Genomic DNA, 41537 nt, shown 5'->3' on the forward strand with positions numbered 1-41537 from the left:
ATATTCTAAAATTAAATATATTTTATAATTAAATATATTTTAAACAATTATCAAATTTGATAGGGGGAAAGTTATGGATAAAAATACGAGTAACAGAGGACAATGGGCATCTAATATAGGTTTTATATTGGCAGCAGCAGGTTCAGCGGTAGGTTTGGGTAATATATGGAAGTTTCCGTATTTAGCAGGTGCCAATGGAGGAGGAGCTTTTGTTGTTATTTACTTAGTTATGATTGTAATAATTGGATTTGTAATTATGCTAGGTGAGATGGCAATAGGACGCAATACTCATTTAAGTTCAGTAGGAGCATATAAAAAGTTAAGTGAAAAGTGGGCCTTTGTAGGTTTTATTGGAGTAGTTGTGGGATTTTGTATACTAGCATTTTATAGTGTTATAGGTGGCTGGGTATTAAATTATATAGGTAAGTATTTAATTGGAGGTATATCAGGAGCAGAAGCAGGAAATTATTTTAGTGGATTCATTGCAAGTACTACTCAACCTATAGTATGGCACTTAGTATTTATGGTTCTTTGTTGTGTAATAGTATTAAAAGGAATAGCTGGAGGTATCGAAAAAGCAAGTAAATTTATGATGCCAGCGCTATTTATATTATTAGTTATAATTGCTATTAGATCAGTAACTTTAGATGGAGCAATGGAAGGAATAAAGTTTTTTCTAAAACCAGATTTTTCAAAGGTTACAATTGGAACAGTTATGGCAGCTTTAGGACAAGCATTCTTTTCCTTAAGCTTAGGAATGGGGGCAATAATAACCTATGGAAGTTATTTGGGAAAGACAGAAAACTTAGAAAAGAATGCAATAATTATACCAGCTATAGATACAGCAGTGGCTCTTCTTGCTGGATTTGCAGTGTTACCAGCAGTGTTTGCCTTTGGATTTGAGCCGGGAGCTGGACCAAGTCTCATGTTCATAACGTTACCTTCAGTATTTGATTCAATGCCTTTTGGACAATTTTTTGGTATTTTATTTTTTATATTAGTTTTATTTGCAGCATTAACATCAGCCATATCATTGCTTGAAGTTGTAGTAGCCTTTGTAATTGATACTTTTAAAATAGAAAGAAAGAAGACTACTATAATAATATCAACAATTTTATTTTTTATAGGAATACCTTGTTCCTTGGCCAATGGACCAGTTATGAAAGATGTATTAATATTTGGATATAATTTCTTTGACTTTATGAGTTTCTTAGCTGAAAATCTACTTATGCCATTAGGAGGACTTCTGATGTGTATCTTTATAGGTTATGTATGGGGTGTTGATAATATCTCAGATGAGATTAGTTGCAATGGTAAATATAGATTTAGAAGTAAACCATTCTTTGTAATAATGATAAAATATATTGCACCAGTTTTAATATTCATTATATGGTTAAATGCCATAGGAGTATTACCATATATATTTAAAATATTTGGAATAACATTATAATAAATTTAAAGGAATACTACTAAACAATATTATTGTTTTGAGTATTCCTTTATTTAATGTATTATAAAATATATAAAGATATTAATCGGAGGATAGGAGTAGATTACTAATGAATATAAAAGAAGAAAAAAGGCAACTTCGTAATGAAACTATGAAACGTATTGCTGAATTATCAAAGGATTATACTTTAGAAGCGGATAAGAAAATTTATGAAAAAGTAATAAATCTCAAGGAGTATAAAGAGGCAAAGGTTATATTTTGTTTTGTAAGTACAGAAGATGAAATTAATACAAGAAATATCATAGAGAATGCATTAGGAAGTGGTAAAAGAGTTGGAGTTCCAAAATGTATAGGTAAGGGGATTATGGAGGTACATGAAATCAAGGGCTATAAATCTTTAAAGGATGGAAAGTATGGGATATTAGAACCTAAGGATGAATGTCCATTAATTAAGTCAGAAGAAATAGATTTTGCTATAATACCTTGTGTTTCTTGCAATATGGAAGGATATCGTCTAGGTTATGGAGGAGGATTTTATGATCGTTACTTAGAACATGCTACCTTTACTACAGCTGTTATATGTAGAGAAAAGATTACTTGTGATTATATTCCTTATGATGAACATGATGTGAAAATTCATAAAGTGATTACAGATAGATAAATTAAGATAATTCTATTATGAAATTTTACTAACATAAATAGCTTTTCTCCATATAATAACTATGGATAATATTTTTTAGGAGAAAGTTATGGGAAGAGGTTTTATAAAAGTAGAACTTTTTACTGCAAGAGAGGTGGTACCTGTTTCAGGCGGAAATATATTTATTTTAAAAAGTACTTCAGTAGATTTTGATAAAGGGCGTATATTAACTACAGATTCTAGTGGAATAACGAAAATATTAGAAGTAGATACGCCAGATATTGAACTATCAAAAAATAAAGATTCTAAGCAAATACCATATTCAGTATATGATTTATATGTTAGAGCTCCTGGATATAAAGATGCAGTGGTAGAAGGGGTTCAAGTTTTTCCTAATGAAGTATCAATACAACAAGTAGAAATGATACCTACTACAAAGGAAAGAGAATTCTTAGAGGAACTAGAGCATAATTATATTCCACCACATCAGTTGATAGAGGAAATGCCTAGAGTTGAGGTAGAGGAGAAAGAGCCAATATTTCAAAGTAAGGTGTTGATAAGACCATATATTCCGGAATTTATAACAGTACATTTGGGTGCACCATCATCCTATGCAGAAAATGTTACTGTAAGATTTCCAGAATATATAAAGAATGTGGCATCTAGTGAAATATATCCTACTTGGCCAGAGCATGCTATAAGAGCTAATATATATTGTCAAATTTCCTTTGCACTAAATAGAGTATATACAGAGTGGTATAGAAATAAGGGGTATAACTTTCACATAACTAACTCTACAGCCTATGATCAATACTTTATTAAGGGAAGAAATATTTTTGAGAACATTAGTAGGATTGTAGATGATATATTTAATGAATATATTACTAGAGAAGGTTATATGGAACCACTATTAGCACAATATTGTAATGGCACAACTGTAACTTGTAAGGGGTTATCACAATGGGATACTGTAAAACTTGCTACGGATGGATATGAAACTATGGAGATACTAAAAAATTACTATGGTGGTAATATTGAACTAACAAAAACTAATGATATAAGAGGTATAGAGGAATCCTATGGTGGAACTCCGTTAAAGCTTAATAGTACAGGGAGTGATGTAGAAACAATTCAAAGACAAATAAATAGAATTTCTAATAATTATCCAGCAATACCTAAAATAGAACCTGTAGATGGAGTGTTTGGATCAGAGACAGAATCATCTGTAAAGGCATTCCAAAGAATATTTAATTTATATCCAGATGGAATCGTTGGAAAATCAACTTGGTATAAAATGTCAGGAATTTATGTAGGAGTTAAAAGATTAGCAGAATTAGAGTCAGAAGGAGAAAAATTAGAAAGTACAGGAGAGTATCCTGGATATTTATTAAAGCAAGGCTCCACAGGTGATGCTGTATCCCAAATGCAATATTTCTTAAATTTTATATCTCAATATTATAAAGAAGTGCCTCCAATTAATGGAGATAGTATTTTTGGTGTAAGTACTTTAGATTCAGTAATTCAATTTCAAAAGAAATTTGAATTAGATGTAGATGGAATAGTTGGAAGGCAAACTTGGGATAAAATATACTCTGTATATAAAGATATAATTAATGGAAGTAATAAGCCAGAAGGCGATGGATATCGATATCCGGGATATATATTAAAACAAAGTTCTAGAGGAAAGGTTATAAGTAAATTACAAACCTACTTAAGTGCTATAGCAGATAAGTATCCATCTATAAAAAAGATAAATGTGGATGGGATTTTTGGAAAGGCAACAAATCAAGCAGTTATGGATTTTCAAAAGTACTTTGAATTGAATTCTGATGGTATAGTTGGGCCATTAACTTGGGAGAAGATTGTACAAGTATATCAAGATATTTAATTTATGAACAATATGATAATTAAGATAAAGCTTATTCTATGGATTAAAATTCTATAGGATAAGCTTTTAATTGTATATAATTTACAATTTATTTAATTATTTTAATTATTTTACATAGTATACTATATTTAGAAAATAAATCCTTTAGAAAGAAGGTAAAATGCTTTGAAGATTATAAAAAGAGTAAGAGCTAAGGATAAAAACTATTCAATAAAGGGTAAATCAATAATTCTAAGAACGGTATTTTTTTTTACATTATGCATTTTAACAGTATATATGTCAGCTATTTTAAAATCTTATGCACCAGAGCAGATATCACTATGGAGTTATAAGAAACTAAATAATGAATTAAAAACTCACAAAATTAATGAACAATCTAATAAAAGTTACAAGCTTATCTCTGTACCCTATATAAGTCAAGCTGGAGAATATCCAACAGGGTGTGAGGTTGTAAGTACATCTATGATACTAAAATATTATGGATATAATATATCTGTTGATAAGTTTATAGATGATTATTTAGAGAGCTCATTTTTAGAAGAAGTTAATGGAGATTTATATGGTCCTAATCCGAATGAAGCTTTTGTTGGAGACCCAAGAAGTGTATATAGTTATGGATGTTATGCCCCTGTAATTGTTAATTCATTAAATAAAATCTTAGGAAAAGAGCATTGCGTAAAAAATACCACAGGAAGTGGGTTTAATGAACTTATAGAAAATTATATAGATAAAGAAATACCTGTGTTAGTTTGGACAAGCCTTAATTTACTTCCTACTGAATCAGGTGCAGAATGGTATTTGCGAGAATCAGGGGAGAAGTTTCAGTGGATAAGTAATGAGCATTGTATGGTATTTGTAGGTTATGATAAAGATAAATATTATTTTAATGATCCCTATGAAGGTAATGGTGTAGTTGGCTATGATAAGAAGTTAGTTGAAAAAAGATTTAAGGAATTGGGAGACCAATCAATAGTTATTTTAAATAATAAGTTAATGAATAGAATATATTAACATAAACATGGAGCCTATACTTTAAGAATATTAAAGTATAGGCTCCATGTTTTATAAAAGTTAATGAATTATTTTGATAGCTACCATTCTTATTATGTGAACATATTGTAAGAATTTCTTAAGGTTTATATAAACAATTATTTAATATTTCAAGGGTAATATAGAAGTATAGCTTGAGAGAAGTCATGGTATAATTAATATGAAGTGGAGGGGAGTACAATGAATTACAATGTATTAGTAGTTGATGATGATAAAGAAATAGTAGATGCCATTGAAATATATCTCTCAAACGAAGGATTAAAAATATATAGAGCTTGTGATGGAATTGAAGCTTTAGAAACTTTAGTAGATAAGGAAATACATCTTATCTTGATGGATATAATGATGCCAAGGATGGATGGAATTAGAGCAACTCTTAAAATTAGAGAAGAAAAAAATATTCCAATAATTCTTATCTCTGCAAAGTCAGAGGACACGGATAAAATCTTAGGCTTAAATATGGGAGCAGATGATTATATAACAAAACCTTTTAATCCCTTGGAGTTAATTGCAAGGGTTAAATCACAACTTAGAAGATATGTGACCTTGGGTAATTTTAACAAAGAAGAAGAAAAGGAAGTTTTAAAAAGTGGGGGATTAGAACTAAACACTAAAAATAAGGAAGTATTTGTAGATGGTGAAAGTATAAAACTAACACCTATAGAATTTAAAATTTTAGAATTATTGCTTAAGAATAAAGGAAGAGTATTTTCCATGGAAGAAATATACGAAAGAGTTTGGAATGAAACTAGCTACAATGTAGATAATACTGTAGCTGTGCATATAAGAAGGATTAGAGAAAAAATTGAAATTAATCCAAAGGAACCAAAATATTTAAAGGTGGTGTGGGGAATTGGATACAAAATCGACAAGTGTTGATGAAAAGGATAGAGAGTATGAAGAAATGGTAAAAGACTGTAGAAGAATAAAAATAGCAAAGACTATAGCTATTATAATAACTGTAGTAATGGTCTCCATATCCCTAATTTCTTTTAAAGATATTAGAGTTAATAGTGGTATTTTTGATGAAAGAAGTCTATATGGAAGTAAATTTTTAGGAAGTGAAATCAACTCTTTTACAGAAAAGATTCTTGAAGTAATGGAACTTTATAAAACAGAAGATTATATTAAGGAAATAAAAAATTTAACCCAGGAAGAAATTCAATGGAAAAAAGAAATTATAAGAAAGAAGATTCAAGAAGAGTGTGATAATGAGCGAAGTAAGTTACATGAAAAATACACTAACAATTGGGATGAAGAGAAGGTTAACAAAGAAGAAGAAGTTATCTATAAAAGTATAGAGGAAAAGTACAATTATAGTGATGAAGAACTAAAAAAGTTAATAGTTGAAGAGAAGTTGGTGAATTACAATAGGTATATTAAGACTTTGGATAGCTATTCAAATTTAAGGTACATTGCCTATGATAAAGCTAATGACATATGGCTTACCAACTATAAACCAGGCAAGGATGCCATTGCAGAGTTAAAGAAAAGTAGTGGCTATTTTTCGGAATATCATATTTCTAGCGGAGTAGAAAACAAAAATATATTTATTAATGGAGAACTTATTAAAGATAAGGAACTAAATGAATATGGTAACTACACTGAAGGTCATGGAGCTACTGTAGTAGTTACACATAGTTATAATGAGAATGGTAATAGTTATACTAATGAAGAGAGCTTTAGAGTAAAGGGAGACTTGGATATATATGTAGCAGTCCCAAGTAAACTAGTAGCTGGAGATAGCATATATAATACCTATGAAAAATTTCTGCAAGCTAATTCTATTGTAGATACAGAAATAGGCATTTTGATAGCCTCCTTATTTGGGGTAGTAATTATGATTTTTGTCCTTAGGAAGTTTAGATATAAGCCATGCTATTCAAATAGAATAGTAGAAAAATTAAAAAATATGCCTTTAGAATTTAAGTTATTAGGTATATTAATGGGATGGATATCTTATCATATGTTTTTTACACATAATTGGAGTAATGAATATAGATATACCATCAATATTAACAATATACTGGTAGTAACACTAATTTTGATAGCTTATTACTTAATTATCAAAGCCTTACTTCAAAATTATAAGGAGAATACACTTCTTAAGGATAGTTATGGAGTAAAACTTTATAATCATTTATGTATAGCTATGGAAAAAGGTACTTTAGGAAGAAAATTAGTATTGGTTATAGGCGTATATGTAGCTATTTGTACTAGTGTATCTTTAATGTTAATGGTTGTAGTAGGAGCAGTAGGAGCAGTTATTGCCCTTGGCTTTGATATAGTTGCTACAGCAATTGTTATATATAAATTAGTAAAAGAGTTTGCTTATTTAAATAAAATAACTAATGGTGCTAAGCTTATTTCAGAAGGAAAAATTAATGATGATATATCAGAAGAGGGTAAGGGAGCATTAAGAGATCTTGCCCATAGTATAAACAATATGAAGCAAGGACTTAGAAAATCTATAGAAAATGAGAATAAAAGTGAGAAAATGAAAACAGAGCTTATTTCAAATGTATCTCATGATCTTAAAACTCCATTAACATCAATTATTAATTATGTAGATTTACTTAAAAGAATGGGCATTGAACCAGAAGAAGCAAGAGCCTATGTAGAAGTTTTAGATAGAAAATCTCAAAGATTAAAGATATTAATAGAAGACTTATTTGAGGCTTCCAAGGCTGCTAGTGGAGCTATGCAGTTAAATTTTGAAAAAATAGAGTTAAATGCTTTAATAAAGCAGACATTAGGAGAAGCAGAGAATAGAATTAAAGAAGCAAATTTAGATTTTAAAACCAATATACCATCAGAAAAGATATATATTAATGCTGATGGGAGAAAAATTTGGAGAGTATTTGAAAACCTAATTTCTAATGCTATAAAATATTCCCTAAAAAGCACTAGAGTTTATGTAGATGTAAAATCTGAAAATGGTAAGGTATATATAACAATGAAAAATATATCAGCTTATGAATTAAACTTTGATGCTAGTGAGATTACAGAAAGATTTAAAAGAGGAGAAGAATCAAGGAATACAGAAGGTTCAGGCTTAGGTTTAGCCATTGCAAAAAGCATAATAGAACTTCATGACGGAACTTTAGAAATAGGTATAGATGGGGATTTGTTTAAGGTGACTGTTGAGTTTAATATTTATGAATAATACATTCTAAAAAAATATATAAGGAGAATATACTGTTTGAAAATAGACTAAGTACTTTAGTAAGTATTTAGTCTATTTTTAAGCAGTTTTTTAATGCCATGAACTTATTGTAGCTATATGTAATATATGGTATAATATCTGGTGACTGGACGGTCAGTCATTTAAATTTAATAATAATGGGGGTACTAAAGTGTTATCAAAATTCAGTGTGAAGAAACCTATGACTGTTATAGTAGGGGTTGTATTGGTTATTATTCTTGGAATCATATCTTTTACATCAATGACTACTGATTTATTACCTAGTATAGATTTACCTTATGTAGCAGTAATAACTGCCTATCCTGGTGCGAGTCCAGAGAAAGTTGAGCTTACTGTGACAAAGCCATTAGAACAAGTTTTATCTACAACTAGTGGAGTAGAAGAAATTAATAGTATTTCTAGTGAAAACTCAAGTATGGTTATTATTCAGTTTACTCAAGGGACTAATATGGAAAGTGCTATGATTGAGATGAATGGAAATGTTGATATGGTTAAATCCCAACTTGATGATGAAGTAGGGACACCTATGCTAATAAAGATAAATCCAGATATGCTACCAATTGTAGTTGCCAGTGTAGACTTTGATGGAAAAGATATTACTGAAACATCAAAGAAAGTAACAGAGGAGATTATACCTGAATTTGAACGATTGGATGGAGTAGCATCTGTTTCTGGTACAGGGATAATTGAGGAAAGTTTACAAATCTCTCTGAAGCAAGAAAAAATAGATAAGCTTAATAATAGAATTCTTAAATCTATTGATGGAAAACTATCTCAAACTAAAGCAGAATTAGATAAAGCTGAAAAAGCTTTGCAAGATGGTAAAGTTAAGTTTAATGAAGAAAGTGATAAGCAGAAGGAAAAGTTATTGGAAGGTAGTATGAGCCTTTCTTCCGGAAAATCTCAAGTTGAACAAGGGCTAAAACTATTAATCCAAGGTCAAGAAGGATTAGAAAAAAAGCGCGATGAGATTAAAAAGGAAAAGGAAAATCTAGAGAAAGTTATAGAAGAACAAATAAAGGCAGGAGAAGAAACTTCAGCAGAAGAAAAATTAAAATTAACACAATTATCTATAACTTTGGAAGCCACTAATAAAAGTATTGAGGAGATTTTAAAGCAAAAGAAGGGATTAGAGAAGAAGTTATCAGAAATTATAGGGGGAGAAAAACAATTAGAAGCTGGAAAGGCCACCCTTAACTCTGAGTTAGCCAAGGTACAACTTCAATTAGAAGAAAGTGAAGAGGCTATTAAGAAAGGAAAAGAAGAATTTAAAATTGCAGAAGAAAATGCTTATAAAAAAGCAGGATTAGATGGAGTGATTTCTCAAAGTTCATTAAGTAGTATATTAGCAGCAGAAAACTTCTCCATGCCAGCTGGATATATTACAGAAAATAAACATGAGTATTTAGTTAAGGTAGGAGACCAATTTTCAAATGTAGATGAAATAGAAAATTTAGAATTGATAACTTTGGATATAGATGGTATTGGTACAGTAAAGCTTAAAGATGTGGCAGATATAGGATTTATAAATAATTCCCATGACATGTATGCAAAAATTAATGGTAATGATGGTATTTTACTTTCTTTCCAAAAACAAAGTACAGCTTCCACTGCTGAAGTATCCCATGATATAAATAAAACTATTAAAAAATTATTAAAAGAAAATCCAGATATGCATATAAATCAGCTTAGTGATCAAGGAATGTATATTGATATTGTAATAAATTCTGTATTAAATAACTTAATTTTAGGAGGAATTCTTGCAATAGTAATATTACTTGTTTTTTTAAGAGATATAAAACCAACATTTATAATAGCAATGAGTATACCTGTAAGTTTATTATTTGCAATAGGGCTAATGTATTTTAGTGGAGTTACTATGAATGTAATATCTTTAGCAGGACTAGCATTGGGAGTTGGTATGTTAGTAGATAATAGTATTGTAGTAATTGAAAATATATATAGATTAAGAAATGAAGGTATGTCTTCCACTAAGGCTGCCGTTTATGGTGCAGCTCAAGTTTCAGGAGCAATATTTGCATCTACTTTAACAACAATTTGTGTATTCTTACCTATTGTATTTACTCAAGGAATATCTCGACAACTATTTACTGACATGGGACTAACAATTGCGTATTCATTAATTGCTAGTTTAATTATAGCCCTAACCTTGGTGCCTACTATGTCATCTACTATGCTAACCAATACTAAAGAAAAGCCCCATAAACTTTTTGACAAAATTGTAGGTATTTATGTAAAGTTACTAGAAAAAGCCCTTAATCATAAGATTATAATTATAGGTTTAGTGGTAGTATTATTAATTTCTAGTGCTTATAGTGCTTTTTCTATGGGGACAGCATTTATGCCAGAGGTTGATAGTAATGAGATAATGGTATCAATAGAAATGCCTAAGGAAAGTACTACCATAGATGCTAGAGAAATGAGTAATAAGGTAATGGATATAATCCTTACAATACCAGATGTTAAAACAGTAGGTGCTATGCAAGGTGGCAATGGTTCTATGGGCCTTTTGGGTGGTAATGGTAGCAATAAAGCAGTATCTATGTATATAATTTTAAAAGACGAAAGAAGTAACACTAGTCAACAAGTGGCTACTAGCATAGATGAAAAGACAAAGGACTTAAATTGTGATATAACTGTAAATTCATCTAATATGGATATGTCAGCTATGGGTGGGTCAGGTATAGAAATTCTTGTTAAAGGTAATGATTTAGATAAACTTAAGGAGATAGCTACTGATTTAACAGGAATTTTAGAAAACACTGAAGGAACAATTGATATATCAAATGGCCTAAAAGATGCATCAGAAGAGACTAGAATTACAGTTGATAAAAATAAGGCACTTAAATATGGACTTACTGTAGCACAAGTATATCAACAAGTGGCTACAGCTATTAAGAATGAAACTAAATCAACTAATATTACCATTAACTCTAATGAATATCCTGTAATAGTTGTAACTGAGTCTAAGGAAGAATTAACAAGGGAAACATTGAAGGATTATACTATAAAAGCTACAGTTAATGGTGAAGAAAAGGAAGTATACCTTAAGGATATATCTACAATTTCAGAAGACCAGGCATTAGCTTCTATTAATCATAAGAATCAAGTGCGAAGTATGTCAGTTACTGCTGGTATAGACAATGATCACAATATTGGACTTGTCAGTAGAGATGTAGAAAGCAAAATTAGTTCTTATAAGTTACCTGAGGGATACACCATAGATATTACTGGAGAAAGTGAAACAATCAATGAAACCTTAGGAGATTTAATAAAAATGATTTCACTAGCTATTGTTTTAATATATTTAATAATGGTAGCTCAATTTCAGTCATTATTATCACCATTAATAGTAATGATTACTATACCTCTAGCGTTTACAGGAGGACTCTTAGCATTAGTAATAACTGGTTTCGAGATAAGTATGATTTCCATGTTAGGTTTTCTTGTATTAGCAGGAATTGTAGTTAACAATGGTATAGTTTTTGTTGATTATGTAAATCAATTAAGGTTACAGGGCGTTGATAAAAGAAGTGCTTTAATTGAAACTGGAAAGGCTCGTATTAGACCTATACTTATGACAGCATTAACTACTATTTTAGGACTCTTAACCCTTGCTATGGGAATAGGAATGGGAGCAGATATGATTCAACCAATGGCTATTGTGACCATAGGAGGATTAACCTATGCTACACTATTAACATTATTTATTGTTCCTATTATATACGACATATTGCATAGGAAGGCTTTAGTAGCAGTAGTAGAGGTTGAGGAGGGTAAAAATGTTTGATAATAACTATGGTAAAAGAGAAATAGATATATTTAATGCTGTAATAAAACTTATGAATGAAGGCGTAGACCTTCATTCAGTAAAAGCTGCTGATATTGCAGAAGCAGCTGGCATAGGGAAAGGAACCCTGTATAATTATTTCAAGTCTAAGGAAGAAATACTAGCAAAGGCTATTATATATAATATAGAAATTCAATTTAATGAAGTATTTAGCATAGTTAATAAGGCTCAGGGATTTAAAAATAAATGTTATGGTTTATTTAAATTAATAGAAGAAAATTCTAGAAACAAAAATTCAAACTTTATCTTGGCTTTATCAAGTATTGAAACAGATAAACTAAGACAATATTTAGAAGAAGGTAACCAAATTTTTATAAAGCGAAAGGAAGAAATGTCTAACGCTGTAAGAAGGTTAATGGAAGTTGGAATAGATGAGGGTATAGTTAAAGCACAAGAAAATAGAGAGTATGAATATCATGTATTTATAAGTGCTATGTTAGGCTATTCAAATTATTTTTGTTCTACATCAAACCTTGCAACTATGGATATAGAAAAGATAAAAGAAAATGCATACACTTTGATTTTAAAGTCGTTAAGTTAAAGGATTTTAATTAGGGTAGAATTATTAGCAAAGAGGATATATGTTATAATTTAAATATATTATATATAATTTGGGGAGGAAGTTAGTATGTATTTTGAAAAACCAGGAAAACAGAATACTAAAGATACATTAGAGATTGCATTAAAAACAGCTCGTAAAAGGAGTATTAAGACTATAGTAGTACCTACTAGTACAGGGAATACTATAGAGGAGCTTCTTAAGTTAGATATAGATGGAATAAACATAGTATGCGTTACACATGTTAATGGGTTTAAAGAACCCGGAGTTCAAGAAATTTCTGAAGAGAAACTGGCGTTATTTAAAAGTAGAGGAATTAAGGTTGTAACTACAACCCATGTGCTTAGTGGAGCAGAGCGTGGACTTTCACGTAAGTTTGGAGGAGTAAATCCTGTAGAAATAATTGCATACTCTCTACGTATGTTAGGTCAAGGTACTAAAGTAGCAGTGGAAATAGCAGTAATGGCTTTAGATAGTGGTGCTATAGGATATATGGAGCCCATTATAGCTTTAGGGGGAACAGGCCTAGGAGTAGATACTGCCATTATTATGCGTACGTCTCATGGTTCTAATATTTTAGATTGTAAAATAGATGAATTTATTTGTAAACCAAGTTTATAGTATAATTTTATTTAACTTATTTTAAACTCAATATTTCATTAAGGTTATAGAACTGTCTCAAAACAATTTACTAATATAAGATGTAATTTGTTTTGAGATAGTCTTTTTTTGTGTGGGTAGATTTCATAGTGGTCCTTTATTTTAAGAATAATTTATTTTCATGCTTAAAATTAGTCTAAAGTGCAGAAGCTAAAGTAAAATAATTTATGTTTTATATCAAGGAGGACATTATGAAACTTAAAAGAATGATTTCTATGTTATTAATAATTATAAGTATAATGAATTTTACTGGGTGCGGTAATTTAAAAGGTCCTAAAAATGATGAAGGGCAAATATCTACTACGGCTGGAGGAAATATAATTGTTCCAGTAACAGAGAAACCAGAAATAGTAAACCCTGCATTTACCAATGTAGGAGAGGTTCAGCTAGTGTCTAATATAATTTATTCTCCACTTTTTTCTTATGGAGAGGGAGATGTTAGAACTTACCTAGCAGAGTCCGTTGACTTTAAGGATAATATGGAGATAACTATTAAATTAAAGGAAAATCTAAAATGGCATGATGGTAAACCTATAAATGCAGATGATTTGGAGTATACAATAAACCTGATTTTAGATGAGAATCAGGATTCACCCTTAAGAGAGTATTTAATTATAGATGAAAAGCCTATAAAAGCAGAAAAATTAGATGAATTAACTATTAAAATAACCCTTCCAGTTGAGAACTCAATGTTTTTATATAATCTTTCCAAGGTGGTTCCTATTCCTAAGCATATTTATGAAAATGAAGGTATAGTTGCCACCTCAGAGAGAAATAAGACACCTATAGGATCTGGTCCCTTTAAATTTAAAGAATGGACTAAAGAAGATAGTATGGTTTTAGAAAAATATGATGATTATTATTCAGGAAGTCCTAAGGCTGATTTCATAACAATAAAAGTATTTTCATCAGAAGAACCTGCAGAGGAGGCTTTTAATAAGGGAGAGCTAACCATAGTTAAAGCAAGCCCAGAATTATATGATAAAGCCTATAAGGGAGAAGAATTGCAATCTTATACCTTTAGCCAAGGAAGATTAAACTATATAGTTTTTAATCAAAATGTTAGTTCAATGCAAAATATAGTATTTAGAAAAGCACTATCCTATGCTTTAGATAGAAAAGGAATGATAGTTTCAGCCTATGGAGAATCAGGTGCAGAGAAGGTAGAAGAAGGGAATTCAATTTTAATTAAAGAGGCAGAACTATACATAGAAGATGAGGTAGAAGTATATAATCATGATATAGAAAAGTCTAAAGCATTAATAGAAGAAAGCGGAGTTGCTATAAATAACCTTAAGTTAGCATATAATACAGAAGCTTTTGCTCATAAGGAGTATGCAGAAATTGTACAGAAACAATTGAAAGACATAGATATAGAGGTTGACATAGTACCTTATGAAAATGCAGATTTTTATAACAAGTTATATAGTAAAGATGATGAATGTGCTTTATACATTAGTGGATATTCTTTAGGATTAGCTCCAGAAGATTATAGAAAGATGTTTGAAACAGGCTCTTACTATAATCAAACAGGATATACTAACTTTAAAGTAGATAATTTATGGAAGGTAGGGGCAGAAGAGGTAGATGCAGATAGAAGAAAAGCAATTTATCGAGATATACAACGTCAGATTGCATCAGATGCAGCAATTTATGCTATAGATTATGAACAAAACCTTATGGTAGCACAAAAAAACCTAGATGGAGTACCAGAAGCTAAACCTACAGCTAATATACTTTTTGAAGATTGGTCAAAGTTACATTTAAATAATAAATAGACTACATGTAATTTAAGCGCTGAAACTTACCTAATAGTTATAAGAAAGATTACTTTCACCAATGTAAGGAAATTTCAGCGCTGATTCAATTTTGAATATTTTAAAACTCATTTATAAACCAATAGGATACATTTAAATACCACCATACTTTTTAATAAGAAAGTCTATTTTTTCTGGATCTATAGGCCATCCAAGTTCTCTAGTAACATCCAGCATAGCATGGATATTATCCATAGGAGTTTCAACAGGAAGTCCACATCCAGACATTACCGAATAGCCTTTACGACTATCATAACCATCCCTTATACATATTAATGTAGCTACCTTAACTTCATTAGGAGTACCGCTATACATTACAGTAGAAGGATCTACATTTCCCATGATTTTTATTTGGTTTCCTATAGTTTCTTTACACTTTGATAGGCTTACTACATTATCTACGCTAAATGCACTGAAGCCTAAGTCTACTATATCTTGCCAAATAGGATCTGTTTTTCCACAAATATGAACAGAAGGAGTTGAACCTTTATCCTTTATGAAGTTAACTAATTGTTCCATATATGGCGTACAGTATTTTCTGAAATGAGTAGGGCTAATAACAGTGGAAGATGCCATAGGTTCACAGATGCTAATTCCAACGCCTTGTTTTAGAGATTCTTTCACAAAAGAAATACAACTATCAAGAGAAATTTTGCATAGTTTATGAACGGCTTCAGGATTTCTTATCATGAGTTTGGTCATTTCTTGAACACCAATTAAGAAACATGCATTAGTGAATGGTCCTACTATTGCTGCACTACAAGGAACTTCAGAACCTATAGCATCTTTTACGATTTTCATAGCTTCTATATGAATAGGAAGCCTTCCATCCTTTAATGGATTTACAGGGGTAAGTTTACTTAGTTCATCTATAGATTTAATTGCTGGTTCAAGTAGGTCTACAGTATTATCCTCTGGATATTTCATTTTTGCACCCATGGCTTCTGAAATGATAAATAAATCTGTAAATATTTTAGCACCATCTCCACCAAATCTTTTGTGGGTTTCTATAACTGCATGGGATAGAGCTTTACTACTATGATTAAACTCAGAAATTTTTAATCCTGCTACCCTTGCGATACCGTTGGAAAGATTTGGATTGCATTGTATTCTATCGATAGTGTTTCCTTGAGAAATTGCTATAGCCCTTTCCATAGGAGTCATTTTATCTTTAAACATTAGCTACATTCCTCCTTGAAACAAGGTCTTTGGCTAAACGAGCAGCCTTTGAAGCCTCTACTTCATAACCATCTGCCCCTATTTTATCTGCAAAGCTTTGAGAGATGGGTCCACCACCTATCATGACTACAACATCATCTCTAAGTCCAGCATCATTTAACATATCAATAACTACCTTCATATTATCCATAGTTGTAGTCATTAAAGTAGACATTCCAACTAATGTAGCTTTTGTTTCTTTTACTTTATTTATGAATTCCATAGGAGGAACATCTCTTCCTAGGTCATATACTTCAAAACCACAGGTTTCAAGCATAATTTTGAATAAATTTTTACCTATGTCATGGGTATCGCCCTCTACTACACCCACAACAGCCTTATGTTTTATCTCATTAGAAGCAAATTTTAGATGAGGTCTAAACTTATCCATACCTGCATACATAGCATCAGAACACATAAGTAGCTCAGGAATATAATACTCCTCTTCCTCATATAAAATTCCTGCCTTATCCATTCCTACAGCTAAACCAGAAGCTATTCCATCATAGGCATCATATCCTAGATTTAGGTATTCGTCAGCTTTAGCTCTTACTAAATCTTCATCCATATCAAGGACGCTGTTACATAGAGCATCTAAAAGTAAATTTTTCTTTTCGTCCATTTTCACACACACCTTTTTGTTTTATTGTAGGTTTCTATAAATTCATAAAAAAATAAATTTATATCCAAGTATATAATAATATTTTTTTTAGAATAATTTAGCATTATTTGAAATAACTATTAGTTAAATTTATTTATTTAAAGTTCTAACTAAAAATAATGAAGAATTATCAAAATATATTGACAAAAATTCTAAAAAGGCATATTATATAGAAAATATATATTTATAATTCTTTGAAAGGAAGAGTAAATATTACTAAGTATGTAAAGCGAGTAGAGGATGGTGGAAGCTCTATGAGAAAAGTAGTATTGAAAGACATCCTGGAGATATTTACCTGAAATGAAAAGTAGGGTAGATCGGATTCCTCCGTTAAAGGGATTGAGATGATAAAGTAAATAATACTTAATCAAATTAGGATGGTACCGTGAATATTGCTTTCGCTCCTATTGGAGTGAAGGTTTTTTTATTTTAATGAAATAGAGCTCATTTCATTAATGTAAGTTTTCTTAGAATACCGGTATAAGGCATCTTCAAATGTCTTAAGAAAATTAATCTATCCTAATATATAATAATTTCTAGTGTGTATAACTCTAAGAATTTATTAGTATTTAATTACTATATCAGCAAGGGTGGTACCGCATATTTTGCCCCTTGAGCCGTTGGCTTAAGGGGTTTTTAAAATGTTTAAATTTAGGAGGTATAACAATGAAAAGAGTATTAGTAAATAATTTAATTGATCATATGAATGAAAAAGTAAAAATATCAGGATGGATTTATCGCATAAGAAAGTTGAAGTCTATTACTTTTATAGTATTAAGAGATAGAACAGGTCTAGTGCAATGTGTAGCTGAAAATTCTATTGCTGAAAAAATGGATTTAAAAACAGAATCTGTAGTTTCTATTAAAGGTATAGTTAAAGAGGGAAAAAATAAATTAAATAACTTTGAGATTGAAATTGAAAGTATTGAAGTTATTAATTCTACAATAGGGGAACTTCCTATAGAAGTTAATAATAAAGATCTAAACATTAATTTAGACACTATGTTAAATAATAGAGTATTAAGTTTGAGACATGAAAAGATAAGTTCAGTATTTGGTATTCAAAATATACTAGTTCAGGGATTTAGAGAATTTTTAACTAAGGAAGAGTTTACAGAAATTTTCACACCCAAATTAGTATCTGAGGGAGCAGAAGGAGGAACAGAGGTATTTAAGGTTAGATATTTTGAAAGAGAAGCTTATCTAGCTCAAAGTCCTCAGTTTTATAAACAGATGATGGTAGGTGCAGGTTTTGAAAGAGTTTTTGAGATAGCTCATGTATATAGAGCAGAACAGCATAATACCAATAGGCATTTAAATGAATATATAAGTATGGATTTTGAAATGGGATTTATTGAAGATGAAAGAGAAGTTATGGACATGGAAGAAAGACTATTAAAGTATATTTTAAGTAAGGTTAAAGAAGAGGGAAATAAATACTTAGACATACTAGAAGTTAAAATTCCAGAGATCCGGGGAGAAATACCTAGAATGAAGTTGAAGGATGCCTTGGACATACTAGAAAAAGAGTACGGCAAAGAGAACTTAGATGGAGACCTTGATCCAGAGGGTGAAAAACTTATTTATAGATATGCCAAGGAAAGGTTAAACTCAGATTTCATATTTTTAACCCATTACCCAAGGAAAAAGAGACCAATGTACACCATGCCTTGTGGAGAACTAGAGACTTACAGCTTTGACTTATTATTTAGAGGAGTTGAAATAACTACTGGAGGACAAAGAATTCATAATTATAATGAGCTAATAAAAAATATAGAATATAAAGGTCTTAACCCGGAGAATTACAGTAGCTATACCTGTGTATTTAAACAAGGTATGCCAACCCATGGAGGGCTTGCCATAGGATTAGAAAGGTTAACTGCTCAGTTATTAGGATTAGAAAATGTAAGAGAAGCATCACTAATTCCTAGGGACAGAACTAGACTTACACCATAAGTGACCTTAGGAGCAAAGTGAGAAAATAAAATTTTATAATTTAGATAAGTGCAAAAATATCTAAGATAATGTGAATGAATTTATAGATAAACTTCTTCTATTTAAAATTTAAATAGAAGAAGTTTATCTATTGTTAAATCAAATTAAAATAAAATGAAAAAATGTTTACATACTATATAAAAGGTGCTAAGCTACAAGTGGAAAATTGTAAAATAATTAATATAAGGGAGGATGAAACATGAAAAAGTCTATAAAAGTAATGTTAACAGCAGTAGCTTTAACACTATCAATGACAGCATTGACAGCATGTGGAACTAAAGATAAAGCTAAAGACAATGAAGGTTCAAGCTCAGAAGTTAAAACTATATCTACTGAAGAGTTAGCAAAAAATATTAAAGATGATAAGTGGATAGTTGTTGATACAAGAGCAAATGATGCATATAATGGTTGGAAATTAGAAGGTGTTGAAAGAGGCGGTCATATTGAGGGTGCTGTAGATTTTTCAGCAGATTGGCTAAATGCAGATACAGAAAAGAAAGAAGAAAGTTTAGCTAAAGATTTAGAAGCAAGAGGAATATCAGCTGATAAAAATGTTATTCTTTATGATGCAAATGGAGAAGATGCAAAAGAAGTAGCTGATTATTTATCTAAAAAGGGATTTAAAAATTTATATACATATGATGTTAAGGAATGGGCTAAGGATGAAAATAATGCTATGGTAGCTTATCCTAATTATGAAATGTTAGTTCCAGCATCATGGGTTAAAGATTTAATAGACGGAAAAAAACCAGAAACCTATGAGGGAAAAGAATTTAAAGTATTTGAAGTTTCATGGGGAGAAGAAAAAGATTCTCCAGATTATTTAAAAGGGCATATTCCAGGAGCTGTACATATTAATACAGATGAATTAGAAGAAGGACCGCTATGGAATCGTCTTTCAGATGATAAGCTTATAGAATTTGCTAAAGCAAATGGTGTAACTACAGATACAACGGTTGTACTATATGGTGGAGATACTTGTGCAGCTTCAAGAGCAGCAGTTATATTTAAGTATTTAGGAGTAAAAGATGTTAGATTATTAAATGGTGGAACTAGCAAATGGACAAATGCTGGATATGAGGTAGAAACTAAATCTAATCCTAAGGTTGCAGTAGAATCTTTTGGTGCAGATGCTCCGTTAAAAAAGGATTATATTGTTGATTATGATAAAGCACTTACAGCAGTAGATAAACCAGAAGAAAACACATTGGTAGATATTAGAAGTTGGGAAGAGTATATAGGAAAAACTTCAGGATATAGTTATATTAAACCAACAGGACGTCCTGTATGTTCGCTATGGGGTCATGGTGGTAGTGATAGCGCTAGTATGGAAGACTTCAGAAATGAAGACAATACCATGGTTAGTGGGGATCAAATTCTTAAGATGTGGAAAGAATATGGTATTACAACAGATAAAAACTTAATGTTCTTCTGTGGAACAGGTTGGAGAGCAGCTGAAGTTCTATGGTATGCTGATGTAATGGGAATTGAAAATATATCTCTTTATGATGGTGGATGGAATGAATGGAGTGGAAACACTGGAACTAAAGCAGGTCCAGTAGCAACTGGAGAACCGCAAAAATAGATATGAAGTTAGGTAATTGATATGATTATGAAAAGTATTTTAAAGTGGTTAGGTACTATCATTCAAATTTCACTAGTTATATTCACAGCAGTGATATATACTTTATCCAATAAGAAAATGGGATTGGTTAGACACTTTACTTATCAAAATTATAAATGGGATGATATAAATTTAAGGTTATATTTCATTTGTATCTTAAGTTTATTAATAATTGCATTTATAATTTCATCCTATGTTAAGTATAAAAAATCAGTTAAATTTAGAAAGACTATTTATTTTAAAATAAATATTATGTTTATAGCATTAAGTATTATATCAACAGTTTTTGCTATAATATCTAGTACAGATAAACTACTAACATACTATGTTTTTGTATTAGCAGCTATATTTATTTTAATAATAGAATTATTAAAAATTAGTTTTCTTCAAATGAAGAAATAAAATTAACTAATAGTAATTTTAATATAAGTTTAAAGTCCAGGATGTTGTTATACATCCTGGACTTTTTTAAAAAATATATTAATTTAATAGTTGCATATCCTTACTTCACAGCTTGAAGTGCAGCTTCATAGTTAGGTTCATCAGTGACTTCACTGCAATATTCTACATAGGTAATTGTGTTATCTTCATCTAATACAAAAACAGCTCTAGTAAGTAATCCTAGTTCATTGATGTATACTCCATATCTATCACCAAATTCTCTAGTTTTATAATCGGAAAGAGTGATTACATTTTTAATTCCGGCAGCTCCACACCATCTACCTTGAGCAAAAGGTAAATCCATTGATATGGTGTATATAGTAACATTATTAAGTTTAGAAGCTTCTTCATTGAATTTTCTAACTTCAATATCACATACACCTGTATCTATAGATGGAACAACTACAAAGATTCTTTTTCCTTTAGTATCTTGTAAAGTAACAGGTTGTAGTTCATTATTAATTAAAGTAAAGTCAGGAGCCTTATCTCCTACTCTTAGTTGAATTCCTTTTAAAGTAATTGGATTGCCTTGAAATGTAATTTCCAAGCATATCATCTCCTTTTAAATTTATATTCCATAGATATAATATGCTCAAATATACTATTTATTATAAGGTTTTATAACAATATTTAAATAGTAAACAATATTATAAAACTGCCTTTACAGCTATAATAATTAAAATAATTCCGCCTAATATTTCAGCTTTTTTACCAAGTAAATCTCCACATTTCTTTCCTATGAAGATGGCAATAAAACTACAAATAAATGTGGTTATACCGATGATACAAATAGCTGGAAGAATAGCAATATTCATAGCGCTAAAGCCAATACCTACTGCAAAAGCATCTATACTAGTAGCTATTCCTTGAAAAAATAAAAGCTTGTAGGTAAGGGGTACAACTTTATTTTCATCTTCTTCTTTATCTGGAAATATGCCTTCTTTTAACATATTTGCCCCTATAAATCCTAATATGATTAAAACTAAAATACCAGAATATTTACTTAAAATTTCTGAGAACATTCCTCCTGCATAATAACCTAGAAAAGGCATTGCCCCTTGAAAGGAGCCGAAGAATAAAGGCATAGCTATAATTTTTGTTTTAGTAGCATCCTTGTACACCATACCATTAGTCATAGATACTGCGGCAGCATCCATACTAAGACATAATCCTATCATTATAATTTCAATAGTACTCATTAAAAAACTCCTTAATCTTATTTTATTAAACTTTAAGTTATCCTCCTCATACATAATAAAAGACCCATGTATAGCAAAGTTTAAAGTATCTCTTTTATTAGAGACATCTTAATTAAGCTATACATGAGTCTTGTTCTTTAAGGCAAGCCAGATTAAAAAATTAATCATTATGTTGACTTGTCACGTATAAAAGCATTATACGCAAACTACTCCCCCACGATACATTATTTTACTATTATATTATAAAACCATGAATAAGTAAATATAATTTACACTTTTATATAAGTTTGATATAAGTAGAAATATTGGATATAATATACATGTAATATAACATGTAGTAACAGTGAAGAGCAACAATATAATTTAAACATAAAATTAAACTGAAAAAGATATTATAAAATAGCTTATCTATATATGGAGAATTTAACTATGAAACTATATAAATATTCATATATAAAACTATTTACCTATAAAACTATGTACCTATATAACTATATAAATAGTTAACTATTTGTTCTGTTCATGCGGGTTTCGAGGATTTGCTGTTTTAATATTAGATTTAAACTTATGTTAGATATATAAGAAATTGATATAGGTACAGTGATGATTTTAAAGTGTAAAAAGTAAGGAGTAATAATGTGGTTGAAGATAAATTTTTAAGCAAAATAAGTAAGTATAATGATGATATTGCTAAATATAAAAAAGAATTTGATAGAATCGGATATTTAAGATTAATAGTAATGATACTAGCCTTGTATTTCACCTATATAGGAATAAAGGGAGAAATGACAAATAGGGTTTTATTTCTTTCTATAGTTTTTTATGGGAGTTTTATATTTTTAGTAATATATCATAGAAAAGTAAAAAGTAAATTAAAACTGGCTGAGGATATGATTGAAATAAATAATAGATACCTTCAAAGAATTTCTGGGCAGTGGATAAACTTTCAAGATTTAGGAGAAGAGTTTGTAAATAAGGAGCACAGATATGCATCTGATTTAGATATTGTGGGTAGTGAATCTTTATTTCAACTAATAAATATAACTAATACTTGGCATGGAAGAAAATCTTTAGCTAACTCTTTATTAGAACCTAGGTTTCATTATAATGAAATACTATTAAGACAAGATGCTATAAAAGAGTTATTTGATGACTTGGATTTTTGTGAGGAAATGGAGTATATAGGTAGAAATAGTAGGAATAGATTAAAAAATCCTGAAAAATTAATAAAATATGTAGAAGATAAAGGTGTCCTTATAAAATCGAAATTAATTAAAAAGATTATATATTTAATGCCCTTAGTTACAATACCAATTACTTTAATAATACTTATATTTAAAATGAATAATTTTAATTGGTTAATGTATTTGCTTTTAATTGTGCAAACAATTATATGGACAATATCTACTTTAAAATTAAATTTAGTTCTAGAAGTAGTTAATTATTTTAGAGGAAACCTAGAAGAGTATTTAAACATTTTAAAGTTAATAGAGAAAAAAGATTTTAAATCTAAAAAGTTAAAGAATATAAAAGAAAATTTATTTAAAGATAAAGATTCATCAATTAAAGCTATAAAAAGACTTTCTAATATATCAGAAAGAGTGAATATGAGAAATAATGGATTGTTATATTTAGCTTTAAACATACTATTTCTTTGGGATTATCAATGTGTATTTTCTCTTGAGGATTGGAAGGTTGAAAATGGTGATAAAATAGAAAGTTGGCTTTCTAATATTGGGGTTATAGAAGAACTTATGAGTCTTGCTGTGTTAATTCATATAGATGAAAATGTAACATTACCAACAATAAATCCTAGGGGTGTTAAAATAGAGGCACAAGACCTTGGTCATCCTTTAATAAATAGAGATGTACGAGTTAATAATGATTTAAGTATGAAGGAAAATATATTTATAATTACAGGATCAAATATGTCTGGTAAAACTACATTTTTAAGAACTATAGGTATAAATTTAGTTTTAGCCTATGTAGGTGCACCAGTATTTAGTAAGAAAATGGAGTGTAGCTTATTAGAGATATATACATCTATGAGGATAACAGATGATTTAAAAAATGGAATTTCAACTTTTTATGGAGAATTAATTAGAATAAAGGAAATTATTGAAGGTGCAAAGAATAATAAAAATATGATTTTTCTTATTGATGAAATTTTTAGAGGAACTAATTCTAAAGATAGGATTACTGGAGCTGAAGCTGTAATTAAAAATTTAAGTAAAGCTGGAGTTATAGGGGCTTTAACTACTCATGATTTAGAATTATGTAGTCTTTCAGAGCATAGTGGAATAAAAAATTATCATTTTTCCGAGTATTATAAAGAAAATAAAATATATTTTGATTACAAACTAAAAGTAGGTAAATCTAATACTACAAATGCTAAATATTTAATGAGAATTGTAGGAATTGAAATTTAATTTACGTGGGTTTTTTATATTTGAAGAAAATGATGTAATTTTAAGTATGTATTAAGTACTTTTAAGTTAATATTCTCATGGAAAGTAATATATGTGTTATTATTTTCATAAGATATATAAGGCATCTTTAAAAAATAAATAGGTCAGAATATACTTTCCATCTTTGACTTATTATTTATTTTCAGATGCCTAAAATAATTAGGGGGAAAGTGTAAATGGGAGAACTGTTAGAAATTTTTACTGACAACTTAGGATGGATAATTCTTGCATTAGTGATTATTTGGCTTATTTGTATTACCTGGAAGAAGGCAGCCCAAGATAAAGCTATTGTAGTTACAGGACTTAAGAGAAGGGTTATAAGTGGTAAGGGAGGATTTGTTGTTCCATTCTTCGAACAAACCAATAGATTATCACTTGAAAACATGAAGGTTGAAGTAAAGACTCATGAATCCTTAGATAGTAATGGAGTACCAATAGATACTGATGGAGTAGCTATAATAAAGGTTAAGTCAGATCCTGCAAGTGTATTATTAGCTATGGAGCAATTTAATACTGGAAAAGAAAGAGAAACTATTGAAGTAATGAAGGGAACTGTACAGGATGTACTGGAAGGTAAACTAAGAGAAATAGTTTCAAAAATGAGTATTGAAGAGATATACAAAGACAGAGAAATGTTTGCAAATGAAGTTGAAAATGTTGCAAAGTCAGACCTTGAAAGGATGGGTCTTGAAATTAAGACCTTTACAATTAGAGACATAGACGACACTAAGGGATATCTTCAAGCACTTGGTGCTAAACAAATAGCGGAGGTTAAGAAAAATGCAGCAATAGCTGAGGCAGAAGCAAAGAGAGAAGAGATGCAAAAAACCGCAGAAGCAAAGAGACTTGGAATGGAAGCACAAATATTTGCAGAAGCTGAAATTGCTAGAGCTAATAAAGAAAAGGAATTAAAAGTTCAATCCTTTAAAGAAGAAGAGAAAAAGGCACAAGCTAAGGCAGACTTTGCTTATGAAGTTGAAAAGAATATAGTTCATAAGAAAGTTGTAGAAACCTTAAAGGATGCAGAATTATTTGAAGAACAAAGACAAACTGATATAGCAGAGCAACAAGTACGTAAAAAAGAGAAAGAACTTGAATCTACAGTTAAAAAAGTAGCAGAAGCTGATAAATATAGAGCTGAGCAAGCAGCAGAAGCTGAGAGATTTATGATGATTAAGAGAGCTGAAGCAGAGGCTGAAACAATAAAAATTAAAGGTATGGCAGAAGCAGATGCCATAAGATTAGTAGGAGAGGCTAATGCAGATGCAATGAAGGCTGAGGCAGAGGCTATGAAGAAGAAGGCTGAAGCTTATAAGGAATATGGAGAAGCAGCTATTATTCAAATGTTAACAGATAAGCTTCCAGAGGTAGCAAAGAATATAGCAGAGCCATTATCTAAAACTGAGAAGATGGTTATTATTGACAATGGAGGTCAAGGTGGAGCAGCTAAGGTATCAAAGAACATAGCTAATATCATGGCTGAAGTCCCAGAAGTTATCAATTCATTAACTGGTATAGACCTTGTAGAGCTGGTAAAGGGAATAACCTTAAACAAGAAAAATGAAGATTTAGAAGATGATGAAGAAAAAACTATCATAGAACCTGAAACTATAGAATCAGAAGTAGAAGAGAGTTCTGTAATAGAATAAATATTTATACAGTAAACAGACTCTAGGCTATTAAATTAATGGCCTAGAGTTTTTATTTTTCAATTTATCATTTTAAGCAAATGCAGAGTTTAATAAAAAGTTTAGAAGGTTCCATATAAATATGAAATTTATACCAAAAACCCTAGTTATGTTGACAAGGGGGGTGTACATTGCTAGAATTAAAAATAGATATTGGTAAAAGTATGGAGAAAAGGTGCCATTAGGGGGGAAAACCATGAATAAAAAATTAAGATTCATAGCAGCGGTAGTTGTAAGCTGTAGTTTAATGTCATCAACAGTGTTAGCGGATGACTTATCAGATGCAAAAAGTAAATCTAAAGAAATTGAAACGCAAATTGAAAGTAATAAGGCTAAAGTATCTGAGTTAGAAGAAAACAGAGATAACATATTAAGTGAAATTTCAGAGTTAGACAACAATATGGACAAGTTATATAGTGAGGTAAATAATTTACAAGCTCAAATTTCACAGTCAACTAATAAAATAGAAGAGCTAGAAGAAAGATCTAGTGAACTTAAAAAAGAGTTAGAAGCCAATAAAAAGGTCATGGATAAAAGACTAAGAGTTTTATATAAAAACAATGGTACAAGCTACATAGAAATTCTACTTAGTGCCGAAGGTTTTTCAGATTTTTTTGAGAAGATAGATATAATTAATACCTTAATTTCTTTTGACAATGAAGAAATTAATAAATTTAAGGCAAATCAAGAAGAATTAGATAAAAATATAGAGGCTTCCTCTGAAGAAAAGAAAACTTTAGAAAATGCAAAAGCTATAGTGGATGCAAATTTGGAAGAATTAAATGCTAAAAAAGATGAGAAGACAAAACTTATGGCAAAGGCAGAAAATGAATTAGGAACAGCAGAAAAGCTTCTAGCTCAAAATGAAGCAGAATCTGAAGAAATTTTAGCCAGTATAACAGCTATGGAAAAAGCTGCTAGCAGACCTTCTCGTGGAGGTTCAAGTTCTCAGTCAAATACTAAACCTTCAAATAGTGGATCATCTTCAAGTCAAGTATCTACTAATGGGATGTATTCAATAACAGGAACTAGATATGCTATAACATCTCCATTTGGATATAGAACTAGTCCAGTAGGTAGAGGGCAAGAATTTCATAAAGGAATAGATATAGGTGCTCCATATGGTGCTCCAGTGTATTCTCTTAAGGCTGGAACTGTAACTTATGCAGGATGGATGGAAGGATATGGTAATGTTGTTGTGGTAAGTCATGGAGACATTAGTACATTATACGCTCATAATTCATCTTTATCAGTAAGTGTTGGACAAACAGTAGCAGGAGGACAACAGCTATCAAACGTTGGTTCTACTGGATGGTCAACAGGCCCGCATATACATTTTGAAGTTATTAAAAATGGAACTAATATAGATCCTGCACCTTATTATTTTTAATACAAATTTTTAAAATATAATAAGTTTAACATATATGTAGATAAAAACATCTAAGCATTGGCAAGCCACTAATGCTTAGGTGTTTTTATTTTGAATTTAATTTAGTGTTGACATAGTGTATATAAACGATATATACTGTTAGTATAAAGAAGCAATTTAGCTTAATTTTTTTAGAAGCACTGTACATACTGAGTATTAACGGAATTAAACAGTAGTTATAGTAAACTTAATTTTAAATTGAAATTTATAAGAATTAATGGAGGTGTTACTTTGTCCAATAAGATAATAGAAATAAAAAATTTGACTAAAGAATACGAAGATTTTAAGTTGGATAATATTTCATTTAGTTTAGATAGAGGATATATTATGGGCTTTATAGGTGAAAATGGAGCAGGTAAAACAACTACTATAAAACTAATCATGAATTTACTAAAAAGAGATGAAGGCGAAATTGAAATTTTTGGTAAAGATAATATTGACAATGAAAGAGAGATAAAGGAGCGTATAGGATTTGTTTATGATGAATGTTTTTATTATGAAAATCTCTCTATCAAAGATAATGAAAAAATAATCTCTGGTTTTTATAAAAGGTGGAATACTAAGGTCTTTGAAAATTATTTAAGAAAGTTTAACTTAAATAAAAAGCAAAAGGTAAAGGAATTATCCAAAGGAATGAAAATGAAATTTGCCATTGCGTTAGCATTAAGTCATAATGCAGAATTTTTAATACTAGATGAACCAGCTTCAGGGCTAGATCCAGTTATGAGACGTGATATTTTAGATGTATTTCAAGAGGTTATACAAGACGAAAATGTAGGAATTTTAATTTCCAGCCATATAATTTCTGATTTAGAGAAGATATCAGATTATATAACTTATATTCAAAAGGGGAAGATAGTTTTCTCTAAAGCCACTAGTGAATTAATGGAGGAATATAAAATAATTAAAGGGGATAAGGCTCTATTAAGTAAACTTGATGAAAAAGTTATATATGGACTAAGAGAAACACCATATGGTTTTGAAGGAATAATTAAAGATAAACACATTGAAAAGAGTATAAGGCAGAAAATTGTTAGTGAGAAGCCATCTTTAGAGGAAATTATGGTAGCTATGAATAAGGGGGTAAGAAAATAAATGTGGAAAATGGCCATGAGAGATTTAAGGGGAATATTTAATCTATACAGCAACAAAAGTGGATTAATTATGATAGTAGTAGTTATATTGTTTGGAGTTGGGAATAAAGGAGCTGGCTTATTTAATTATTTTTTACTAATGGGTGGGGTAATTAGTATAGCCTTTACTGAAATGGAAGCTAGAGATAAGATTCATATTAGTATACTTAGTAGTCCTTGTAAAAGAAGTGATTATGTATTAGGTAAGTTTCTGTTTTCTATTATGTGGATAATCATAGTAACAGTAATAGGAGTACTATTAAATAATCTAATTTATATGATATATCCAGCAGAGTATTTAAAATTGCCTCCATCTGTAATTAAAGGGACTGTTAGTTATATTCTTATATTTGTAGCTCTTTATTATTGTGTATATTTTTCATTAGGAATAAAGTTTGCAAAGATATTTTACTTTGTTATCTTCTTTGTTATAATGGCAGGAACTTTAACAATAGGTGAGTATCTTAAAGGAGAAGCATTACCTGGGTGGTTATCTAGCATAGAAAGACTTTTAGTGATATTTCAAAGTAATACTTTAGGAAGTAACATTATATTAGTTGCACTGGTATTTGGTATTTTAGCTTTAATTGCTACTATATCAGTGGTTATTTATGAAAAGAAAGATTTTTAGGAGGAGAATTTATGGGAGCTCTTTTAAAAAAGGATTTTATAACTAGTCGATATATCTATACTATTTCTCTTTTAGTTGTAGGAATAGCATTATGTTTTGCTTCTATGTATAGCTTTGAAGCTACACTTTTGATTTATTTATTGGGAACCTTCATAGTACCATTAATAGCAAATAAATTTACAGCCACAGATGAAATGAGAAGAAACTATGATGTAATTATTAATAGCTTTCCGGTAAGAAGAGTTGATGTAGTGATAAGTAAATTTATTTATTATTTCATAATTTACGTTTTATGTTCATCTATACTTATGTCAATAGTATTGTTAGTTGGAAACTTTAATCAAGAAAATTTATATATAATTTATATTATCCAATCTTTATCCTTTATATATTACTGTTTAATAATTGGGGTTACGAATTTTATATACTATAGATATGATTATAGTGTTGCTGCAAAATACTCCGCAATCATTATTATTGCAGTTATAAATGTGCCTATAATTATTTTGAAGCTTATTGATAAGATACGCCCTAATATTTTCAAAGGAATTAGCAAGTATTTATTAGTAAGTACAATTCCTAGAGTGTATTTAGCTATAGGTATTATTCTAATAGGAATTATAATATATTTTTTCTTTATAGTATTGTCTATAATTGGATATAGAAAGAGAGATTTATAGGTAGATAAAAATTTTCAGAATACATTTAAACTTGGAGGAATTTCAATGAATATAATAATAAACAACTCTTCGGGAGAACCCATATATTCTCAGATAGAAAAACAAATAAAGGACGATATTTTAACAAATAAGTTAGAGCCTAATGAGCCATTGCCATCTATACGAGGACTTGCTAAAGATCTGAGAATTAGTGTAATTACAACTAAGAGAGCTTATGATGAGCTAGAACGAGAAGGGTTTATATACACAGTTCCAGGGAAGGGATCCTTTGTAAATGTTCAAGATAAGGAACTTTTAAAAGAATCTATCATGAGAAATATGGAAGACTATCTAATTAAGGCAATAGAGGAAGGTTCTAAAGCTGGAATATCAGTAGAAGAAATCATAGAAAGTTTAAGAGTACTTGCTGAAGAATATAACCTATAGTAGGAGGAATATGATGGATAATATATTGCATGTGGATAATTTATGTAAAAAATATAAAAACTTTAAGTTAAATAATGTTTCTTTACAGTTGCCTAAGGGATTTATTATGGGGTTAATTGGGGAAAATGGGGCAGGTAAAACTACGTTAATAAAACTTATAATGAATTTAGTAAAGAAGGACAGTGGAGATATAAAGATATTTGATAAAGATAACGTTAAATTTGAAAGGGAAATAAAAGATAGAATAGGTTTTGTATATGATGAAGTTTGCTACTACGACCATATGTCTTTAAAAGAAAATGGCAACATGGTTTCTATGTTATATAGTAAGTGGGATAAGGATAAATTTAATTATTATTTAAATAAGTTTCAGCTTAATAAGGATAAAAAACTAAAAGAATTGTCTAAGGGTATGAGAATGAAATTTTCATTATGTATAGCTCTTAGCCATGGAGCAGAGTTTATAATAATGGATGAACCTACTGTGGGATTAGACCCAGTGGTTAGAGCCGAAGTTTTAGAAGAACTTCAAAGTCTAATGGAAAATGAAAATATGGGGGTATTAATATCTACTCATATAACTTCAGACCTTGAAAGAATAGCAGATTATATTACCTTTATAAAGGATGGAAGTATTGTATTCTCAAAACCAAAGGATGAAATAATGGAATCCTACAAAATTGTTAAAGGGGATTGTAATATACTTACAAAGGAAGTTGAGAAACACTTTGAAGGCATAAGTAAAAATAGATTTGGTTTCGAAGGGTTGACATCACAAGTTGATAAAGTAAGAGAAATTTTAGGAGATAATATTGTAGTAGATAGGGCTACCATAGAGGATATAATGATTTTAAAAAAGTAAATTGAATATATGTAGGTTAAATATGTTATTTACCATGGTTTATGTATAATAAATTAATTAGTTATACATAGACCATGGTATTTTTGTTATATCAAATATAATTAGGTAGAATTGAAATAATAAAATAATTTCAAGAAAAATGCATGTTAAAATTATATAGACATTCTTCGTAGTACGAAGTAAAATATTTATTGAGGTGTTGTAGAAATATTAATAGCATAAAATTTTATAGTGGTGGGGATTGATATTATGGAGAAAAGAATAGACTTAACAGAAGGGTCTATAAGTGGAAAGCTAGTTCAATTAGCTCTTCCTATTATGGCAACTTCATTTATCCAAATGGCATACAATCTAACAGACATGCTTTGGGTTGGAAGAATAGGAAGTACAGCAGTAGCAGCAGTAGGAACAGCAGGTTTTTTTAGTAACTTAGCTGCAGCTCTTACCATGATAGCTAAGGTAGGTGCAGAGGTAAAAGTATCCCAAAGCTTGGGACGTAAAGATGAAAAAGCTACAAGAAATTATATTGTTAGTGCCCTACAAATTAATATAGTATTATCTTTAATCATGGGAATAATAATACTATTATTTAGAAGTAAGTTTTTAGCCTTTTTTCAGTTAGAAAATGTGAAAGTTATATCTATGGCAGAAACTTATCTAGCTACAATAGCTATGGGGATGGTTATAACAAATTTAATACCAGTACTAACAGCAATATTTAATGGAGCAGGTAACAGTAAGACACCATTTATTATTAACACTGTTGGTTTAGTAGTTAATATAGTATTTGACCCAATTTTAATTTATGGTGTGGGACCTATTCCAAAGATGGGAGTCTTAGGAGCGGCCTTAGCAACAATAGGTTCACAAAGTATAGTTGTAACTTGTTTCTTAGTATCTATTTTAAAGAGTAAAGAAAAATATTTGAAATTTACTCTATTAAAAAAACCTGATGTTAGAGCTATAAAAACTATATGTAAACTTGGAATACCTTCTGGAGTTCAAAGCGGATTATTTACTACTTTTTCTATTTTAATAGCAAGGGTAATAGCTGGATCTGGTGAAGTTGCTATAGCAGTACAAAAAGTAGGAGTTCAAATTGAAGCAATAACTTGGATGACTGCAGGTGGATTTTCAACAGCCCTTAGTTCTTTTGTAGGACAAAATTATGGAGCTAAAAAACATGATAGAATTAAGGAAGGCTATAAAGCTACTATTTTAATAGCAGGAGTAGTTGGAATTTTAGCCACTCTAGTATTAATAATAGGAGGAAAAGGAATTTTTTCAGTATTCATAAAAGAAAAAGAAGCTATAAGGTTAGGTACAGATTATTTAAGAATCCTTGGATATTCTCAATTGTTTATGTGTATTGAAATTACAACAGTAGGAATGTTCAATGGTTTAGGACGAACATATATACCTGCAGCTGTAAGCATTATACTGACAGGACTTAGAGTTCCAGCATCTATGATATTATCATCACCAAACCTTTTAGGCATAGATGGAGTTTGGTGGAGCATTAGTATGAGTAGTGTACTTAAAGGAATAACTATTGTGATGATTCTATATTACATGACTAAAAAGAAGAATTTATTACTAGATAATACATCAGAAGAAAATATATCTGTAGAAGTGATTTAATACAAAGTAGAAGGCTGTGTCAAAATGAAATTTAGATTATTTTGACATAGCCACTTTTATTATTTTATCATTTGGAGCTTTTCTATGATTACACTATAAGAGCCATCTGGAGATGTAACTTCTACTTTTTCACCTAAATTTCTTTTGTATAACGCTTTTCCTAAAGGACACTCTATGCTAATTTTATTGTTAAGAGGATCTGCTTCAACGGTGGTTACCATGGTGAAATCTTCTTCCTCATCATCATCTAGAAATCTTAGGGTTACAATTTTTCCAATACCAACCTGATTTTCTGATGTGTCATCATTTATTATTTTTGCCGTTTTAATCATTTTTTCTAGATATCCCATACGTCTATTATTGTCAGCTCTGTTCTTTTTAGCTGCTTTATACTCAAAATTTTCACTTAAGTCTCCATGAGCTCTAGCTTCTTTTAATTCTTCATTTATCTGAAATCTAACCACATTTTTTCTATGTTCAAGTTCATCTTTTAGAATTTGAAGTGATTTTTCAGTGAGATAGTTATACATAATTTAAAACCTACCTTCTAAACTAAATTATATTTATATAACACTATTATACAGCTAAAGATATTAATACAATATACTCTTTTAAATAATATGACTTAGTTAAGGGCTCTGTTGAAAATTACAGTGATAGAACATATAAAATCTAAGAATAAATTAAGAAAAGGACTTATTTAAAATTACTTTAAAATAAGTCCTACTCGATAAATAAATTATTAATTTGAAAATAATATGTGTTAACTAATATAGTAATTCATTAACGGAACTGAGTTTGAATAAGTCGAACTAGCGGGCTTTCTGGATATAAAATATTGGAAAGTTCATTATAAAGAATAGTAATTCTAAATAATCCACTAGAGGCTGGTGTAAATTCATCAACTTGATAATATAATACTAAACCTTCAGGAGTTAAATAGAATTTTTGAGTATCTGTAACTCCGGTATATGGTGTAGTGAAATTTATATTCATTTCATTAGCTTTTTGTGTAGCTATATCACTAACAATTTCAGTATAGTTCATGCTATTATTAAATAAATTACCAAAGTCATAAACCTCTCCAGTATTAACATCCATAGTTAAAGAAGTAAATAAAGTACTGCCAGCTGGATTATCTTCAGTTTCTGTGTATAAAGACATTACTATACTTAATAGACCATCAGAATTTAGAGGAACTTCATAAGCACTTTCTACTTTTGTAAAGTTCACCTTTTCAGGAACTAAAACTTCATTAAGCCATAAAGAATTCAATGAATCAATAATTTCTTGATTCACTATACTAGTAGTATCTCCATTTTCAGCATTTTGAATAAATGGATATTCAAGTTTGAATTGTGAAGGTGATAATACTTGAGTTTCTAAGGTAGGAGTAAGATTATCTTCTGGTGGGGTATAACGTCTACCAAAGCATTCAAAGTAATCTATTCTGTTTAAGCTTATACCAAAGTAAACCCATCTCCAACCAGTCCATCTAAATCCATAGGCAGTTCGTCTATCTACATTAATAAGCCACGCCCAAAAAGAATTTCCATTACGAAGCCATATATATACAAATTGGAATCTACAAGGTCTTATAGATCCAGGGGATACAGCTTTAGTCTGTGGTCCTGAAGAAAATGATTTCTTAGGCGTCATATTTGGAGGAGGTCCTGGAGGTCCTCCTGATTGTGGACCTGAAGGTGAACCAGGTTGTGATACTGGAGGTCTTGGTGGTTGATTCCATGGTGGTGCTGATGGGCCAGGACCTCCTGGGAAAAATGGAGGTACTATCCTTTCATCAAAACACTCATTACAACTTTCTTCGTCATCTAAGTATCTATTAGTATAATAATTTTGTGAGTTTATATCATAGGGTTTCCTAATGAACATAACATGCTCCTTAATAGTATTACAATATCATAATATACAATTTAAATTGGAATGTGATTTTAAAAAAAGTTTTTTTATAAATACATAAAAAAAATTTTTCATGACATACTATTATCATACCAATAAAATCATTATTTGTTTTGTAGTAAGTTTTCATGCCTGTGAATGTTTAAGTGAATTTCATAGAAACGAGAATTTGAAGGAGGAATAGCTTATGAAGAATGTTTATCAATCTACACATATAGCTACTAGCCCCAAAACAAAGCAGCAACTAAGGAAATTTAAAGAGGAATTTTCTGAAGAGTTATCATGGGATAAAGAACGGGGTAAGTACCGGAAATAATATCATGATAGTGTAATGATTTTATTGTTATAATAAATGGTGAAAGCCTTTCTGCACAGTAGCAGAAGGGCTTTCTTTTATAAGAGTTATTGACATAAAAGTTTTTATAAGTAATTATATAAATATAATTGTATAAGTAATGGATGGAAAGGATGATTAGTAATGGTTAATATAGGAAACTCTTGGGATGAAAAGCTAAAAGGAGAATTTGATAAGCCTTATTACATAAAATTAAGACAATTTTTGATTAGTGAATATAAAACTGGAAATGTATTCCCAGATATGAATAATATTTTTAATGCCCTTAAATTTACATCTTACGAGGATGTTAAGGTGGTAATATTAGGGCAAGATCCATATCATGGAGCTGGTCAGGCACATGGATTATCTTTTTCAGTTCAACCTGGAGTTAGAATTCCACCATCTCTTTTAAATATGTATAAGGAATTAAAAAGTGATTTAGAGTGCTATATTCCTAATAATGGTTACTTAGTTCCTTGGGCAAAACAAGGAGTATTACTTTTGAATGCTGTACTTACAGTAAGAGAAGGTGAGGCCAATTCACACAAAAATAAGGGCTGGGAATGTTTTACTGATAGAATAATAACATTATTAAATGAAAGAGAGAAGCCTATAGTATTTTTATTATGGGGAAATAATGCAAAGGAAAAGATGAAGTTTATTACAAATCCTAATCACTATATTTTAACTTCAGTACATCCTAGTCCTTTATCTGCAACTAGAGGGTTTATGGGATGTAAGCATTTCTCAAAGACTAATGATATATTAAAATCTTTGGAACAAAAAGAAATTGATTGGCAAATACCTAATATTAATTCATAGCATATTTGAAATTCAAATAGAAAAAATATAACTATTTAATATTATAATTATTAAAGTTTATTTATTAGCAAATAGTTATAATGAAGATGAATTAAATATGAAAGAGGGTATATGTAATGATTGAAAAAATTAGTGTGAAAAAGGTTAGAGAAGTTGCAGAAGAACATTTCAGAAAAGGTGAGTTTTATTGTTCAGAAGCAATAGTTGCATCTATTAAAAGTAACTTTGAAGTAGACATGCCAGATGAAATGATTGCCATGGCTTCTGGATTTCCAGTAGGTATTGGAAAATCAAAATGTACATGTGGAGCTGTTACAGGAGCTGTTTTATGTCTTGGATACTTTTTTGGAAGAACTAAAGGAAGTAATCCTCAAGATCCTAAGAGTGTTAAAGCTTTACAGTTAGCCTATGAATTACAAGATAGTTTTAGACAAAAGCATAAATGTTTATGTTGCAGTGTTCAAACTAAAGGTATGGATATGGCATCTGGTGAGCATAAAGCACAATGCATAAGATTTACTGGAGAAATGGCAGAAAAGGCTGCAGAAATTATTGTAAGAGAATTAAATATTGAAAATATTGATGAATAGTTGAGGAAAATGAATATGAATTATATAAAAAAAATACCATTGCCAATGGCAGCTGTAATGCTAGCCTTAGCTTCATTAGGAAATTTATTATCATCATACAATATAGTATTTAAAAATATCCTTGGAGTGATATCTGCAATAATATTAATACTTCTTACAATAAAGATTATAACTTGCTGGAAAGCTGTAAAAGAAGAAATAAAAAATCCCGTTATTGCAGCAGTTATACCTACCTACTCCATGGGGGTTATGATTTTATCTGCATATTTAAAGGAAATATCTTTCTCATCTGGATTTATTCTATGGTGGGTGGGGGTACTAATACATATAGGCCTAATAATATTTTATACTAAAAACTTTATATTAAAATTTGATATTAAGAAGATGTTTCCAAGTACATTTATTGTTTATGTGGGAATAGGTGTAGGTGGAATAACTGCACCAGCATTTAAATTAGCTCAACTAGGACAAGCTTTTTTCTGGATTGCCTTTATTTCACTTATTATATTAATTCCTGTTTTAGGTTATAGAACCCTTATAGTAAAGGGAATACCAGAACCAGCCTTTCCAACCACAGTAATATTTGCAGCGCCAGCTGCACTTACACTTGCTGCATATTTAAATTCTTTTTCAGAAAAGAATATTAATATGGTCATGTTTTTAGCAGTATTGGTAATGGTATTATATATATGTGGAATAGTGTATCTTGTACAGGGGTTAAGACTTAAATTTTATCCCAGTTATGCTGCATTTACATTCCCTATGGTAATAAGTGCAATTGCAATGAAGGGTACTAATGGATTTTTGATGAAAGCTGGAAAAGAAATTTCTTGGCTGAAATATGTAGTTAAATTTCAAGAGGTAATTGCAACTGTTATAGTATTATATGTGCTTATAAGATTTTTAATGTTTATACTAAAAAAGGATACAGTTAAAGTAAATACTACAATATCAAGATAATTTAAATATTAATTTTAAATAAACTCTGTGGAGAAGATTTCTTCATAGAGTTTTGTTCTTTATTAATGAAAATTAATGGTGTATTTTATAAAGAATTTTATATAGAAAGTAGAAAATATATTATGTATAAAAATTGATTTAATACAATATTGTTCATAATAAACATTAAACATACAACTTATATATAAATATCGATAAAATTCTTTTTAAAATATTAAAAATTATTTAAAAATAGGTTGATTTTTGTAATCGATTAAATTAAACTAGATAATTGAGTGGAAATTTAATGTCTAAGGTTTCTAGAAGTAAATTAACTACTTTTAAAAGAAATCAATTATAGGGGGAAAAAAATGGCTAAAAAAGATGGAATACAAACTGATGCTTCACTAAAGAGAGATCTTGGACTAGCTGCAGCTACAGCTATCGTAGTTGGGAATGTAATAGGTTCAGGAATTTTTATGTCACCTGCAAGTTTCGCAAGAGTAACAAACCCAAAAGTAGCTATACTAGCATGGGTTTTAACTTCAATAGGATCATTACTTATTGCTTTAAGCTTTGCTAATTTAGGATCAAAAATGCCTAAAACTGGAGGTCCTATTGTTTATACAAGAGCTGCCTTCGGTGATTTTGCAGGTTTTCTAATTGCATGGTCCTTTTGGATAGGTGCATGGGTAGGAAATGCTGCTATAATTACAGCATTTATGAGTTATTTTACATACTTTGTTCCAGCTGCAAACAATCCACTAGCAGCATTCTTGATATCTTCTGCAGTGGTATGGATATTTACATTAATAAATATATATGGTGTAAAATATGTTGGAAAAATAGGAGTTATATCAACAGTATTAAAAATTGCAGTACTTGTAGTATTTATAGTAATTGCTGCACTAAATTTCGATCCAAGCTATATGAAGACTGTATCTAGTCCAGAAGTGAGCGGAATGGGAACATTACCATCAGCTATAGCTATAGCACTATGGGCTTTTGTAGGATTAGAAAGTGCTACAGTAGCAGGTGGAGAGATAAAAAATCCAGAGAAAAATATTAAAAAAAGTACTATATTTGGAATAGTAATAGTATCTGTTATATATATCGTAATGAGTGTTGTTTCTATGGGTGCTATGGATCAAGCAGCTCTTGCAAATTCAGATGCACCACTAGCAGATATTATAAATAAAGCTACAGGAGCTTCATGGGGGGGAACTTTCATAGCAGCTGGTGCACTAATTTCTACTTTAGGAGCAACTTCTGGATGGTTATTAACAACAGCTAGAAGTGCTGTTGGAGCAGCTGAAGATGGGTTATTCCCAGCAATATTTAAACGTATAAATCCTAAATTTAATACTCCTGTGGCATCTCTTGTTATAGGAAGTATATGCATGAATTTACTTTTAATAATGAACTATGTAGGGTCTCTTAGAAGTGCCTTTGACTTTATGATATTACTAGCTACATTATCTTTCTTACCAGCATACACATTCTCAGCAGCTGCTGAAATAGTATTACTATGTAAGAAATCAAAAGATTTTAGCTTTATAAACTTCTTAAAGAGTTCATTCTTCTCATTACTTGCATTTGCTTATTCTATATATGCTATATATGGAACAGGAGCTGATGTAGTAATGTATGGATTTATATTAATGCTTGTAGGAATACCAATATATGTTTACATGATGCTTCAGAAAAATAAAGAAGATAAGAACATAGATAAAATAAGAGAAGCTGCAGGCTTAGAGAAATAGTATAGATTTTACTAATTTACTAAGTATGCAAAATAATAACAGTCTGATTTAAAATAATTTAAATCAGACTGTTTTCTTAAATTTCTAATATAATCTTAACTACTTTAACTATTATATTTTAAGAATAGATTGATGTCTTCTTCTATCATTTTTAAAGAAGTTATCCAAAAGTCTTTAGCAGAGATATCAATATTCATTATTTTAGCTATATCGCTTAAAGAATTTTTCCCTGTTGCTGAAAGAAGGGTTTTATATTGTTCTGGGAAGGAATCGCCCCTCTTTAAGTATTCTGCATAAAGACCTTTTGCAAATAATTGACCAAAGGCATAAGGGAAGTTATAGAAATTATTTTCAGCATAATAGTAATGAGTTTTACAAGCCCACATGTATGGATGAAGGAAGTTAGAATCAAGGCCATCACCATAAGCTTCTTTTTGGGCATTAATCATTATTTCATTTAAATCTTTTACACTAAGAGATCTTTCTTTTCTTATTTTAAATAATTCACTCTCAAATAGAAACCTACTATAAATATCAACTATAACTTGAGTACAGTCACTAATTTCAGTTTCTAAGATAGAGAAAGCCTCATCTTTAGTAGCAGTTTTAATAGCTGCTTTTTTTACTATAGTCTCACAGAAGTTAGAAGCTGTTTCTGCTATTGGCATAGGATAATGTGCATTTAATATACTTTCATTGTTAAGGCAATATCCATGATACCCATGACCAAGCTCATGGGAAAGGGTAACTACATCACTAAAGGCATTACCATAGTTTAATAACACCCTACTCTCACCTACATGAGGAAGTCTAGAGCAAAATGCACCTCCTACCTTTCCTTCTTTAGGTAAAACATCTATCCATGATTTTTCCATGGCATTTTTAGCGAAATCTGCTAAGTCATCACTAAAGGTTCTAAAATTATCAATTACACACTTACATCCATCTTCATAGGTGTAAGTCATATCAGCATTACCCATAGGTGCAAATAAATCATAAAATGGTAGACCATTTTTATGGCCTAAAAGTTCGCCTTTTCTTTTGAGATACTTTCTAAATATAGGTAGATATTCTTTAATAGCATCTAGCATAGAGTCTAAAATTTTTCTATCCATCCTTGAATTAAAAAGAGTTTTATCTAGTGGAGAAGGAAAACCTCTCATATCACAAAGTGTTATAACTTCACCCTTTATTCCATTAATTGCAGCAGCCATACCATCATGAATTTTTTCATAAGCCTTAATTTCAGCATCATAAGCTTTTCTTCTAATAGTAGAGTCAGCATCATAAGCCATGTTTCTAATCATAGATAAAGGTAGTTGTTTATTTTCTCCATATAGTTCTATATCAACCATAAGACCAGAGGTTAGCACGTTTTTAAGTTTGCACCAAGCGTCTGATCCAGTATTTTTCATTTTTGCTATTATAGCTTCTTCTTTATCACTTAGCATATATTTTGCATTTTTTGCTTTTTCTTTAAGAAAAAAATTATGTTCACTAAGCAATCTAGAACCCTGAATTATTTTATCTAAATCTTTAAGATTACCAATCCATTTTGTAATTTTAGCTTCGCTTTCAGCAAGATTACTAATTTTAGAAGAAAGAATATCATCATATTTTAAAGCAGTTGAATTTTTGGTATCTACACTAAGAGTTAAGTGAACCATACTACCTAATTTTCTTGCTAGAGTTTTTAATTCTATATTCATAGATATGAAATTTTCTAACAACTTATCAGGTGAATCTGTACTATCAATAATGTTATTAGTAGTAGTTATGAAATTTTCTATAAGTTCATCTAGCTTATTCAAATCCTCTTTAAATTCATTGCATTCAAAGGAAGAATAAAGCTCTTTAAGACTCCAATTAAGTTCCAAATTTATCATCTCCTTGTATATTTTAATTATATTATAACATAAAAATACAATAT

34 protein-coding genes and 1 other annotated feature are annotated in these 41537 nt (G+C 30.0%); of the genes, 27 read left to right on the plus strand and 7 right to left on the minus strand.

Annotated elements, in window-relative coordinates; translation table 11 throughout:
• Positions 1-73: 73 nt before the first annotated feature.
• The 10 genes from IO99_RS08220 to IO99_RS08265 all read left to right on the plus strand — a co-directional run bounded on the left by IO99_RS08220 (position 74) and on the right by IO99_RS08265 (position 15101).
• Positions 74-1450, plus strand: coding sequence for a sodium-dependent transporter (locus tag IO99_RS08220; protein WP_035132299.1), 1377 nt, complete (start codon positions 74-76; stop codon positions 1448-1450).
• A gap of 109 nt (positions 1451-1559) precedes the next feature.
• Positions 1560-2111 (plus strand): 5-formyltetrahydrofolate cyclo-ligase, encoded by a 552-nt coding sequence (locus tag IO99_RS08225; protein ID WP_035132300.1) that lies wholly within the window; start codon positions 1560-1562, stop codon positions 2109-2111.
• 88 nt (positions 2112-2199) lie between these two features.
• Positions 2200-3978: a peptidoglycan-binding protein gene (locus tag IO99_RS08230; RefSeq protein WP_035132301.1), complete on the plus strand. Its 1779-nt coding sequence runs from the start codon at positions 2200-2202 to the stop codon at positions 3976-3978.
• Positions 3979-4143: 165 nt separating this feature from the next.
• The gene (locus IO99_RS08235) at positions 4144-4989 is read left to right on the plus strand and encodes a C39 family peptidase (protein ID WP_051824006.1); all 846 of its coding nucleotides are present in this window, start codon (positions 4144-4146) and stop codon (positions 4987-4989) included.
• A 219-nt stretch (positions 4990-5208) separates the two neighbouring features.
• Positions 5209-5907: a response regulator transcription factor gene (locus tag IO99_RS08240; protein WP_035132303.1), complete on the plus strand. Its 699-nt coding sequence runs from the start codon at positions 5209-5211 to the stop codon at positions 5905-5907.
• Entirely contained in the window at positions 5882-8194 is a 2313-nt protein-coding gene (locus tag IO99_RS18375; RefSeq protein WP_051824007.1) for a HAMP domain-containing sensor histidine kinase, read from the plus strand. Before IO99_RS08240 ends, IO99_RS18375 begins: the two co-directional genes overlap by 26 nt.
• Before the next feature lie 190 nt (positions 8195-8384).
• On the plus strand, positions 8385-12044 hold the full coding sequence (locus IO99_RS08250; protein ID WP_035132305.1) for an efflux RND transporter permease subunit: 3660 nt from the start codon (positions 8385-8387) through the stop codon (positions 12042-12044).
• Positions 12037-12645, plus strand: coding sequence for a TetR/AcrR family transcriptional regulator (locus IO99_RS08255; protein ID WP_035132307.1), 609 nt, complete (start codon positions 12037-12039; stop codon positions 12643-12645). The genes IO99_RS08250 and IO99_RS08255 overlap by 8 nt, the downstream gene beginning before the upstream one ends.
• 87 nt (positions 12646-12732) lie before the next feature.
• Entirely contained in the window at positions 12733-13284 is a 552-nt protein-coding gene (locus IO99_RS08260) for a pyruvate kinase alpha/beta domain-containing protein (protein WP_035132316.1), read from the plus strand.
• Between the two features lie 230 nt (positions 13285-13514).
• Positions 13515-15101: an ABC transporter substrate-binding protein gene (locus IO99_RS08265; RefSeq protein WP_035132318.1), complete on the plus strand. Its 1587-nt coding sequence runs from the start codon at positions 13515-13517 to the stop codon at positions 15099-15101.
• 132 nt (positions 15102-15233) lie between these two features.
• Here IO99_RS08265 and IO99_RS08270 read toward each other — a convergent pair whose 3' ends face one another.
• Both IO99_RS08270 and IO99_RS08275 read right to left on the minus strand, forming a co-directional pair.
• Positions 15234-16319 carry a uroporphyrinogen decarboxylase family protein gene (locus IO99_RS08270; protein ID WP_035132320.1) on the minus strand — a complete coding sequence of 362 codons (1086 nt, stop codon included), beginning with the start codon at positions 16317-16319 and terminating at the stop codon, positions 15234-15236.
• The gene (locus IO99_RS08275) at positions 16312-16980 is read right to left on the minus strand and encodes a corrinoid protein (RefSeq protein WP_035132322.1); all 669 of its coding nucleotides are present in this window, start codon (positions 16978-16980) and stop codon (positions 16312-16314) included. The genes IO99_RS08270 and IO99_RS08275 overlap by 8 nt, the downstream gene beginning before the upstream one ends.
• A gap of 224 nt (positions 16981-17204) precedes the next feature.
• Positions 17205-17428: a binding site (T-box leader), on the plus strand.
• A gap of 257 nt (positions 17429-17685) precedes the next feature.
• Here IO99_RS08275 and aspS point away from each other — a divergent pair.
• The 3 genes from aspS to IO99_RS08290 all read left to right on the plus strand — a co-directional run bounded on the left by aspS (position 17686) and on the right by IO99_RS08290 (position 21040).
• Positions 17686-18975 (plus strand): aspartate--tRNA(Asn) ligase, encoded by a 1290-nt coding sequence (aspS, locus tag IO99_RS08280; protein ID WP_035132323.1) that lies wholly within the window; start codon positions 17686-17688, stop codon positions 18973-18975.
• A gap of 238 nt (positions 18976-19213) precedes the next feature.
• Positions 19214-20599, plus strand: a complete 1386-nt coding sequence (locus IO99_RS08285; RefSeq protein WP_035132325.1) for a rhodanese-like domain-containing protein — start codon at positions 19214-19216, stop codon at positions 20597-20599.
• 27 nt (positions 20600-20626) lie between these two features.
• Positions 20627-21040, plus strand: coding sequence for a hypothetical protein (locus tag IO99_RS08290; RefSeq protein ID WP_156964318.1), 414 nt, complete (start codon positions 20627-20629; stop codon positions 21038-21040).
• Positions 21041-21140: 100 nt separating this feature from the next.
• Here the strand turns inward: IO99_RS08290 and tpx are convergent, their stop codons facing one another.
• The gene (gene tpx / locus IO99_RS08295) at positions 21141-21626 is read right to left on the minus strand and encodes a thiol peroxidase (protein ID WP_035132329.1); all 486 of its coding nucleotides are present in this window, start codon (positions 21624-21626) and stop codon (positions 21141-21143) included.
• Between the two features lie 100 nt (positions 21627-21726).
• Entirely contained in the window at positions 21727-22278 is a 552-nt protein-coding gene (locus IO99_RS08300; protein ID WP_035132330.1) for a manganese efflux pump MntP, read from the minus strand.
• 638 nt (positions 22279-22916) lie between these two features.
• Between IO99_RS08300 and IO99_RS08305 the strand changes: the two genes are divergently transcribed.
• From IO99_RS08305 to IO99_RS08345, 9 genes are all read left to right on the plus strand, one after another.
• Entirely contained in the window at positions 22917-24707 is a 1791-nt protein-coding gene (locus IO99_RS08305; protein WP_035132332.1) for a MutS-related protein, read from the plus strand.
• 215 nt (positions 24708-24922) lie between these two features.
• On the plus strand, positions 24923-26395 hold the full coding sequence (locus IO99_RS08310; protein WP_051824008.1) for a flotillin family protein: 1473 nt from the start codon (positions 24923-24925) through the stop codon (positions 26393-26395).
• Positions 26396-26630: 235 nt separating this feature from the next.
• Positions 26631-27824: a murein hydrolase activator EnvC family protein gene (locus IO99_RS08315; protein ID WP_035132334.1), complete on the plus strand. Its 1194-nt coding sequence runs from the start codon at positions 26631-26633 to the stop codon at positions 27822-27824.
• Between the two features lie 270 nt (positions 27825-28094).
• Positions 28095-28958: an ABC transporter ATP-binding protein gene (locus tag IO99_RS08320; RefSeq protein ID WP_035132336.1), complete on the plus strand. Its 864-nt coding sequence runs from the start codon at positions 28095-28097 to the stop codon at positions 28956-28958.
• Positions 28959-29627: an ABC-2 transporter permease gene (locus tag IO99_RS08325; protein WP_035132338.1), complete on the plus strand. Its 669-nt coding sequence runs from the start codon at positions 28959-28961 to the stop codon at positions 29625-29627.
• Positions 29628-29638: 11 nt separating this feature from the next.
• On the plus strand, positions 29639-30307 hold the full coding sequence (locus IO99_RS08330; RefSeq protein ID WP_035132340.1) for an ABC-2 transporter permease: 669 nt from the start codon (positions 29639-29641) through the stop codon (positions 30305-30307).
• A 45-nt stretch (positions 30308-30352) separates the two neighbouring features.
• Positions 30353-30733, plus strand: a complete 381-nt coding sequence (locus tag IO99_RS08335) for a GntR family transcriptional regulator (protein WP_035132342.1) — start codon at positions 30353-30355, stop codon at positions 30731-30733.
• Positions 30734-30746: 13 nt separating this feature from the next.
• Positions 30747-31595: an ABC transporter ATP-binding protein gene (locus IO99_RS08340; protein ID WP_035132343.1), complete on the plus strand. Its 849-nt coding sequence runs from the start codon at positions 30747-30749 to the stop codon at positions 31593-31595.
• A 249-nt stretch (positions 31596-31844) separates the two neighbouring features.
• On the plus strand, positions 31845-33236 hold the full coding sequence (locus IO99_RS08345) for an MATE family efflux transporter (RefSeq protein ID WP_051824009.1): 1392 nt from the start codon (positions 31845-31847) through the stop codon (positions 33234-33236).
• Positions 33237-33295: 59 nt separating this feature from the next.
• Here the strand turns inward: IO99_RS08345 and greA are convergent, their stop codons facing one another.
• Together greA and IO99_RS18380 are read right to left on the minus strand one after the other, a co-directional pair.
• Entirely contained in the window at positions 33296-33766 is a 471-nt protein-coding gene (gene greA, locus IO99_RS08350) for a transcription elongation factor GreA (protein ID WP_035132345.1), read from the minus strand.
• 253 nt (positions 33767-34019) lie between these two features.
• Positions 34020-35129 carry a DUF3298 and DUF4163 domain-containing protein gene (locus IO99_RS18380; RefSeq protein ID WP_051824010.1) on the minus strand — a complete coding sequence of 370 codons (1110 nt, stop codon included), beginning with the start codon at positions 35127-35129 and terminating at the stop codon, positions 34020-34022.
• Positions 35130-35343: 214 nt separating this feature from the next.
• Between IO99_RS18380 and IO99_RS19640 the strand changes: the two genes are divergently transcribed.
• The 5 genes from IO99_RS19640 (at position 35344) to IO99_RS08380 (ending at position 39607) form a co-directional block, all read left to right on the plus strand.
• Positions 35344-35472: a hypothetical protein gene (locus IO99_RS19640; RefSeq protein WP_278245237.1), complete on the plus strand. Its 129-nt coding sequence runs from the start codon at positions 35344-35346 to the stop codon at positions 35470-35472.
• 162 nt (positions 35473-35634) lie between these two features.
• Positions 35635-36315, plus strand: a complete 681-nt coding sequence (locus IO99_RS08365) for a uracil-DNA glycosylase (protein ID WP_035132347.1) — start codon at positions 35635-35637, stop codon at positions 36313-36315.
• A gap of 116 nt (positions 36316-36431) precedes the next feature.
• Positions 36432-36905 carry a C-GCAxxG-C-C family (seleno)protein gene (locus tag IO99_RS08370; protein ID WP_035132349.1) on the plus strand — a complete coding sequence of 158 codons (474 nt, stop codon included), beginning with the start codon at positions 36432-36434 and terminating at the stop codon, positions 36903-36905.
• 15 nt (positions 36906-36920) lie between these two features.
• Complete coding sequence (locus tag IO99_RS08375) at positions 36921-37865, plus strand: TDT family transporter (protein WP_341349084.1); 945 nt, start codon at positions 36921-36923, stop codon at positions 37863-37865.
• Positions 37866-38215: 350 nt separating this feature from the next.
• Complete coding sequence (locus IO99_RS08380; RefSeq protein ID WP_035132353.1) at positions 38216-39607, plus strand: amino acid permease; 1392 nt, start codon at positions 38216-38218, stop codon at positions 39605-39607.
• Between the two features lie 104 nt (positions 39608-39711).
• Here the strand turns inward: IO99_RS08380 and IO99_RS08385 are convergent, their stop codons facing one another.
• Complete coding sequence (locus IO99_RS08385; RefSeq protein WP_035132355.1) at positions 39712-41484, minus strand: M3 family oligoendopeptidase; 1773 nt, start codon at positions 41482-41484, stop codon at positions 39712-39714.
• Positions 41485-41537 lie beyond the last annotated feature (53 nt).

The organism is Clostridium sulfidigenes, from assembly GCF_000732635.1.
Taxonomy (GTDB): Bacteria; Bacillota; Clostridia; order Clostridiales; family Clostridiaceae; genus Clostridium_J; species Clostridium_J sulfidigenes.

Bases quoted from the DNA above. Each gene is read 5' to 3' on its own strand.
- IO99_RS18380 (WP_051824010.1), bottom strand. From the start codon at position 35,129: ATGTTCATTAGGAAACCCTATGATATAAACTCACAAAATTATTATACT.
- IO99_RS08330 (WP_035132340.1), top strand. From the start codon at position 29,639: ATGGGAGCTCTTTTAAAAAAGGATTTTATAACTAGTCGATATATCTAT.
- IO99_RS08370 (WP_035132349.1), top strand. From the start codon at position 36,432: ATGATTGAAAAAATTAGTGTGAAAAAGGTTAGAGAAGTTGCAGAAGAA.
- IO99_RS08290 (WP_156964318.1), top strand. From the start codon at position 20,627: ATGAAAAGTATTTTAAAGTGGTTAGGTACTATCATTCAAATTTCACTA.
- IO99_RS08230 (WP_035132301.1), top strand. From the start codon at position 2,200: ATGGGAAGAGGTTTTATAAAAGTAGAACTTTTTACTGCAAGAGAGGTG.
- IO99_RS08255 (WP_035132307.1), top strand. From the start codon at position 12,037: ATGTTTGATAATAACTATGGTAAAAGAGAAATAGATATATTTAATGCT.
- IO99_RS08315 (WP_035132334.1), top strand. From the start codon at position 26,631: ATGAATAAAAAATTAAGATTCATAGCAGCGGTAGTTGTAAGCTGTAGT.
- IO99_RS08380 (WP_035132353.1), top strand. From the start codon at position 38,216: ATGGCTAAAAAAGATGGAATACAAACTGATGCTTCACTAAAGAGAGAT.
- IO99_RS08275 (WP_035132322.1), bottom strand. From the start codon at position 16,980: ATGGACGAAAAGAAAAATTTACTTTTAGATGCTCTATGTAACAGCGTC.
- IO99_RS08225 (WP_035132300.1), top strand. From the start codon at position 1,560: ATGAATATAAAAGAAGAAAAAAGGCAACTTCGTAATGAAACTATGAAA.
- IO99_RS08285 (WP_035132325.1), top strand. From the start codon at position 19,214: ATGAAAAAGTCTATAAAAGTAATGTTAACAGCAGTAGCTTTAACACTA.
- IO99_RS08310 (WP_051824008.1), top strand. From the start codon at position 24,923: ATGGGAGAACTGTTAGAAATTTTTACTGACAACTTAGGATGGATAATT.
- IO99_RS08345 (WP_051824009.1), top strand. From the start codon at position 31,845: ATGGAGAAAAGAATAGACTTAACAGAAGGGTCTATAAGTGGAAAGCTA.
- greA (WP_035132345.1), bottom strand. From the start codon at position 33,766: ATGTATAACTATCTCACTGAAAAATCACTTCAAATTCTAAAAGATGAA.
- IO99_RS08335 (WP_035132342.1), top strand. From the start codon at position 30,353: ATGAATATAATAATAAACAACTCTTCGGGAGAACCCATATATTCTCAG.
- IO99_RS08340 (WP_035132343.1), top strand. From the start codon at position 30,747: ATGGATAATATATTGCATGTGGATAATTTATGTAAAAAATATAAAAAC.
- IO99_RS08375 (WP_341349084.1), top strand. From the start codon at position 36,921: ATGAATTATATAAAAAAAATACCATTGCCAATGGCAGCTGTAATGCTA.
- IO99_RS08240 (WP_035132303.1), top strand. From the start codon at position 5,209: ATGAATTACAATGTATTAGTAGTTGATGATGATAAAGAAATAGTAGAT.
- aspS (WP_035132323.1), top strand. From the start codon at position 17,686: ATGAAAAGAGTATTAGTAAATAATTTAATTGATCATATGAATGAAAAA.
- IO99_RS19640 (WP_278245237.1), top strand. From the start codon at position 35,344: ATGAAGAATGTTTATCAATCTACACATATAGCTACTAGCCCCAAAACA.
- IO99_RS08300 (WP_035132330.1), bottom strand. From the start codon at position 22,278: ATGAGTACTATTGAAATTATAATGATAGGATTATGTCTTAGTATGGAT.
- IO99_RS08260 (WP_035132316.1), top strand. From the start codon at position 12,733: ATGTATTTTGAAAAACCAGGAAAACAGAATACTAAAGATACATTAGAG.
- IO99_RS08325 (WP_035132338.1), top strand. From the start codon at position 28,959: ATGTGGAAAATGGCCATGAGAGATTTAAGGGGAATATTTAATCTATAC.
- IO99_RS08365 (WP_035132347.1), top strand. From the start codon at position 35,635: ATGGTTAATATAGGAAACTCTTGGGATGAAAAGCTAAAAGGAGAATTT.
- IO99_RS08220 (WP_035132299.1), top strand. From the start codon at position 74: ATGGATAAAAATACGAGTAACAGAGGACAATGGGCATCTAATATAGGT.
- IO99_RS08265 (WP_035132318.1), top strand. From the start codon at position 13,515: ATGAAACTTAAAAGAATGATTTCTATGTTATTAATAATTATAAGTATA.
- IO99_RS08270 (WP_035132320.1), bottom strand. From the start codon at position 16,319: ATGTTTAAAGATAAAATGACTCCTATGGAAAGGGCTATAGCAATTTCT.